We start from the raw sequence: 57,070 nt of genomic DNA on the forward strand, positions 1-57,070 counted from the left end.
CCTCAACAACCCCCGCACCCCGCCCTACAAGCTGGCCGGCCTGGTGCTGAGCCTGCTGGCAGTTGTCGGGCTGGTGCTGGTGTACATGCAGTTCCGCGGCGACTTCCTGCCGCGCGAACAGCTGACGCTGTTGGCGTCGCGAAGCGGCCTGTCGATGAATGAAGGCTCGAAGGTGACGCTGAACGGTGTGCAGATCGGCCGCGTCACCGGCACCGAGGCGGTCACCACCGGCGACGAGCCACGGGCGAAGATTCTCGTGGAGGTCGACCCGAAGTATCTGGAGTTGATACCGAAAAACGTCGACGTCAGCATCGACGCGACCACCGTATTCGGCAACAAGTACGTGAACTTCTCCGCGCCGGAAAATCCTGTCGCAGAGCGCCTCTCGTCTTCCGACGTGATCGACGTGACATCGGTGACCACGGAGTTCAACACTCTGTTCGAGACGGTCGTGTCGATCTCTGAGCAGGTCGACCCGATCAAGCTGAACCAGACTCTGAGCGCGACGGCGGAGGCGCTCGACGGGCTGGGCGATCGCTTCGGCCAGTCGATCATCAACGGCAACGAGATCCTCACCGACGTCAACGCCAGGATGCCCGAGCTCGCGCGGGACAACCGGCTGCTGGCCGACCTCGGCGAGGTGTACGCCGACGCGGCGCCCGATCTGTTCGACGGGCTGGAGAACGCCGTCACCACCGCCCGCACGCTCAACGAGCAGCAGGGCAACATCGACCAGGCCCTGATGGCAGCCGTCGGGTTCGGCAACGCCGGCGGCGACGTCTTCGAGCGCGGCGGCCCATACCTGGTACGAGGCGCCGAGGATCTGATCCCGACGTCGGAGCTACTCGACGAGTACAGCCCGGCGCTGTTCTGCACGATTCGCAACTTTCACGATGTGGAGCCCAAGGTGGCGGCCTCGCTCGGCGGCAACGGTTACTCGCTGCGGACGCTGTCGGAGCTGATGGGCGCCGCAAACCCCTACGTGTATCCGGACAACCTGCCGCGGGTGAACGCGCGAGGTGGTCCTGAAGGTCGTCCGGGCTGTTGGCAGCCGGTGACCCGCGACCTGTGGCCCGCGCCTTACCTGGTCATGGACACCGGTGCGTCGATCGCGCCGTACAACCACTTCGAGTTGGGCCAACCGATCCTGATCGAATACGTCTGGGGTCGCCAAATCGGGGAGAACACGATCAACCCATGAAAGTCACCGGTACCGCAATCAAGCTCGGCGCCTTCTCACTGGTGCTGTTGCTCTTCACCGCGATCATCGTGGTGGTGTTCGGCCAGGTGCGCTTCGACCGCACCACCGGCTACACCGCGATCTTCTCGAGCGCCAGTGGCCTTCGCTCCGGACAGTTCGTCCGCGCCTCGGGTGTAGAGGTCGGCAAGGTGTCCAATGTCGAGCTGACCAACGGCGGTACGCAGGCGAAGGTCGAATTCAACGTCGACCGGTCGCTGCCACTGTTCGAAGGCACCACCGCCTCGGTGCGCTACCTGAACCTCATCGGCGACCGGTACCTGGAACTCAAACGAGGCGACAGCGACAAGCGGATGCCTGCCGGCGGCACCATCCCGATCGAGCGCACCCACCCCGCGCTGGATCTCGACGCGCTGATCGGCGGCTTCCGGCCGGTGTTCCGGGCGCTCGACCCCGACAAGGTCAACGAGATCGCGCAGTCGATCATCACCGTGTTCCAAGGACAGGGCGGCACGATCAACGACATCCTCGACCAGACCGCGTCGTTGACCGCGGCACTGGCCGACCGCGACCAGGCCATCGGCGAGGTCATCCGGAACCTCAACACCGTGCTGGATACAACGGTCAGGCACCAGACCCAGTTCGACCAGACCGTCCAGGATTTCGAGAAGCTGATCACCGGGCTGAAGAACCGCTCGGATCCGATCGCCAGCTCGGTCGCGGACATCAGCGACGCGGCGGGAACTGTCGCCGATCTGCTCGCCGACAACCGGCCGCTGCTGCAGAGCACCGTCGGCCATCTCGAGGCCGTACAGCAACCGCTCGTCGAGCAGAAGGACCAGCTGAACGACATCCTCACCAGGTTGCCCACAGCGTTCAAGATCATCGGCCGGGCCGGTGGCATCTACGGCGACTTCTTCAACTTCTACGCCTGCGATATCTCGCTTCGCCTCAACGGACTCCAGCCGGGTGGCCCCGTCCGGACCGTCAAACTGTTCAGCCAGCCGTCGGGTAGGTGCACGCCGCAATGAGGACGCTCGAAGGGTCGAACCGGGTCCGTGGTGGCCTGATGGGCATCATCATCCTGGTCCTCGTGATCGGTGTGGGGCAGAGCTTCGCCAGCGTGCCGATGCTGTTCGCGACGCCCACTTACTACGCGGAGTTCTCCGACACCGGAGGAATCGGCAAGGGTGACAAGGTGCGCATCGCCGGCGTCGACGTCGGCGTAGTGCGCGACATGGAGATTCAGGGCGACAGGGTCAGGATCGGTTACTCGCTCGGCGGCACGCAGATCGGCACCGACAGCCGCGCCGCCATCCGCACCGACACCATCCTCGGCCGCCGCAACATCGAGATCGAGCCGCGGGGATCGGAAGTCCTGCGTGCCAACGGCGTCCTTCCGCTCGGCCAGACGACGACGCCGTACCAGATCTATGACGCGTTCTTCGACGTCACCAAGGCCGCCTCCGACTGGGACACCCAGACGGTGCGCGAATCGCTGAACGTGCTCTCGGAGACCATCGACCAGACCTATCCGCACCTCAGCGCCGCGCTCGACGGGGTGGCCCGGTTCTCCGACACCATCGGCAAGCGCGACGAGGACATCAAGAAGCTGCTGGCCAACGCCAACGAGATCGCCGGCATCCTGGGCAGCCGCAGCGAACAGATCAACCGTCTGCTGGTCAACGCCCAGTCGCTGCTCGGCGCCATCAACGAACGCCAGTACGCGGTCAGCATGCTGCTCGAGCGGGTCGGTGCGTTCTCCGAACAGGTCAAGGGCTTCATCGACGACAACCCGAACCTCAACCGGGTGCTCGAACAGCTGCGCGTCGTCAGCGACGTCCTGCGAGAACGCCGATTCGACCTGATGGACACGCTCGTCACCACCGCCAGCTTCGTGGCGTCGCTGGGCGAAGCGGTCGCTTCCGGTCCGTACTTCAAGGTCATGCTCGTCAACCTGCTGCCGGGCCAGATCCTGCAGCCGTTCGTGGACGCCGCCTTCAAGAAGCGCGGGATCGACCCGGAAAAGTTCTGGCGTGACGCGGGCCTGCCGGCCTGGCGGTTCCCGGACCCGAACGCGCAGGGCTTCGAGAACGGCGCCCCACCGCCAGGACCCGCCGTGCTCGAGGGCACCCCGGAGAACCCGGGACCCGGTGTGCTGAAGGGATCGCCTTGCTCGTACACCCCACCGGCCGACGGTCTTCCGCGGCCCGGCGATCCATTGCCGTGCGCGGACCTGTCCGTGGGTCCGTTCGGTGGACCCGCCTACGGGCCACCCAACGTGGCGACCTCGGATCCGAACGTGCACGGTCCGCAGCCGTCGCCGGGTGTGCCCGCCGCGGCCATCCCGGGACAGATCCCGCCGAACGTGCCCGGTGCGCACGGCCAGCTTCCGCCCGCACCGCCGGGCGCGCGCACCGTGCCCGTCGGCCCCATGCCTCCGCAGCCGCCGGACTTCACGCCCGGTATCGCCCCGTTGCCACCGGCGCTGCCCGCGCCTGCGGTGCCGGGACCCGGGCAGCAGTTGGCCCCCGCAGGCCAGCCGCCGCTGCCGGGGAATCCACCGTTCCTTCCGCCGGGATCGCAGCAGGGTTAGGGGGTTAGCAGATGTCGACGATCTTCAACGTCCGAAACCTGAAGCTGCCCGCGGTTTCCCGCGCGACAGTCATCATCGGCACGCTCATCGTGGTGCTGGCGCTGGTGGCCGCCTTCGTCGGATACAACCTGTACAAAAAGCTGACGACGAACACCGTCGTCGCCTATTTCAGCGACACGCTTGCGCTGTATCCCGGCGACAAGGTGACGATCATGGGTGTGCAGGTCGGTCAGATCGATTCGATCGAGCCGGCCGGGGACAAGATGAAGGTCACCTTCAACTACGAGAACAAGTTCAAGGTGCCCGCCAACGCCACCGCGTCGATCCTGAACCCGAGCCTGGTGGCGTCGCGCAACATCCAGTTGTCGCCGCCGTACACCGGCGGGCCGGTGCTCGAGGACAACGCGGTCATTCCGATGGACCGCACCCAGGTGCCGGTCGAGTACGACGAACTGCGTGACTCCATCAGCCGCATCCTGACCGACCTGGGTCCGACACCGGAACAACCCAAGGGTCCGTTCGGCGACATCATCGAGTCGGCCGCCGACGGCTTCGCCGGGAAGGGCAAGCAACTCAACGCGACGCTGAACAACCTGTCGGAGGCGCTGTTCACGCTCAACGAGGGTCAAGACGACTTCTTCGGCGTCGTCAAGAGCCTGGCGCTGTTCGTCAACGCGCTGCACCAGAGCGATCAGCAATTCGTCGCGCTGAACGACGACCTCGCCGAGTTCACCAACGCGTTCACCAACACCGACCGGGAGGTCGCCAACGCGCTGCAAGACCTCGACCAGCTGTTGACCACCACGCGTGCGTTCCTCGACGAGAACGCCGAGGTGCTCACCCACGACATCAACAACCTGGAACAGGTGACCACCGCGATCCTGCAGCCCGAGTCGCGCGACGGGCTCGAGACCGCGCTGCACGTGTTCCCCAACCTCGGGGCGAACTTGATGAACATCATCTCGCCGGTCACCGGCGGCGTCATGGGCATCCCCGTGATCAACAACTTCGCCAACCCGCTGCAGTTCGTCTGCAGTTCGATCCAGGCGGGCAGCAGGCTCGGGTACCAGGAGTCCGCGGAGATGTGCGCGCAGTACCTGGCGCCGATCCTCGACGCGATCAAGTTCAACTTCCCACCGTTCGGTGTCAACCAGTTCGCCTCGGCGCTGACGCTGCCCAAGCACATCGCATACTCCGAGCCGCGGTTGCAGCCGCCGCCTGGCTATAAGGACACCACCGTCCCCGGTATCTGGTCGCGCGACACCTTGTTCTCGCACGGTAACCACGAACAGGGCTGGGTCGCAGCGCCGGGGATGCAGGGCGTCGACGTGCAGCCGTTCACCGCGAACATGATGACCCCGGAATGCCTCGCGGAATTGCTGGGCGGCCCCGACTGCGCGGTACCGGCTGCACCGCCGGCATTCGGCACGACGCGCGACGGCAACCTGCCCGGTCCGCCGAACGCGTTCGACCAGAACAATCCGTTGCCCCCGCCGTGGTACCCACAGCCGGGACCGCCGCCCCCACCCGCGCCGGGTGTGATTCCGGGTGACCCGGGTGGAGCGGCGATGGCCGGACCGCTACCGGGTCCGGGGGCGGGACCCGCCCCCGCCGCACCGGCTCCCGCTCCGGCAGGACCGCCGCTACCAGCAGAGGCAGGTAGATGATGACCGCGCGCAACTGGAGGAGGCTCGCGCAGCGGGCCGTCGCGCTCGGCGCGATCGCCCTTGTCGTGAGCTCGTGCGGTTCCTGGAAGGGAATCGCCAACGTGCCGCTGCCGGGCGGCCCGGGAACGGGCCCAAACAGTACAACCATCTACGTTCAGATGCCGGACACCTTGGCGCTCAACGTCAACAGCCGCGTGCGCGTGGCCGACGTCTATGTCGGCCGCGTGCGCGCCATCGAGCTGAAGAACTGGGTCGCGACGCTGACACTCGATCTGCAACCCGACATCGAGCTGCCCAAGAACGCGCTGGCCCGTATCGGCCAGACCAGCCTGTTGGGCACTCAGCACGTGGAACTGGAGCCGCCACCGGATCCGTCGTCGGAGCCGCTGCGCGACGGGGACACGATCCCCCTGGCGAATGCGTCCGCGTATCCGTCGACCGAACGCGTGCTTGCCAGCATCGCGTCGATCCTGCAGGGCGGCGGGGTGCAGAACCTGGAGGTCATCCAGACCGAAATCTTCAACGTTCTCAACGGTCGGGCCGACCAGATCCGCGAATTCCTCAACAAGTTGGACACGTTCACCGACGAATTGAATCAGCAGCGTCAGGACATCACCCGCGCGATCGATTCCACCGATCGGCTGCTGACGGTCGTCGCGCAACGCAACGACACCCTCGACCGGGTGCTGACCGAATTCCCGCCGCTGATCAAGCATTTCGCCGACACTCGCGATCTGTTCGCCGACGCAGTAGAGGCACTCGGCCGGATCAGCCGGGCCGCCGACAACGCTTTGGCGCCGGCCAGCGACAACCTGCACACCAACCTGCAGAACCTGCAGCGGCCCCTCAAGCAGTTGGGGCGCGCGTCCCCGTACCTGATCGGCGCGCTCAAGCTCATGCTCACCGCGCCGTTCTCGATCGAGAACGTGCCGAAGGTCGTGCGTGGCGACTACCTCAACGTGTCGCTGATGGTGGACCTGACACTGTCCGCGCTCGACAACGGCATCCTGTCCGGCACCGGAGTCTCGGGCATGCTGCGTGCACTCGAGCAGGCCTGGGGTCGTGATCCGGCGACGATGATCCCGGACGTGCGGTTCACACCGAACGCGCACAACGCGCCGAACGGCCCGCTGGTGGAAAGGGGTGAGTGAGCTGTGCTGACCAGGTTCATCAAGATCCAGCTGGTGCTGTTCACCATCCTGACGATCGTCGCGTTGGTGGTGCTGGGCTGGTATTACCTGCGCATCCCCAGCCTCGTCGGAATCGGCCAGTACGAGTTGAAGGCCGAACTCCCGCGGTCGGGCGGCCTGTACGCGACGGCCAACGTCACGTACCGCGGCACACAGATCGGCAAGGTCACCTCCGTCGAGCCGACCGAGCGGGGTGCACTGGCGGTGATGAGCATCGACGACCGATACAAAATCCCTGCTGACGCGACAGCGAACGTGCATTCGGTATCGGCAATCGGTGAGCAGTACCTGGACCTGGTCTCCACCGGAAATCCGGGTCAGTACCTGGCTCCGGGTTCGACGATCACCGAGAGCACCGTGCCCAGCGAGGTCGGCCCGGCGTTAGACGCCGCGAACCGGGGTTTGGCGGTGTTGCCCAAGGAGAAGATCGACAAACTGCTGACCGAGACGTCTGAGGCGGTGGGTGGTTTGGGTCCGGCGCTGCAGCGGTTGGTTGATTCGACGACCAATATCGCGCAGGGTTTCCAGGAGAACCTGCCTCAGGTCAACGACATCATCGAGAACTCCGGGCCGATTCTGGACAGCCAGGTTCAGTCCGGTGACAACATTGCGCAGTGGTCGCGCAATCTCAACGTGATCGCCGCGCAGGCGGCCGAGCAGGATGCCGCGCTGCGGAGCGGGCTGCAGCAGGCTCCGCCGTCGCTCGACCAGGTGTCGGCGGTGTTCAGCGATGTCCGCGAATCTCTGCCGCAGACGTTGGCGAACCTCGCGATCGTCATCGACATGCTCAAGCGCTACAACAAAGGTCTTGAGCAGACGTTGGTGATCCTGCCCCAGGGTTCGGTGGCCGCGCAGGCCGGTACGTTGTTCGAGGATCTCGGTCAGCTGCCGCTGGCGTTGTCGATCAACCAGCCGCCGCCCTGCCTGACCGGTTTTCTGCCCGCCTCCGAGTGGCGCGCACCGGCTGACACCAGTATGGCGCCGCTGCCACGTGGTACGTATTGCAAGATTCCGAAGGACTTCCAGGCCAACGTGGTTCGAGGCGCGCGTAACTATCCGTGCGCCGACGTCCCCGGAAAGCGGGCGGCCACACCGATGGAGTGCCGCAGCGATGAGCCATACGTTCCGCTGGGCACCAACCCCTGGTACGGCGACCCGAACCAGATCCTGTCCTGCCCGGCGCCCGGCGCCCGCTGTGATCAGGGTGTCAATCCCGGTCGCAGCGTCATGCAGGCCCCGTCGGTCAACAACGGGATGAACCCCGCACCGGCGAGTGACCTCCCGGCGCCCCGGGTCACGGCGCCGATCAGCGACCCGTTGAGCCCGCCTGGGCAGGGCAGCGTGACCTGTAGTGGACAACAGCCCAACCCGTGCATCTACACTCCGGCACCAGGGCCACCCGGTTCCACGGCGGTGTACAGCCCGACCAGCGGCCAGGTGGTCGGACCCGACGGCGTTAAATACAACGTCAGCAACTCGAGTAACCCAGGAGACGACGGATGGAAGGAGATGCTGGCACCCGCCAGCTGAACCCCACCGATGCTGATGAGACGCCCGACGAGTCGCTAGCAGTATCCACAGACAGTTCACCCGCCGAGGAGCCGACTACCGTAGAAGAAGGGGCCCCAGCCGAAGCGCGCCGAACTTCGCGGATCGGACGCGGTCTGGCCGCCGGCATCTGCGCGGCCCTGCTGCTGTTGGCCGTCGCAGGCGGCGTCGCGGGATACCTGTTGTTCCGCAACGATCAGAAGGTCGCGGCCGCCGACCGCGGCGAGGCCGCCGCTGTGCAGGCGGCGAAGGACTGCGTGTCGGCGACGCACGCTCCCGACACCGCCGCCATGACGGCCGCCCAGTCCAAGATCATCGAATGCTCGACGGGTGACTTCGCCGTGCAGTCCTCGCTGTACGCCGGCGTGCTGGCCGAGGCCTATCAGGCGGCTCAGGTCCAGGTGCAGGTATCGGATATGCGTGCCGCCGTGGAGAAGCACAACGACGACGGAACGTTCGACGTCCTGGTCGCGGTGCGGGTCAAGGTGACCAACTCCGACATCGCCGATCAGGAGCAGGGATATCGCCTGCGGGTGAAGATGGCGCCCGACGACGAGGGCTCCTACAAGATCGCCAAACTCGACCAGGTCACCTCGTGACGTCCCTGATCGAAGCGCCTCCGGACTCGACGGGCACCGACGTGGCCGTCGACGAGCCGACAGCGCCCTGGTCGGCGAGGGTCGGCGCGTTCGCCGTCGACGTCCTCATCGGGCTCGCCGTGGCGACGACGCTGGCGCTGGTGTCGCTCACCGCACCGCAGCGCAGCCCGCTGTGGTGGGGATATCTGGTGGCGATGGGGGTGGTCGTGCTGGCGATGGCGGTCAATCGCCTCGTGCTGCCGACCGTCCTGGGTTTTTCGCTGGGGCGTGCGGTCTTCGGTATCGCGGTCAGGACGCGCGACGGTTCGCCGCCGGGAGTGTGGCGCCTACTGCTGCGCGACGTCGCACACCTGCTCGATACCGCGGCATTGTTCATCGGGTGGCTGTGGCCGCTGTGGGATCGGCGCCGCCGAACATTCGCCGACCTCCTGCTGCGCACCGAGGTGCATCCGATGCCGCGGCCGGAGCGCAACGTCCGCAAGCTCACCGCTGTCGTGCTGATCGCCGCCACGCTGGCCTGCGCGACGGCCGTCGCAGTGAACTACTGGGTGGTGTACCGACACGAGCGCGCGGTCGAGCAGACCAAACAGCAGATCGCCGAACAGGGCCCGCGGATCGTCGAGCAGATGCTGAGCTTCAAGAGTGACACCATGCAGCAGGACTTCGAGCGGGCACAATCGCTGACCACCGACGGCTACCGGCAGCAGTTGATCGAGCAGCAGAAGGCCGGACAGGACGCAGGTGTCACCTCCAACGAGTACTGGGCGGTCAGCAGCGCGGTGCTCGAAGCGACACCCGACACCGCAGAGATGCTGCTGGCGTTGCAGGGCCAGCGGGGCGATAACCCCAACGAACTGAAGTTCATCACCGCCACCGTGCAGGCCGAGTTCGCCAAATCCGGTGACGGCCAGTGGCGCGTCGCCAACCTCACCGTGCTCAAGCGGCCGCAGATGACTGCGCAGGGCCGATGAGTCCGCGGCGCAGAGTCGACGCCGACGAGCGGGACTTCTTCGAGGTGGAACCGGAGCCACCGCGCCGCTGGGGACTGCCGATCATCGCCGCCGTGGCATCACTTCTGATGGTTGCCGCGATCGCGGCAGGCTCTCTGATGTTGGTCAGCCACGAGAAGAATCGCCGCACGGTCGCCAACGACCACGCCGCGCTGGTGTACGTCAGCGAGTTCATGACCGACTACACGTCGTTGGACCCCTTCAACGCCAACGCCTATGTGGAACGCATCCTGGCGCAGGGTACGGGCGACTTCGCCAAGACCTTCAAGGAGAAGCAGAACGAAATCCTGATCCAGGTCGCGCAGGCGGAGCCCACCAGTGGATCCGTACTGGCCGCGGGCGTGCAGCGGTGGAACGACAACGGCAGCGCCGACATCTTGGTCGCGACCAAGGTCTCCGCCAAAGGGCCGGACGGCAAGTCGACAGTCGAGAGCGGAAGTCGTTGGATAGCAACGGCTATCAAGGAAGGACAGCAGTGGAAGATCAGCCAGCTGATCCAGGTGATCTGACCACCGGACCCTCGGCGGAATCCGCCCCGGCGCCGCGCCGGCGGCGGTGGTCCCTCCTTCGTCGCAGGCATAAGGAATCGGCCGAAGCCGCAGCGGGTTCCGGTGCGGGGCAGGAAGCGGCGCCCGCAGCGGATACGCCCGCACCCCGGCCGGTCGGCAAAGCGAAACGCCGGGGACGGACGAGCGTCGAGACAACGGACGGCAAGTTCGTCGATACTTCCGCGGAGGAGGCAGCCGCCTCGGAACCCGAAGAGGACGAAACGGAAACGGTCGCTTCGGAATTGGTCGCCACAGAACCCGAAGATGCCGAGACGGAGGCCGTCGAGCCCGAGCCCACCGACGAGCCCGCCGTCGTGCCACAGGAGGTGCGCTTCGTCCCGCACCGGCCAGCGGGCAAGCGGCTCATCGCGGCGATGGTAGCGGCCGCTGTGTTGTTCGTCGGTGCGGCCGCATTCGCCGCGTCGACCCTGCAGCCCTACTTGTCGGAGCGAGCCGAGATCAACACCAAACTCGACGTCGCTCGCACCGCGGCAAGTGCGATCTCCACGCTGTGGACCTACACGCCGGACAACATGGAGACGTTGCCGGAGCGGTCGGCGGCGTTCCTCGGTGGCGACTTCGCCTACGAATACCGCAAATACATCGACGCGATCGTCGCGACGAACAAACAGGCGCAGGTCACCAACACCACGCAGGTGATGGGCGCGGCGGTGGAGACGCTGACCCCCGACGAGGCCACCGCGATCGTCTACACCAACTCGGTGGCGACCAGCCCGATGAGCAAGAACATCCCTTCGCTGCGCTACCTGTCCTACCGGTTGACGATGGAACGCCGCGATGCGAAGTGGCTGATCACGAATATGTCGACCATCACGTCGCTGGACCTGACACCGCAGCTGTAGTCGGGAAGTTGACACGTGATTGTCGAATCCCCTGTCTCAGAACGATTGACGATCACCTGTCTGCTGCTGTTGACGTTCGCGACCGGTCTGGTGGATGCGGTCAGCGTCCTCAAGCTCGGCCACGTGTTCGTGGCGAACATGACCGGCAACGTGATCTTCCTGGGTTTCTGGCTGGTGCCGCACTCGGGGGTGGACGTGACCGCCGCGCTGGTCGCATTCGTCGGCTTCGTCGCTGGCGCGGTGGCCAGTGGCCGGTTCACCCGCCACCTGGGCACCGATGTCCGTCGCTGGCTGTCGATCACGATGACCTTCGAGGTCGTCCTGCTGGCGGGGCTTTCGGTGCTCGCCGGGACCGGAGTGCTCGACTATCAGGACAACACGAAACTGCTCCTCATCGCCGGTCTCGCCGTCGCCTTCGGCGTTCAGAATTCCAGCGCCCAGCAGTTCGGCATCCAGGAGTTGTCGACGACGGTCTTGACGACGACCATCGTGCGGATCGGCTTCGACAGCCGGTTGGCCGGCGGCACCGGTGAACGGGAGAAGTTGCGCTACAGCGTGGTTCTGACGATGTGTGGTGGGGCGGTCGTGGGGGCGACGATGACCCGCTTCACCGTCGCGCCGATCATCGGGCTCGCCGCGGCATTGGTGGCCCTCAGCGGGATCTTGTTCTGGGTCGGGGACAGGCGCCGCCGCTAGTCTTGCCGTATGCCTTCGGTACTCGTCACCGGCGCGTCGCGGGGAATCGGCAGGGCCATCGCCGAGCACCTGGCCGCCCGTGGATGGCAGGTGATCGCCGGTGTCCGTACCGAGACGGACGCCGTGGCGGTCACCGCGCTGGATCCGCACCGGATCTCGGCGGTACTCCTCGACGTCACCGACGCCGGCCAGATCGCCGCGTTGGCCCACGTCTTGCCTGCGCGACTGGATGCTGTCGTCAACAACGCCGGGGTGGTCGTCAGCGGCCCCATGGAGGCGGTGACGTCCGACGAATGGCGAAAGCAGTTGGAGATCAACGTGATCGGCCAGCTCGCGGTCACTCGGGCGGTACTGCCACGGATGCGGGAAGCACACGGCCGGATCGTGTTCATCTCCAGCGTGAACGGCAGGGTGTCGATGCCGTTGCTCGGAGCGTATGCCGCGAGCAAGTTCGCGCTCGAGGCCGCCCTTTCTCCGGAGCACCGCGCGCTGTACGCCGAACACATCGCGGGGATGAAGAAGATGGTGCCGGTCGCCCAACGGATGGCCGTTCCTACCGAGAAGGTCTCCGCCGTGGTCGAGGAGGCGCTCACCGCGCGCCGCCCGCGACCTCGTTATGTGGTGGGGCTGGCGCCCAAGCTGCAGGTGGCCGTGGTTTTGAAGTTGCCGACCCGCGTGCGCGACGCAGTGCTGCGCCGGGTGTCCGGTCAGCCCTGACCGATGAGGGAGTTCGTCAAGCGCAACGCCTCTGCGCCCAGGGGCTTCTTCGCGTGTGAAGCCGCTGGGCTGCAATGGCTTTCGGCCGCCCACGACGGTGTTCCGTGTGCGGCTGTGCTCGGTCACGACGACACCAGCCTCAGGTTGGAAGAACTGCAGAGCGTAGCCCCGACCCGATCCGCGGCGCGCGAGTTCGGATGCCGACTCGCGCACACGCACGACGCAGGCGCCGCGGCCTTCGGAGCCGCGCCGGACGGATGGGAGGGGCCAGGGTTCTTCGGGCCGATGCACGAACCGCTGCCCATGTCGTTGACCGGACATGAGCGCTGGGGCGCCTTCTATGCACGGGAGAGGTTGGCGCCGATGGCCCGCGCCGCGGCCGATCGACTGGACGCGGAGTGCCGCGCGGCGATCGACACGGTGATGGCCCAGTGCGAAGACGGCGACTTCGACGACGACGATCCGCCCGCCCGCCTGCACGGCGACCTGTGGAGCGGCAACGTGATGTGGACACCGGACGGCGTGGTGCTGATCGACCCCGCCGCCCACGGCGGTCACCGCGAGACCGATCTGGCAATGCTCGCGCTGTTCGGCTGTCCCCACTTCGACGAGGTGATCGACGGCTACCAATCCGTGCGGGAGTTACGGGCGGGATGGCGCGGCCGAGTCGGATTGCATCAGCTCTATCCGCTGTTAGCCCACGTCGTGTTGTTCGGCGGCGGTTACGCACGGCAAACATCGGTGGCGGCGCGCAGCACCCTCACCGGGTTCTAGAGCGAATGCGCTGGCTGACCCGTCTACTTCGATAAGTTAACTTATTTACCGAGCAAACAAATTTGCTGAAAGCGTAGTCTCGTGAGAGCCTGCCTGTTACGGTCACGTAAATTGCTGTTTCGTTCGAAAGGACCGGATCAGTGGCTGGCAGACACGGCAGGCATGGCAAACGCAGCCGCACCTCCAAGAAGATCGCGGCGATCGGCGCGGCCACTGCGACGGCGACGGCGCTCACGGTCGGCGCCGCACCCCTGCCCGAGCCGAGCGACGACGCGAAGACTCTCGTAGATACCCACGTCAACCTGGCCGCGGCGGTGAATCAGTGGCCCGGACCCGATGAGATCCCCGACCTCACGTTCGGCCTCGGTCCGGCGGTCTACGACCTCGGCCAGGTCGCCGCAGAGGTGCTCATCCGGCTGGTAGTCGAGAACTTCAACCTCGCCGTGCTGGCACAGGCGGCCGGCGCCGACCCGGAGTCGGTGCTGAACAACCTGCTTGGCGGGGTGCTGGGTGAGATACCGCCAGGTTTGCTCGCTGACGTTGTCGGCGCGATACCGATCGACGTACCGGGAGTCGTGGGCGCACTCATCGATCCCCTTGGGATACTCACCCCCGACGTGGAACAGCAGCTCAGCAACCTGCTGGCAGGCTCGCTGCCGGAAACCATCGGCGGCCTGTTCGGTCTGCTCGGCCTCGACCTCAGCGATCCGTTCAACCTCTCCAACCTGCCCGGACCGGTCAACGTGATCACCGCGGGCCCGGTGTTCACCGTGCTCAAGCTGTTGGGAGTCGACCTCGGTTGGGTGCCCGGCCTGCCGCGCGCTATCGCCGAGGAGGTCAACAAGACCCCGTACCTCGACGTGGAAGTCAGCCTCGAGTCAGTGCTGCGCGAGCTGGAGATCCTGAATCCGGTGTTGGACCTGCTCGACATCCCCATCCCCGACATCGACGCCGTCGAGGTCCGGGTGCCGGTGGTCCTGAGCATGGGGCTCGGCGCCTTCTCCGCCGGGGCGGCATACGAGCGAATCGTCGCCGACCTGGTCAATCAACCGGGCGGGGACAACGCCGCCGAGCATCCGCTCCTGGGTAGCATCACCATCCTCCCGATGATCCTGCTGCGCAATCCCGGGCGGGCCAACGGCGGAATGTTCGCCCGCTTCTATCCTCTGTTCGGCCTGGCGGGCATCAAGACGGTGACCCCAGAGACCGAAGCCTCCTACAGCGGGGGCACCCCGCTGCCCGGCACCGGCCTCTCCGTCGGCGGTGCGAACCTGATCCCGATCAAGCTCGACGCGACGGTTCAGTACGACATGCTGAGCGACTTCGCCGCGTGGCCGAACCCGTTCTCGTTGGCCAACAACCTCTTTGCGGGCCTGCTTCCGACCTACATGCTTCGCGGCGTCACGCTCGACCCCCAGCAGCTGCTGGAGCTCGACGATCTCGCGGAGCGCATCCGGAACGGCGATCCGCTCGCGGTCAACCTCTATCTCACGCTGCGCTCGGCAACCCTGCCGCTGCTCGAGCCGCTGTATCTTGCCGCCGACGTGCTCAACCTCGTCACGCTCGGAGGGGTCGCGCGCTACAACCCGTTCAGCATGGTGGCCAACGCGCTTGCGCCGGCGTTGACCAGCCTGGTGAACCTCGGCTACACCGACGTCTATTACAACCCGCAGACGGGCGGTTACGAGCGGTCACTGGACGAGGCCGGCGACCCGACGCCGTTCATGTCGTTCCCCAACGTTGACTGGGCCCAGGTGCCGGGCGTCATCTTCAACCAGTTGGTTCAGGGCATCTTCAAGGAGTTCTTCAGCGGCAACCCGACCGTAGGCACGCCGAACGTCCTGACCAGTCTGCTCGGGTTCCTCACGGGCGGATCCCTCTGGGGTACAACGCCAACCAGTGTGCTGACCGACATCGTCGATGAGGCGCTGGAGGAGGCCACCGAGGAACTCCTCCCCGACACCGCGCAGGAGGAGGGCGAACTACCCTCGCCGACCGACCTGCCCGATTCCGGCGCGCGGATGCTCACCCTCGTGACCGACGAACCGGAGGGCGAGGAGGCAGTCGACGACGTCGTCGCAAACGAGGCCGACGACAAGGTCGCAGACAAGCTCAAAGCCGAGGCCGTCGTTCAGAAGCCCGTAGAGGAAGCGGTCGGCATTGAAGAGACCGCGACCAAGGACGTGAAGGCCGCCGAGGGCGACGGCGAAACCACGGTGAGCGAGACGGGCACCAAGATCCAGGACTCCAAGACCTCCGAGACCCCTGCCGATAAGACCACCGCCGATGACACCAAGGTCGGAGAAACGAAGGCCGGAGAAACGAAGGCCGGAGAAACCAAGACCGGAGAAACGAAGGCCGGGGAGACCACGACCGGCGACAAGGACGATGACACGAAGAAGGGCTACAAGCCGGGCAACAAGTTCAGTCCGAACACCGGCGCCAAGTCCGGGCCGAAGCACGCCAAGCCCGACAACGGTGAGCCGGTCAAGGCGGTACCGGGATCGTCACCGCGACATGCCAAGCCGGACAACGACTCTCCGAGCGCGACCACCGGAGACGCCGGCAGCAGCACGTCCGGCACCACCTCCGGCACATCCGGTGAGGGGTCCAGCAGCGCCGCGGCTTGATGTGGACGGTTTAGTTGAACGCGAGCCAGCTCGGTAGTCCGCGTTCGCGTGAATCGCACAGCACCTGCCGGGTGTCACAGGATCCGCGGGGCACGCCCGCGCCGGTCCACATGCCGCCGGTGTCTCGACGCAGCACGATCGACGACGAACCGCCACCGTCGAGCAGGATCGCCGTGTCACTGCCCAACCCGCGGAACAGATCCTGGATCTGGTCGGGGGTGTAGCTCCCGCCCTGGAAGACGTACATCTCGTCCTTGTCCTTGGAGTATGCGAGCGCGGTGCGCGCCGCGCTCGGTCCGCCGTCGTTGAGCTGACCGGTGTCGCCCGGCGCGAGCAGGCCGATACCGGCGACCGCGACGAACCGCACGCCGTCGTCCACCAGCCGCTGTACCACCGGCGAAGCCGCGTCGTAGTCGTCAGGGCTGGCGGGCGGCACCACATACGGCGCACCGCCCACCGGAAGGATCATGGTGGACAGCGCTTTCCAGTGCTCGTTGCCGCCGGACAGCCCCTGTTTACCCGCATAGGCGACGGTGCCGGTCACCGCCACGTTCGCCTTACCCTGGCCGCGGGTGTTGTCGACGTAGGCGCCCAGCGGTGAACTGCATCCGGTGGACTTCCACGAGCCGCCTCGTTGGCCGCGCACGTCGAAGAAGTTGGCGTTGATCGCGATCGTCGGCTGTCCGAGCGCCTGCCAGGCCTGCAACGGAGTGAAGATCTCCGACGCCTGCAACAGCCCCTCCCCGGTGCGGGCGCGGGGATCGCGTTCGCAACGCGCTTGATAACCCCGGTGCGAGTCGACCAGCAGACGCGGCGCAAGCCGGGTGGAGGCCGCCTTGATGATCATCAGGCGCCCGCCGCTGGTGGTCTCGTACCAGCCGCCGCCCGCGTTGAGCATCGGGGCGGGATGGCCACCGCCGAAGTTGTAAACGAGATAGGACCCTCGGGTGTTGGCGATCGCGGTGGCGAGTTTCTCGCGTGCGCCGGCGGCATTGGCGGCGGGGGCCATGGACAAGACCGCAGACAGCACCGCGCACAGCAACAGCGCCGCGGCCGCTGCCGCGAAGCGTCTGATGTTTGCTGTTCGCGCCGACACGTGAGGCTCCCAAATACGACGATGAAACGGTGACATCATCAATCTCACCTTGAACACCGTCAACTTGCGTCACAGCGGCATCACGATCCGATCTCATCGTGCCTGCGCGTTGAAACCGGGGTTAACGGGTAATCGGCCTGCGGCAGACAACGAACAGGGAGCAGAAATGATCGGAACCATCCTCAGCGCGCTCATCGTCGGTCTGATCGTGGGTGCGCTCGCGCGGCTCATCATGCCGGGCAAGCAGAACATCGGTGTGATCATGACGATCGTTCTGGGTGCCCTCGGCTCATTCCTCGGGTCCTGGCTGACCTACTCGCTCGGCTATACAAACGCGAACGGCGGGTGGGAGGTCATCCCGTTCCTTGTCGGCATCATCGTGGCGATCGTGCTGATCGCGATCTACGTCGGAATTACCGGCCGGCGGTCGGGGACCACGCGCGGCACGGCGGTCCGCTAACGCCCCGGCGGGGCCAACCGGTAGACCGCGTCGGCGTAGTCGTCGGTGATGTAGACGGCGCCGTCGGGCCCGACCACCGCGGCGACCGGTCGGCCCCACCGCGAGCCGTCTTCGGACTGGAACCCGCCGACCAGCCTCTGCTTGTCGGCGAGTTCGCCGTTGCGCCAGCCGAAGAACGCCACCTCGGGGGCATACGGCGGCTCCCGGTTCCACGACCCGTGCACGCCGACGAGGGCGCCGCTTGAGTACGGGGCCGGTAGCACGCCGTCGGTGAAGCTCATTCCGAGCGGGGCGGCATGCGCGCCGAGGCTCTGTTCGATCGGCGGCAGGGCCGCACAGTCGAGGCGGCTGCCGTCGGCGTTCGTCTGTACGTCGCGGATCAACGGCAGCCGCGCCGGGCCACCGTCGGGATTGCAGAAGGGCCAGCCCAGTTCGCGCCCGGGCGTCAGTCGCGCCACCGATTCGGGCGGATGCAGGCTGACGTAATCCTGGCGGACCTCGCCGGTCTGCGGGTCGGCGATGTTGTCGCGGTTGTTGACGGCGGTCCACACCGCTCCGTCCGGCGCGATCGCCAGGCCGGTCCCATTGCGGACCCCGGTCGCGAACGGCTCGGCGGGGCCACCGCCCGGCGGGACCCGCATGATCGTGGCGCGCGGCGGATCGGCGTCGCGATCGGCGGCAGTGATGTTGCCCGTCGAGCCAATCGAGAAGTAAACGCTGCCGTCGGGGCCGATCGCGACTGATTTGAGGGCGTGGGCATACGCGCCGCGCAGGTCCGGACTTCCCGCGTCCGGTAGATCCCCCGCCAGGGTGCGGCGATCGGTGGCCGCGCCGTCGGCGTAGGTGTAGGCGTCGACCTGGTCGCTTTCGGCGACGTAGAGCGTGTCACCTTCGAAGGCCAGCCCGTGCGGTTGGTCGAGTCCTGAGAGCAGGGTCGACTGGCGGGGTTGCGCATCGGTGGGCTGCAGCCGCAACACCACGCCCGTGCTGGGCTGCGACACCAGAAGCGCGCCGTCAGGTGCCCAGGCGGCCAGCCTCGCCTTCGGGACGCGCGCCCACACCGCCATCGACCAACCGGCGGGAACGAGCGCCTGACGCGGCTCATCGAACGGCGCCTGCGCCAGGGCAGGGTCCACGGCGACGGTCACCTCGGACAGCTCCGAGGTCGCTTCCGCGGTGGCCGAGCGTTCAGCCGGGGGCGGGTCCGGCGCCGGCGCTCGCCCGGAATCCGACGAACAGCCCGTCGCCAGCAGCACACCTGCCATGCAGGCGATCGCGTTATGCCGCAGCCAAACTCGCATGCATCTCCCAGACCAGAATTTCGGCCGACGTCGTGGCGGTGACGCGCTGGCCACCCGTACCCGTGAAACGAACGGCGTCGCCCTCACCCAAGGGGCCCGCGCCCTCGAGCGTGACCTCGCCGCGGGGCACGAACAGGTGCAGATACGGGGCGTGCGGCAACTCGACGCTGTCACCGGCCTGCATGCGCGCTCCGTGCAGGGCGGCGTACTTGTTGCGGATGAAGATCGCGGTCTGGTCCCGGTGTTCAGGAATACCGCTGGCGATCGTGATCAGACCGCCGCACAGCAGTTCGTCATCGATCTCGAGTTGCTGATAGCCGGGCTCGATTCCCGACTCGTCGGGGATCACCCACATCTGGACGAAATGCACAAGCTCACTGGGGGATTCGGTGCCCGTCAAGGTCCATGAGTCGTTCTTCTCGGAGTGCAGGATGCCGCGACCGGCCGACATCCGTTGTGCCAGACCGGGATAGATCACGCCGGAGTGGCCGGTGGAATCCTGGTGCACCAGCGATCCGCGCAACACCCAGGTGACGATCTCCATGTCCCGGTGCGGATGGGTATCAAATCCGGTACCCGGTTTGACGATGTCGTCGTTGTTGACCAGCAGCAGGCCGTGATGGGTGTTGTCCGGCTCGTAGTGGCTGCCGAAGGAAAACGAGTGCTTGGAGTCCAGCCAGGAGATCGCGGTCTTCGCGCGGTTGTCTGCCCGGCGGATGTCGACGGTGGGGGCGGTCATGGCTTACCTCTCGCTCGGCGCCCAGCCTAAAGGGGGCTACTGGACGCGACAACATAGATGATGTGTCATGTATTCCGTGTGGCTGACGAGGCGCGAACAAGAGGTGTGGCGGAAGTACCTGACGGTCACGAGCCGTCTGCAGACGGCCATGCACCGGCAACTGCAACGTGACTGCGAGCTGTCGCTGGCGGACTACGAGGTCCTCGTCGCGCTAACCGAGCGCGGTCCGCAGCGCATCAACGACCTGGCCGAGGCGCTCGGGTGGGAGCAGAGCAGGTTGTCACACCAGCTGCGGAGGATGCGCGGGCGCGCACTGCTCGAGCGGCACGGCAGCGACGACGACCGGCGGGGCGCCAGCGTATCGATCACCGACGGTGGGCTCGGAGCGCTGCAGAGGGCTGCTCCGGGGCACGCAGAACTCGTGCGCAGCACGGTGTTCGAGGGTTTCACACCACAACAGCTTCAGGCGTTCGAGGACGTTTTGAACGCGGTGCTGGACCGGCTGGCTACCAGTCCGCCTCGTCGTAGGTGACGACGCCGCGGATGTTCTTACCGTCGAGCATGTCCTGGTAGCCGGAGTTGATGTCCTCGAGGCGGTAGGTCCTGGTGACCATGTCGTCGATGTTCAGCAAGCCCGACTTGTACAGGCCGACCAGCTTCGGGGTCTCGATGTGCGAGCTGCCGCCGCCGAAGATGTTGCCCTTCAACGTCTTCTGCAACATCGTGAACAGGAACAGGTTGAGCTTGACGTCGACGTCCATCATCGAGCCCATGCCCGTCACGACGCAGGTGCCCGTCTTGGTGGTCAGCGTCAGTGCCTCTTCGATGTACTCGCCCTTCATGTCCCCGACGGCGATGATCGTCTTGTCGGCCATCACGCCATGGGTGAGGTCGATGACCGGTGCGATCGCCTCGGCCATCGACGGGTAGACGTGGGTGGCGCCGAACTTGATCGCCTGTTCGCGCTTCCACTCGTTGGGGTCGATCGCGACGACGTGGCGGGCCCCGGCGATGACGGCGCCCTGCAGTGCGCTCATGCCGATGCCGCCGACGCCGACGATCACGACGGTCTCACCCGGGTTCACCTCGGCCACGTTGGTGGCCGACCCGAAGCCCGTCGGGACCGCGCAGCCCAGCAGGGCGGCCGACTCGAACGGAATGTCCTTGTCGATCTTGACGACGGAGTCCTTGTGCACCGTCATGTGGGGCGCGAACGTGCCGAGCAGGTTCATCGGCGAGACCTCGGTGCTACCCACATGCACCCGGGAGGTGCCGTCGGCGATCGCCTTGCCGCCGAGCAGTACCGCGCCGCGGTCGCACAGCGAGCGGTGGCCCTTGAGGCAGGGTGCGCATTGTCCGCACGCCGGGATGAACGCGAGGATGACGTGGTCACCCTCCTCGAGACCGGTGACGTTCTTGCCGACCTTGGTGATGACGCCGGCGCCCTCGTGCCCGCCGAGCGCAGGCAGCCCGATCGGGGTGGCGCCGGTGGTCAGGTGGTAGTCCGAATGGCACATGCCGGCGGCGTGCAGGCGGATCTGTACCTCGTCGGCGACGGGGTCACCGATCTCGATCTCGTCGATGGAAAACGGTGAGTTGAGCTCCCACAACAGCGCGCCCTTGGTCTTCATGGCCGCTGACTATAGAACACGTTGCAGAACAGGTGTCAACTCCGCTGTGAACTGCGCAGATGAGGGCTTCGGCCCATCGCAGGCACCGCTGTCGGCCGGCCGGCTGCGCGTCGAGCCGCTTTGGGGCGCACCTTCGTAATACGCTGCCCGCGATGAGCACACCTTCGCCGCGATGGCGCGCTGTGCGGGCGTTTGCGGTCTTCGCTGTGGCGCTGGTGCTGCTGATGGCGGGCAACCTCGCGCTGTACGCGTCCAGCAGGCACTGGGCCGAGGACGGTCTGCAGCTCGGCGACTTCGACAAGCCCGACCGGATCGACCTCACCGTGTGGGTGAACCGGGTGGACACCGAGACGACGACGGTGGCGGCGACGATCACCGACGTCGAGGCCAACGGGAAGTACGCCGATGAAGACGGCCATCTGAACCTGGACACCAAGCTGCTGAGCAATTCCTTCACCAACCCCTCGGTGAACCTGCCGAGCGGAGAGACCGTGCCCGTCATCGAGCAGAAGTTCGGGATGGTCGGGATCCCGACCGACTACCCCTTCGATCGCTACAGCGCCTTCCTGGGGCTCAACATCGCGGCCGACGACGGCACCGCGCTGCCCACGACGCTCACCGTGTTCAACAACGACTCGTTCTTCCGGGTCGCGCTGGGCGCCGACCCGGACGTCGAAGGCGACAGCGTCGACGCGGATCTCTTCATGAAGCGCAGCACCCCGACGCTGGTGTTCGCCGTGTTCGTGATGGTTCTCATGCTCGGGTTGGCCGCGGCGGCGGTCACGGCGTCCTACTACGCGCTGCGTTGGCGCAGAGGCCTTGTCCTGCCGGCCTGCTCGATGATGGCGGCGATCCTGTTCGCATTGATACCTCTTCGCAACGCCGTGCCCGGCGGGCCGCCGATCGGCTCGCTGATCGACTTCGCGGCGTTCTTCATCGCCGAGGGCGTCATCTCGATCGCACTGATCACCAGCGTCGTGCTCGGCTACCGGCACGACATCGCCTATGAGCGGGCAGAAGCGGCCAAGGAGGGCCTGAGCATCGACGAGTACGCGCTGGGCCGCAAGCCGTAGGTCAGGCCGTGTCGGCCAGCCCGAACGGGGCGAAGGTCGTGGCGTGGAACGCCACGACATGCGCGATTCCGCCGGCCGTCACGTCGAGCACGTGTAGTTGGAAGGCCTCGTGCACCCCGGTCTCCCGGTTGAGCAGGTACAACGCCGCGGCCGGCTGACCGTTGGCCGTGGTCCGGATGAACCGCATATCCCCGGGCCCTTCGGCAGGGCAGTGCGTTTTCGACAGAGCCACGATGTTCTCCGGGCCCTGGTACCAGCCGTCGAACGGCGGCATCTCCCACACGGCATCCGCGGTGAACAACTCGACGAGCTTGTCGACGTCGTAGCTCTCGAACGCTGCGATATAGCGCGTCAGCAGGTCTTGGGCCTCCGGCGACTCCGGCGCGCGCAGCTCGTCGTCCTCCCTCGGGCCTACGGCGTCCAGCTGCGCACGCGCCCGCTGTAGCAGGCTGTTCACCGCTGCCGTCGACGCGCCGACCGCCTCGGCGACCTCGGACGCCTTCCACTGCAGCACGTCGCGCATCACCAGAACGGCGCGTTGCCGCGGTGAGAGGTGCTGAAGAGCCGCGACGAATGCCAGCCGCACGGATTCGCGAGAGCCCACGATGACCGACGGGTCGGCCGGGTCAACCGCCTGATCGGGCAGCGGCTCGAGCCACGGCACCTCCTCGCGGGCGACGATGTCGTCGAGGGGATCGGAACTCGGGGCCCCGAGGCCCGTCGGCAGCGGCCTGCGCTGCCTGCTCTCCAGCGCTGTCAGGCAGGTGTTGGTGGCGATCCGGTACAGCCACGTGCGCACCGACGATTTGCCCTCGAAGCCTTTGAACGACTTCCACGCCCGCAGATAGGTCTCCTGCACCAGATCCTCGGCATCGTGCAGCGAACCGGTCATTCGGTAGCAGTGCGCGAGTAGTTCACGGCGATACCGTTGGGCATCGGCCAGGAAGGCATCCTCGGCGCTGCTGTCGTCGACATCGTGGGCCAGGACCGTCACGCCGCCGAGCTTAATCAGTGGGTCCGACAACGGATAGTCTCGCTGCGTGGCCACGACCCGCAGCGAACGCAGCTTCGACGGTATCGGCGGTGTGCGCATCGTCTACGACGTGTGGACTCCCGAGGGTGATCCGCGCGGCGTGGTCGTGCTGTGCCACGGATACGCCGAGCATGCCCGCCGGTATGACCACGTCGCGCAGCGGTTCGGCCAGGCCGGCCTGCTCACCTACGCGCTCGACCTGCGCGGCCACGGGCGCTCCGATGGCAAACGGGTTTACCTGCGCAACATCGGCGAGTACACCGGCGACTTCGAAACCCTGGTGACGATCGTCGCCGACGAGCACCCCCGGCTGCCGCGCATCGTCCTCGGCCACAGCATGGGCGGCGGCGTCGTCTTCACCTACGGCGTCGAGCACCCCGACGACTACACCGCGATGGTGCTGTCGGGTCCCGCCGTCTACGCCCACGAGGCGGTGTCACCGGCCATGATCACGGTCGCCAAGGTCCTCGGCAGCATCCTGCCGGGCCTCCCCGTCGAGCAACTGCCCACCGAAGCGGTGTCGCGGGACCCCGACGTGGTAGCCGCGTACATGGCCGACCCGATGGTGCACCACGGCAAGCTCCCCGCCGGGGTGGCCAAGGCGCTGATCAAGGTCGGCGAGACGATGCCGCAGCGGGCGTCCGCGCTCACCGCGCCGCTGCTGGTGGTGCACGGCGAACAGGACAAGCTCATTCCCGTCGCGGGCAGCCGCCATCTGCTGGCGTGTGTCGCATCGACCGATGCGCACCTGAAGGTCTATCCCGAGCTCTACCACGAGGTGTTCAACGAGCCCGAGCGTGACCTGGTACTCGACGACGTCACCTCGTGGATCGAGGCCAAGCTTTGAAAGCAGTTGTCGCGGGGGCGCTTTCACTGATCGTCGTACTGTCGGGATGTTCGGCCTCGGGCGACGTGCAGTGGGTCGACGAGGACGTCACCTTCACCGCCGACGACCTGACCATCCACGGCACATACCGGCACGAGACCGGCGACACGGTGGGGCCCGCCGCGCTGCTGATCTCCGAGAGCGGCGCCACGGACCGAAACGGCGACAACCAGGTCGCCGGGCCGGTCGGGAACATGCGCCAACTCGCCGAACTGTTGTCGGACCGCGACGTGGCCAGCCTGCGTTACGACAAGGTCGGCACCGGCCAGACCGGCCTCGGCCCGTACGCGCAGCGGCCCACCGAGGTGGTCAGTTCGGTCTACACCACGGGCGCGAAGGCCGCGGTGCGCTACCTGGCCGATCAGTCGCGGACCGACGACTCCCGCATCTCGGTCTATGCGGTGGGCGAAGGCACCATCCACGCGATGACGCTGGCCGGCGACACCGACGCCGATGCTCCAAAGATCCACGCGCTCGGCCTCTTTCAGCCGCTGCCCGGCCGCTACCTCGACATGATCACCAACCGGGTGCGCGCCGGCGGCGCTGCAGAGACCCTGTCCGCGTGGCTGGCGGCCGTCGAGCAGGTCCGGACCACGGGGACGGCGCCTGCGAACCTGCCCGAGGGCCTGGGCGCGATGCTGAACCCGGGCAACGTCAACGCGGTCGTCGAAGCCGACAAGATCGACCCGCTGACGCTGGCAGCCAAGGTGCCCGCGGGCACACCGGTGCTGTTGACCTGTTCGGACTCCGACGCGCAGGCGTCGTGCGACTCGATCCGACCCCTCGCGGACGCGCTTGGGCACACCGCGCTGACGGTCGTGGAGCTCAAGGGGGTCAACCACGTGCTGCGTGACGACCCGAGCGACAACGTCGCCAACTACGCCTCCCAAGATCCGCTTTCTCCACAGGTTGTCGAAGCGGTGGACCGCTTTGTCGCCGAGCAGCCCTAATCTGGCGCCATGAGTGACGACAAGATGCTGGCCCGCATCGCCGCACTGCTGCGGCAGGCCGAGGGCACCGACAACGCGCACGAGGCGGAGGCATTCATGGCCGCGGCGCAGCGGTTGGCGACGGCCACCTCCATCGACCTGGCGGTGGCGCGGTCGCACTCCGATCAGCGCACGAAGGCGCAGATGCCGGTGCAGCGCACGATCACGATCGGCAACGCGGGCACCCGAGGGCTGCGGACGTATGTGCAGTTGTTCACCGTGATCGCGCACGCCAACGACGTGAAATGCGATGTCGCGTCGAACTCGACATTCGTCTACGCCTACGGATTTCCCGAGGACATCGACGCCAGCCATGCGCTGTACGCGGGCCTGGTCATGCAGATGGTCAGGGCCTCGCAGGCCTACATCGAGTCGGGCGCCCACCGTCCCACGCCGACCATCACCGCGCGAATCAACTTCCAGTTGGCGTTCGGCGCCCGCATCGGCCAGCGACTGGTCGAGGCGCGGGAGGAAGCACGCCGGGAGGCCACGAACAGCCGCGACAGCCGGCCGGGCACCGCGATCGCGTTGCGGGACAAGGACCTCGAGTTGCGCGACTTCTATCGCGAAACCTCCGAGGCGCGCGGGACGTGGCGGGCGACCAGCGCGACGGCCGGCTACTCCTCGGCCGCCCGCCGTGCCGGTGACCGCGCGGGCCGCAAGGCCAGGCTCGGGCCCAGCCCGGAAATCGCCAATGCGCGTTCGGCGCTGCCCGGGAATGGGCGCCGCGCCTCCGGGGAGACGTGACGCCGCGCGACACCCAGAGGGCGAAGGTGTACGCCGCGGAGGAGTTCGTCCGGACGTTGTTCGACCGGGCCGCCGAGCACGGCAACCGCGCCATCGACTTCTTCGGGACCTCGTTGACCCTGCCGCCCGAGGCACGGTTCGCGTCGGTGGAGTCGGTGCAGCGTTATGTCGACGAGGTACTGGCGATGCCCGCCGTGCGGCGACGCTGGCCGCGGGTGGCCCCGCTCGGCGTGCGGCCCAGGCGCGGAGCCAGCGCCGCTCACTACGAACTCGATGACGACGGCGCCGTCATCGCGGTGCCCGAAGTCCGGACCCGTTGGGCGCTGCGCGAATTGGTGGTGCTGCACGAGATCGCACACCACCTGTGCGAGGCGGCGCCGCCGCACGGGCCGCAGTTCGTGGCCACCTTCTGTGAACTCGCCGACACGGTGATGGGGCCGGAGGTGGCCCACGTGTTACGCGTGGTGTACGCGAAAGAGGGTGTACGTTAGCGGTTCCCGTCGGTGATGTCGGCGACGGCGGCGTCGATCCGGTCCCGGTCGGCCTCCAGCGACGCGGTGGCCGCGGCCGTCGCGGAGTCCAGCGCCTCGTTGAGCCGCTTCTGGACCTCCTCGACACCCAGACCGAGCAGACCGTCCTCGATGACCACGCCCGTCAGCTGGTGGTGACCGTCCAACGTCACTCGTACAGTGTCGAATTCGTCAGTGCCGGTGAAGGTTTGAGAGTTCATCCGGTCCAGCTGGTCGTCCATGAGCGACTGCAACTGCTGCGCCTGCCGCAACACGGCGGCGACGTCGGGGTGCATATCGTCGCTCACGCGTCGTCTCGGCTCTCGCCGTCGGTGATCGCCCTGCGCCTGCGATTGCCGACGACCGCCTCGGTCCACGGCCGGTCCTCGGTGTAGAGGTCCTCGTCGGGCGTGACTCGGGGATCGCGCCGCTTTTCCTTGCCCTGTTGGGCGCCGGCACCGTGCGCCATCGGGGCCATACCGCCGGCCATGGGCGTACCCGCGCGGCCGTTCGTCGATGATCCCGGTGCGCCGCCCGCCGCGGCAGGCACGGTCGGGGCGGGCGCGACCGTCTCCGCGGTTACCGGGGCCGACATCGGCGTCGCAGGCATGCCACCGCCGCCGGAGCCACCGCCTCGCCCGCCGCCTGCTCCGGCACCGCCGACAGCAGCGGGGCGCACTCGCGGATCGGTCGACTTCGGGCCCGATGCGGCAGCCCCAGCCGGCGCACCGCCGCCCGACGGCGTACCACCGCCCGAGGGCGCACCGCCACCCGCCGGCGCACCACCGCCGGCCGGCGCGCGACCTCCGGCAGAAGCGCCACCCGGGCGCGCCGCACCCTCGGCCCGGTCCGCGGTCCCGGACCGCTGCGGGCCGTACGACGCCATAGCCGCGCGACCGCCGCCGGTTTGCGCACCGGGGCCACCGACGATGGCGGCGCTGTCGGCGTCGGAGCTGGACGGCATCGCGGGCCGCACGGGTGAGAAGGTCGCGCCGCTCGCATAGTCCTGGCGCACGTCGTCGGACCGCTGCTGCAGCTCCTGCAGCCGCTTCTGGATCGTGGCCATCTCGTTGGAGGTCGCGACGGAGTTGCCCACCGTCGTCTGCGCCGCGAGCTCACGCAGCCGGGTCTCCAACTCCACGTACTCGGTGTGGATGCCCGCATGCTCGGCCTTCGCGGCATCATGTGCCGCAATGATTTTCGCCGCCGCTTCCGCGAGGTCGTGCCAGCCCTCGGCGAGTTGTTCCAGCCAGCCGCTGAATTCGGCCATCCTGGCGTACGCGGCGTCGGCGGCCCGGCCCTCCCAGTCGCCGCTGGGCGGCCGCGGCGCGGCGTCCCTCACCCGGGTACTGGCCAGACCCCATTGCAGCATGGCCATTTTCAGCGATGCACCGTTGTCCCCGGCGACCAGGTCAGCCTGCGTCTCGTGCACGTCGCTGTAGCCGGCCGCATCGAGTGGCTGCGGAGTGCCGACCGGATGGGGAAGCGCGGGCGGCGGCGTCGCCGGGGCGGGCACCGCGATCGCCTCGACCGCTGCCCGTCGGTTGGGGTTCTCGATGGCTCGCCCGCAGGTTTCGTCGACCTCGGTGTAGGCGTCGGCGGCGATCTGCAGCATCTCGGCGATGCGCTGGTTCTCCGTCTCGGCCCACCGCTGAAACTCCATCAGCGACTGCGCGTTCGCGTTCAGGTTGGCGACCGCGGCGGCCGAGGACGGCAGCGCATCCGGCGGCACCACCGCTTCGGCTACGGGGTTGTGCCACTGCGTCCCGTGCATCTCTGCGGACTGCTTGGTGAGCTCCGCCGGTTCGACCCGCTGGATCTCGCCCATCGCTACCCCTGCGCCCGCATGTCGGCTCAGCCCTCGAGGACCATCTGGTAGCGGCTTTCCTCGCGCGGATTGATCAGCCTTATCGGCAATTGGCGATGACGGGGCGTCTCGATGTAGTTGTTGCGCAACATCACCCGGCCGAGGCCGGGGTGCGGGCTCAAGTACGTCGTCGCATGCGGCCACGCCACCTTGGCCTCGTTCCCGATCCTGGCGTTGACGTATCCGGCGAACTCGTTGAACTGCGGCGTCAGGGTGACCACGGCACCTGCCGCCGCCGACCGCACGATGAACTGGGTGAACAGCCGGGAGTCGCCGAGGTTGATGCTCACGTCGACGTCGTCGAACGGTATGTAGACGGGGTAGCGGTCGGCGGTCTCACCGACCAGCACCCCCGCCGACCCGATCGGCAGCTCGTAGTGGCGGTCGCCGACCGGGCTGATGCCGTGCAGAGCCGCCCGCTGCCCACCGAACAGACACGAAAAGCCGCGTGGTGTGGCGGGATTGGCCAACGTGGTCAGCAGCACCGTCGAGCGTGGGGCCTCACCGGGCCGAATGCGGACCCGGGTGATCGTATGGTCGGCGCGCGCCGACCACCACACGTCAGGTCCGCCCGGCGCGGTGTAGGCCGCGGTGAACGTGCTGCGGCCCTTGATCGCCGACCACGTCTCACGCTCGAAACTGATCTCGGTGGCCCGGTCGAGATCGTCGAAACTGCGCGCAGGGCGAGCGTCGATTCCGTTGCCGGCCAACTGATCCGCGATCCGGGTGGCCGAGGACACCAGGTACCGCGCAAGCCCGGCAACCCCGGACTCGCGGCGCTGCGACGACTTGCGCGTGAACTCGGGGTCGGCGCGCAGCACGATCCAGGTGCGCCGGTTCGCCGGAGCCGGATACGGACCGACGACCTGTTCGTACAGCGAAATCAGCGTGGCGGGAGCGGTTTTGCCGACGCGATACCCCGACGACACCACGTCGGCCTCGACGTCCGGGCAGTGCGCGGCCACGAGTTGTTCGACGAGCCGGGTGTCGACGACGTCGTCGGTGAACGCCGCGCCGTTGACGATCACCGTCGGGGTGAACGGACGCGGCACCAGTTCGATCGCCGCGGTCAAGTACTCGTCCTGCCATCGCACGGCGACGTGATCGCCCGGCATCACAGTCGCGCCCACCGCGGGTTCCGACGGACGCTGCGGAACGTCGCGGTGCCTGCGCCGCCACGCGAACACCGCCGCCACCCAACCGGTGATCCGCAGCCCGCGGATGGTCACCACCGAGCCCAGCGCGATCAGCACGGCGAGCGTGATTCCGAGCCACAACAAATTCAGCTCGGCGAACACCAGAACGGTCGCGGGGATCAGCGCCGCCGCCCAGATCGCGTGGCCCGTCGTGAAGCGCAGGCCGAACATGCCGAAGAGCCTGTTCATCGGCGCCTCAGTGCGCGGCGGGCCAGCGCGCCGAGTCCGAGCGCGGCCGCAAGCCCGGCTCCGGTGACGACCACCGCGGTGATCGGCCCCCGATCCGGCGGCGGGGTGAACACCGGCGCCGGAAGCTCCTTGACCCGGTACTGCACCTGCTCCGGGCCGGGAGGCACGTCCCACGTCAACGCGGCGACGGGGTCGACCGCCCCGGCGCCCACATAGTTGTCGACGCCGCCGCCCGGGTGCCGCGCCGTCGCGGTGATCCGGTTCATGATCTGGGCGGGCGTGAGCGCGGGGAAGCGCTGTTTGAGCAGCGCCGCCAGCCCGGAGACGTAGGCCGCGGCGAACGACGTCCCGCTGATGGGGATCGGGCCGTCCTGGCCCTGCAGCGCGTTGACCGGATTGCCGTCGTAGCCGAGCGCGACGAGGTTCTCGGCAGGCGCCGCGGCGCCGAGCCACGGACCCGACATCGAGAACGTGCTCGGCTGGCCGTTCGGGGCGATCCCGCCGACCGTCAGCACCAGCGGTGAATACCAGGCGGGGCTGACGATCGTCTGCACCTGCTTCCAACCGCGCGGATCGGTCGGAACCGCGGGATCGGCTGGCGGGTTCTGCGCGCAATCCTGGCCGGTGTTGCCCGCGGCGACGACGATGACGGCGCCCTTGACGTTGACCGCGTAGTTGATCGCGGCGCCAAGGCTGGTCTCGTTGATCGGGCGGGTGACCTTGTAGCAGGCCGCCTCGCTGATGTTGATGACCTGCGCGCCGAGATTGGCCGCGTGCACCACCGCGCGCGCGAGGCTGCGCAGCGATCCTGCGGTCTGGGTGGCGTTCGGGTCGTTGGGGTCCTGGCGCGTCCCCACCGTCTGGAACGCCTCGGAGGTCTGGCGCAGCGACAGGATGCGGGCGTCGGGCGCGACGCCAACGAAGCCGTCGTTCGGCGCGGGCCGACCCGCGATGATCGACGCTGTCAACGTGCCGTGCGCATCGCAGTCCGACATGCCGTTCCCGGCCTGGTCGACGAAGTCTCCGCCCGGTTCGGCGGGCACCCGCGGTGAGCCGACGACGCCGGTGTCGATCACCGCGACGGTCACGCCCGCGCCCGTCGCGAACTTCTGCGCCTCGGACAACCGCAGGTAGTCGTTCGCCCAGGGCCGGTCGGCGAAGTTCGCGTTCGGAAACACCGTCGGCGCAGAGCAGACCCGGCGCTGCTCCATCGGCTGATCCGGCCCGGTCTCATCCGGGGGCACGGCCGCGGGATCGATCGTCGGCGGCTCGATCGCCGTCGCCGGAGGGGCGGCGATCAAGGCCAGCAACAGCACCGCCGTCAGCACGCCGACGCGTTCGAAGAGGCGCCGCACGCGCTACGCACCTCCCCGGCGGCCGGACTGGTCGGCGGTGTGCCACCACACCGGCAGCAAACTGAAATCCGCCCGTTGCGCAGGGCAAACGCTCACGTCACGCCGATGGGCCGATTGCACGCAGCCAATCTTAAGGGGCCGCTCGGGGGAGTCATTCCACTATCTGGTGGCGCACGCCCGTCACCAGGGGCTGCCGCGTCGGTTACCGCAGCGCCTGCGGCCTAGGTGACCGCGATGTCCAGACCGTCGACGTCCAGGGTCAGCGCCCCCGCAGGGTCGGCGCGGAACTTCCCGTTGCCCGCCGCTTCGGCCAGCCCGCCGGTGCCCGATGCGATCCGCACCTCTCCACTGGCCACGCCGTCCCGGTAGGCGCCGTCGTGCAGCAACACCAAGCCGCCGGTCGCGCCCGCGATGGTGCCGGTGACGTGCTCGATGCCGACGAACAGCGCACTCTTGTCCGGTCCGTAGGCCAACAGCCACTTGGTCGTCGACGTACCCTGGATGTCACCTTCGTAGCGTTTCGAGACCAGGGCCTCGGTGAGCTTGGTGGCCTCGTCGCCGTTCTCGAACGGCGTCTCATCCCAGCTGGCGATCTGGAAGGTCGCCTCGATATGTCTGCTCATGACCGGCGGATACCCGGTCACCGGACCGCGGAACCGAGAGGCCGACGGGCAGCACCGCCGGTCACTGTGATAGTCAAGGCATCACGGCCGCGTTGCGTCCGCTAGCACGTCAAACTATAGTCTGGACACATGTCCAGAAGGTTCGGAGTTGTTGCGTGACACGATTTGTCCAGCTCACCGGCCCTGGATTCAGCCGCTTCTGCGCATCGTCTTGAGTTGACCATGCGCATCGCACTTCTGTCCTACCGGAGCAAGACCCACTGTGGTGGGCAGGGCGTCTACGTCCGCTACCTGTCCCGCGGCCTCGCGGACCTGGGCCACGAGGTCGAGGTGTTCTCGGGCCAGCCCTATCCGGAGGAACTCGATCCCCGCGTTCGGCTGACCGAGGTGCCCAGCCTGGACCTCTACCGGGAACCCGATCCCTTCCGGATCCCGTGGCCCAACGAGATCAAGACGTCGATCGACCTGCTCGAGCTGCTGACCACGTGGACGGCGGGCTTCCCCGAACCCCGCACGTTCAGCCTGCGCGCCGCGCGGGTGCTCGCCGAACGTCGCAACGAGTTCGACGTCGTGCACGACAACCAGTGCTTGGGCACCGGGCTGCGCAAGATCGCCGGCCTCGGCCTTCCGGTGGTCGCCACCGTGCATCACCCGATCACCCGCGACAAGGTGGTCGACGTCGCGGCCGCCAAGTGGTGGCGCAAACCGCTGGTGCGACGGTGGTACGGCTTCGCCGAGATGCAGAAGCAGGTGGCCTGCGAGATCCCCGAACTGCTGACCGTGTCGTCGACGTCGGCGGCTGACATCGCCGAGGACTTCGGCGTCGCGCCCAGCCAGCTGCACGTCGTGCCGCTGGGCGTGGACACCGCGATGTTCAAGCCCGCCGAGCGACGGGTGCGCAACCGCATCATCGCGATCGCCAGCGCCGATGTTCCCCTCAAAGGCGTCAGGCACCTGCTGCACGCGGTGGCCCGGCTGCGCGTCGAACGCGATCTCGAACTGCAGCTGGTCGCCAAGCTCGAACCGAACGGTCCCACCGAGAAGCTGATCGCCGAGCTCGGCATTTCCGACATCGTGCACAGCTCCAGCGGGTTGTCCGACAGCGAGCTGGCCGACCTGCTGGCCTCGGCCGAAGTCGCTTGCATCCCATCGCTTTACGAGGGGTTCTCGTTGCCGGCGGTGGAGGCGATGGCCAGCGGCACGCCCATCGTCGCCAGCCGCGCCGGTGCGCTGCCCGAGGTGGTGGGTGCCGACGGCGATTGCGCCCGGCTGGTCAAGCCCGCCGACGTCGACGAATTGACCGCGGTGCTCGGCGAACTGCTCGACTCACCGCGTGAGCTGGCGCGCCTCGGTGCGAACGGACGCAAGCGCGCGGTGGAGGTGTTCAGCTGGCAATCGGTTGCGGCGCAGACGGTTGCGGTCTACGAGAAGGCGCGCGAACGGGTCGGCGCATGCTGACGGTGGACTTCGACCGGCTCGGCGTCGGCGAGGGCACGAAGGTGATCGACGTGGGCTGCGGCGCGGGCCGGCACAGCTTCGAGGCCTTCCGGCGCGGAGCGGACGTCGTCGCGTTCGACCAGAGCGCCGCCGACCTCAACGACGTCGACGAGATCCTGACCGCCATGCGCGAGCAGGGTGAGGCGCCGCCGACGGCCAAGGCCGAGGCGGTCAAGGGCGACGCGCTCGATCTGCCTTATGCCGACTGCACTTTCGACTGTGTGATCGCCTCGGAGATCCTCGAGCACGTGCCCGAGGACGAGAAGGCGATCGCCGAGCTGGTCCGGGTGCTCAAGCCCGGCGGAACGCTTGCCGTCACGGTGCCGCGGTGGCTCCCCGAGAAGCTGTGCTGGGTGTTGTCCGACGAGTACCACGCCAACGAGGGCGGGCACGTGCGGATCTATCACGCCGACCGGCTGCGCGACAAGGTGCTCGCCCATGGCCTTCGACTCGAGCACACTCATCACGCGCACGCCTTGCACTCCCCGTACTGGTGGCTCAAATGCGCGGTGGGAACCGAGAATTCGGATCACGTCGCGGTGAAGGCGTACCACCGGATGCTGGTGTGGGACATGATGAGCCGCCCGTGGCTGACGCGGACGGCCGAGTCGCTGCTCAACCCGCTGATCGGCAAGAGCGTCGCGTTGTACTTCACGAAACCGGTGGGTGCCGGTGCTGACACCTAAACTCGACGGCGTCCCGGGCGTTCCCGGGGTGCTGACACCCGAACAGTGCCGTCAGACCGCGAAATCGATTGCTGCTACCCAGGAGTCCTCGGGTGCGCTGCCGTGGTTCGACGGTGGCCACACCGATCCGTGGGATCACATCGAGAACGCGATGGCGCTGACGGTCGCCGGGTTGCTGGAGCCGGCCCGTGCGGCGTTCGAGTGGTCGCGCACGCACCAGCGCCGCGACGGATCGTGGCCCATCCAGTTGCGCAACGGTGTCATCGAGGACGCCAACAGCGACAGCAACTTCTGCGCCTACATCGCTACCGGCGTGTGGCACCACGTGCTGGTCACCGGTGACCGCCGCTTCGCGGAGACGATGTGGCCGGTGGTCACCAAGGCGATCGACTTCGTGCTCGGCATGCAGCTCAGTGGCGGTGAGATCGCGTGGGCGAGAAGCCCTTCGACCATCGAATCCGAGGCCCTGATGACGGGGTGCGCGAGCATCTACCACAGCATCCGGTGCGCGCTGGCGCTCGCGGACTACTTCGACGACCCGCAGCCGGAATGGGAGGTCGCGGTCGGCAGGCTCGGCCACGCGATCGCCCACCATCCCGAGGCGTTCACGGTGAAGGACCGCTGGTCGATGGAGTGGTACTACCCGGTGCTCACCGGCGCGGTGCGCGGTCCCGCGGCGCGGATGCGGATCGACGAGCGGTGGCACGACTTCGTGGTTCCCGGACTGGGTATCCGATGCGTCGACGACCGGCCGTGGGTGACCGGGGCCGAAACCTGCGAGCTGGTGCTGGCTTTGGACGCGATGGGTGACGCGGTGCGCGCCAGGGAGCAGTTCGCCGCGATGCACCATCTGCGTGAGGACGACGGCTCCTACTGGACGGGTCTGGTGTTCGCCGACGGCAAGCGCTGGCCGGAGGAACGTACGACGTGGACCGGCGCGGCGATGATTCTGGCCGCCGACGCGCTGTCGTCGACGTCGGCAGCCAGCGGGATCTTCCGGGGAGCAGACCTTCCGCGCGGCCTCGAAGGCGAATACGACTGCGAGTGCGCGACCAGCGACCGCTAGCCCAGCGGCTCGCCGGCGACGCCGTCCGTGCGCTCGAGCACCCGCATGGATCCGGTTGCCGAGACCTCGCGAAAATGGTTGGTGTTCAACGCCCGCTGGTAGATGTGGAACGGCGCCTGCCCGCCCTCGTCGGGGTTGGGGAACACGTCGTGGATGACGAGCGCCGCGCCCACCTCCACCCATCTGGCCCAGCCGTCGAAATCGCGCTGTGCGGCTTCCTCGGTGTGGCCGCCGTCGATGAACAGGAAGCGCAACGGAGTTCGCCATCCCCGCGCCACCACCGGTGACCGGCCGACGATCGCGACGACGTGGTCGTCGAGGCCCGCGGCGTCGAGCGTGTGCCGAGCCGTCGGCAACGTGTCGAACAGGCCGGTGACGGGATCGACCATCGACTCGTCGTGGTACTCCCACCCCGGCTGGTGTTCTTCGGAGCCGTGGTGGTGGTCGACGGTGTAGATCACGCCGCCGGTCTGCTGTGCGGCGGCGCCGAGTAGCACGGTGGACTTGCCGCAGTACGTGCCGATCTCGACGCCGATGCCGTCGCCGAGATACTTCACGGCCGCGTCGAACAGGGCCCGGCCCTCGTCGGCTGGCATGAATCCGATGACCTGCTCGGCAAGGGCGAAGAGTTCGTCTGTGGTGCGCATCGGTAACGAACCTACTCGGCGCGGATCGTTGCTGGTGCAGGGGTGTTGTAGTAGCGTCCGGACATGTGTCCGACACGGCCTTGGAGTCGACTCGGCGCCGTCTGACCGCCAAACAAGCCGACACTGTCGACCGCCTCGGCCGCGCCGCGGTGGAACTCCTCAACCGCGAGGGGTTCGCCGGTCTCACGGTGCGCCGCGTGGCCGCCGATGCCGGTGTCGGGGCGGCTACCGCCTACACCTACTTCTCCTCCAAGGAACACCTTGTCGCCGAGGTGTTCTGGCGCAGGCTCGCGGCATCTCCACCGGCGGCGCACGAGTCCGAGGACCCCGCAGCACGGGTCATCGAGGTGCTGCGCCACATCGCCCTGCTGGTCGCCGACGAGCCCGCCTTCGCCGGTGCGGTGACGACGGCGCTGTTGGGTCGGGACCCCGATGTCGAGGTGCTGCGGCTGCGCATCGGCCGCGAGATCCGCGACCGGCTGGCCGCGGCGTTGGGCGCCGACACGGATCCCGACGTCATCGACACGCTGGAGATGCTGTACTCCGGTGCGCTGGTGCGCGCGGGCATGGGATATGCGTCGTACACCGAAATCGCGGAGCGACTGGAGAAATCGGCGCGGCTGATCCTGAACTGATCCTCAGCGCGAGCCGAGGATCGCCACCGACGCGGTGATCGCCGGCTCGATGATGCCGCCCAGATCGTGGCCGTCCTCGACGAAGAGCGCGGTCAGCTCGCGCAGGCCGCCAAGGATGATGAGCGCCAACGGACGCGATATCGGAGTCAGCGAAGCGCGTTCGAAGCCCGGCGTGCTGCTGATGTCGACCAGCATGTCGGTGAAATTCTCCATGGCCTCGCGATGCAGCGGATGTGCGACGGCGCCCAGTGCCGGCGCCTCGCGGATCCACGCCAGCGTGATGGCCGGTCGCGCCGCGATGTGGTCGACGTAGGCGGTCACCGCCGAGCGGATCTGGGCCCGCCAGTCGGCATCGGGGTCCGCCGCTGCACGCACCCCGGCGATCATCGTCTCGTTGTTTCGCCGCAGCAGCTCGATCAAACATTCCTCTTTGCTCGCGAACTGTTCGTAGAACGTGCGCTTGGAGGTTCTCGCCTGCCGCACGATGTCGGCGACGGTGGTGTCGCGATAGCCCCGTTCGGTGATCGAGGCGGCCATACCGTCGAGCAGGCGGTCGCGGAACGCCCCGTCGGCCGCGGTATGCGCGCCGTTGTCCAGCGCAGTGGTCATACCGCCTCCTCGACAGCCTTGCGCCTGCTGGTACCAAGCGGTACCGTACTACACGAACCTACGGTACATCGTAGTACCGGGGAACAGGCTGGGAGCGTCATGAGCGAAGCTTTGGTCGTCGATACGCCCACACCCGCGGCGCCATCGCCTGCCGCGGTCAGGCTGCCGCCGAAGGCGCCGATTCCCAAGCCGCTTCTGGGCCTGGCCTTCGCGGTCTCCCGGCGCTGGACCGTCGCCCAATTCGCCCGCGTCTACGGCCCTGTCTTCACGATGAACGTTCCGGTCTTCGGGCGCACGGTCGTCGTCGGCGACCCGCAGTTGGCAAAGCAGATGTTCATGGCCAACACCGACGACGTCGGCAACATTCAGCCCAACCTGTCGCGGGTGCTCGGCCCCGGTTCGGTGTTCGCGCTCGACGGGTCCGAACACCGGCGCCGACGGCGGCTGCTGACACCGCCGTTCCACGGTAAGAGCGTCAGGAACTACGAGGCGATCTTTGAAGAGGAAACCCTGCGCGAATGCGCGAACTGGCCCGAGGGCCAAGCGTTTCCGACCCTGGAGCCGATGATGCGAATCACCCTCAACGCGATCCTGCGTGCGGTGTTCGGCGCCGACGGTGAGCAGCTGGACGACCTGCGCCGCATCATCCCCCCGTGGGTGACGCTGGGTTCGCGGCTGGCGTCGTTGCCCGCGCCGTCGCGTACCTATGGTCGGTTCAGTCCGTGGGGACGGTTGGCCGAGTACCGCAGGCAGTACGACGAGGTCATCGACAAGCTGATCGACCGCGTGACGGCCGACCCCGGCTTCGACGAGAGGACCGACGTTCTGGCGCTGTTGCTCGGCAGCACCTACGAGGACGGTACCGCCATGTCCCGCAAGGACATCGGTGACGAGCTGCTGACGCTCCTTGCCGCCGGACACGAGACCACCGCCTCGGCACTAGCTTGGGCGTTCGAGCGGATCACCCGCCATCCCGACGTCCTTGCCAAGCTGGTGTCCGAGGCGGAGACCGACGGCAACGACTATCGTCAGGCCGTCCTCGCGGAGGTGCAGCGGTCGCGCACGGTGATCGACTTCGCAGGCAGACACGTCTACTCGCCAACCTTCGAGCTGGGCGAATGGGTTGTCCCGCAGGGCTATACGATGCTGGCGAGCATCTCGCTGATGCACGACAGGGCCGCTGAGTTTCCCGATCCCGAGGGCTTCGACCCCCAGCGCTTCCTCGACGAGCGACCGCCGACGTTCGCCTTCATCCCATTCGGCGGAGGCACCCGCCGCTGTGTCGGCGCCGTGTTCGCCAACGTCGAGATGGATGTGGTGCTGCGCACTGTATTGCGCCACTTCGTGATCGACACCACCGCGGCGCCTGCGGAGAAGACGCACTCGCGCGGCGTGGCTTACACCCCGAAGGACGGCGGCCGCATCGTGGTGCACCGCCGCAAGACACCGCTCGCGCAGGAGGAGTGAAGGAACCGATGACGAACGCCACCGCCGCCGACCAGCAAGCACCGGTCACACCCGGCAAGTTGCCGCCGGCGGTACCGCTGCCCAAACCCGTTCAGATGGTGCTGATGGCGGGCTTCCGCCGCTGGTTCCTGGGCAAAGCGCTCAAGCGATACGGTCCGGTGTTCGCGATCAACGTGCCGTTCTTCGGTCGCAGCGTGGTGATCGCCGATCCGGCGCTGATCCGCACCGTGTATCTCGCGAGCACCGACGACTTGATCAACGTGCAGCCGAACCTCAGTCGGATCTTCGGCCCCGGTTCGGTGTTCGCGCTCGACGGCGTCGAGCACCGCAAGCGCCGCAAGCTGCTCGCACCGCCGTTCCACGGCCAGAGCATCAAGAACTACGAGAAGATCATCGAGGAGGAGACGCTCCGCGAGACCGCGACCTGGCCCGAGGGCGTCGAGTTCGCGACGCTCGAACCGATGAACCGGATCACGCTGAACGTCATCTTGCGCACGGTGTTCGGGGCCGACGGGGCCGAACTGGACTATCTGCGCGAGATCATCCCGCCGTGGGCCAAGCTGGGTTCGCGCATGGCGACGTTGCCCGAACCACCCTTCAAGACCGGGCCCTACACCCCTTGGGGTCGCCTGGAGACGTTCCGGCGCAACTTCGATCGCACCGTCTTCGCGCTGATCGAGAAGGCCGAGGCCGACCCCGCCCGCGAGGAGCGCACCGACATCCTGGCGCTGCTACTGGGCAGCACCTATGAGGACGGCACCCCGATGTCGCACCAGGACATCTCCGACGAGCTGCTCACCCTTCTCGGTGCCGGCCACGAAACGACCGCGTCGACGCTGGGTTGGGCGTTCGAACGGTTGCGCCGCCATCCCGCGGTGCTGGCCAAACTGGTCGAGGAGAACGACGCCGGCGGCAACGAGTACCGCCAGGCCTTCATCAACGAGTTGCAGCGCAACCGGACCGTCATCGACTTCTCCGGGCGCCACGTGCTGGCACCGCATTTCGACGCCGGCGAGTGGCGAATCCCCCACGGCTACACCGTGATGGTCGCGCTGGCGAACATGCACGCCAACCCGGACGTGTTCCCCGACCCCGAACGCTTCGATCCCGACCGGTTCCTGGGCAAGCGTCCGCCGACGGCGTGGGTGCCGTTCGGCGGCGGGACCCGCCGGTGCATCGGCGCCGCGTTCGCCAACGTCGAGATGGATGTCGTCCTGCGAACAGTCTTGCGCCACTTCGTGATCGAGACCGACAATGCGCCCGACGAGAAGGTGCACTTCCGCGGGATCGCGTTCACCCCGAAGGACGGCGGCCGCGTCGTGGTGCGCCACCGCACCTAGCGCGCTACTGGTTGGCCGTTTCGCGCTTGGGCAGCTTCCAGCCCGGGCGCGGGAAGTGGCAGGTGTAACCGCTCGGGTACCGCTCCAGGTAATCCTGGTGCTCGGGCTCGGCCTCCCAGAACTCGGCCGCCGGGGACACCTCGGTCACGACCTTGCCGGGCCACAGCCCCGACGCGTCGACATCGGCGATGGTGTCCAGCGCGACGCGCTTCTGCTCGTCGTCGAGGTAGAAGATCGCCGACCGGTAGCTGGTACCGACGTCGTTGCCCTGACGGTTCTTCGTGGTCGGATCGTGGATCTGGAAGAAGAACTCCAGCAGCGCGCGGTAGTCGGTCCGCGCCGGGTCGTAGACGATCTCGATCGCCTCGGCGTGGCCGGGGTGGCTGCGGTACGTGGGGTTGGCGTTCTCGCCACCGGTGTAGCCGACCCGCGTCGACACCACGCCCGGCTGCTTACGGATCAGATCCTGCATGCCCCAGAAGCAACCGCCCGCCAGGATGGCCGTCTTGTGGTCGCTCATGCTTGCGCCTCCTCATTCACGAACAGCTTCTTGTAATCGCCATACCCCTCGGCCTCGAGGTCGTCGAGGTGGATGAACCTCAGCGAAGCGGAGTTGATGCAGTAGCGCAACCCACCCTCGGCGCGGGGGCCGTCGGTGAACACGTGGCCGAGGTGGCTGTCACCGTGCGCCGAGCGCACCTCGGTGCGGATCATCAGGTGCGACAAGTCGCGCTTCTCGACGACGTTGGTCGCATCGATCGGACGGGTGAAACTGGGCCACCCTGTCCCGCTGTCGAACTTGTCGACCGAGGCGAACAACGGCTCGCCGGAGACCACGTCGACGTAGATACCCGGCTCGTGGTTGTCCCAGTACTCGCCGGTGAAGGGCCGCTCGGTGCCGTTTTTCTGTGTGACCTGGTACTGCTCCGGCGACAACGCTTTCACCGCGGCCGGATTCTTGTGGTATTGCTTTGCCATAGTGCCTGTATAACCACCGAACCGACCGCGGTGTTCCTGCCTCCCATTACGGTTGTGTGATGCGCGCATTCCTCGCCGTGGTGGCCGCTGCGTTGGCCCTGTGGGCGGCCCCTGCGGCATCGGCGGAGACGGCCGTGCTGCCCGAACGGCCGGGCTATCCGGGCCTGCTGTTCATCGACAACCCCGCGATCGTCGACCCGCAGCCGATGCGCGCCGAGTCCTTCAACCGCGTCGCGGGCGACCGCGCCGTCGGCGTGCACTTCACCACGGGGACCCCGCAGTGCTACGGCGTCCACGCGACCGTGCAGGAGACACCCGAAGCCGTCACCGTGGAACTCTTCGGCGGCACGCTTCACGAAGCCGTGGGCCGGCCGTGCATCATGATCGCGGTATCGGGGATCCTCGACGTCCCTCTACAGAATCCGCTGGGCAGCCGCCAGGTGCTCACCGCGTTCTGACCCTCGACAAGCTCGGTAGAACGTGTTCTAGTTCTGGTGTGACGGGCAGCACCTTCAGCCGCGAGGAACTCGCCGCGGCGTTCCATCAGTTCGAGGCGACGGTCGACCGCGCCGCGCAGACCCGCGACTGGGATCCCTGGGTCGACCAGTACACCGACGACGTCCTCTACATCGAGCATGCGGCAGGCACCATGCGCGGCCGGGAACAAGTGCGCCCCTGGATCTGGAAGACGATGGAGTCGTTTCCCGGTAGCTACATGACGTCGTTCCCGTCGCTGTGGACCGTGATCGACGAGGCCACGGGCCGAATCATCTGCGAGCTCGACAACCCGATGCGCGACCCCGGCGACGGCACCATCATCAGCGCCACCAACATCTCGATCGTCACCTACGCCGGCGACGGACTGTGGCGCCGGCAAGAGGACATCTACAACCCGTTGCGGTTCGTCAAGGCGACCGTCAAGTGGTGCCGCAAGGCAGCGGACCTCGGCACCTTGCCGCCGGAGGCCGAGGAGTGGATGAAGCAGTACGGAGGAGGCAAGTGAGCAAGCTGGTCATCGGGGCCAACGGTTTCCTCGGATCCCATGTCACTCGACAGCTGGTGGCCGCCGGTCACGACGTCCGCGTCATGGTCCGCCCGAACGCGAACACCAAGAGCATCGACGATCTGCCGGTACAGCGCTTCCTCGGCGACATCTGGTACAACGACACGCTGCGCGCGGCCATGACCGGAGTCGACGACGTGTACTACTGCGTCGTCGACACGCGCGGCTGGCTCAATGACCCCACGCCGCTCTTCTATACGAACGTCGAAGGCACCCGGAACGTGCTCGAGGTCGCCAAGGACATGCGTCTGCGGCGGTTCGTCTACACCAGCAGCTATGTGACGGTCGGGCGCAGGCGCGGGCACGTGGCGACCGAGGACGACGTGATCGTCGACAAAGGTCTGACGCCGTATGTGCGGTCGCGGGTGCAGGCCGAGACGGTGGTGCTGCAATATGCGCGCGAGCACGGCGTGCCCGCAGTGGCGATGTGCGTGTCGACCACCTACGGCGGCGGCGACTGGGGCCGCACCCCGCACGGCGCGATCATCGCCGGGGCGGCGTTCGGCAAGCTGCCGTTCGTGATGCGCGGCATCGAGTTGGAGGCCGTCGGTGTCGACGACGCGGCGCGCGCCATGATCCTCGCCGCCGAGCACGGCCGAGTCGGCGAGCGGTACCTGATCTCGGAAAAGATGATCAGCAATGCCGAGGTGGTGCGCATCGCCGCCGAAGCCGCGGGGATGCCTGCGCCGACGAAGTCGCTCCCGCTGCCCGTTTCCTACGCGATGGCCGCCCTGGGCACCGCCAAGGCGCGGGTGACCGGCAAGGACGAGAAGTTCTCGCTCGGCTCGCTGCGGCTGATGCGTGCGGAAGCACCGGTGGATTGCAGCAAGGCCCGACGTGAATTGCGTTGGAGTCCAAGGCCTGTCGAGGATTCGATCCGCGAGGCCGCGAGGTTCTGGGCGGGGCTGCGGGACGCGCGGCGTACAAGCAAGGCAGGCTAGCCCGCGAGTAGAGATGCCCGACAAGCTTTCCGTCGATTTGTCCGGTGCGCCGCAGACCATGCTTGCGACGTTCTACGCCAAGGCGCTCGACGCTGACCTGCCGAACCCGATCCTGGGTGACCGGTTCGCCAAGGACATCGTCGAGCGCATCGACTATGACTGGTCGAAAACGACGATCACTGCGGCCAATTCGGCATCGGTGACCACCCGCAGCGCGCACTTCGACAGGTGGACGCGCCAGTTCCTGGCCGTGCACCCGCGGGCGGTCGTGCTGCATCTGGGATGCGGGCTGGACGCGCGGGCGTTTCGGGTGGACGCCGGTCCCGGGGTCGACTGGTTCGACATCGACTATCCGGAGGTCGCAAGTCTTCGCACGCGACTCTATCCGGACCGCGACCACTACCGGGTGATCGGCGCCTCGGTCACGGATGCATCGTGGTTGCCCGAAATCCCCTTGGACCGGCCGACTTTAATGATCGCCGAGGGCCTCACCATGTACCTGACGGAATCCGATGGTGCGGCGCTGCTGCGGCGGGTGGTCGACGGGTTTCCCTCCGGTGAACTGCAATTCGATGCGTTCAGCCGGCTCGGCATCCGGTCGCAGGTCCTGAACGCGGTGGTACGGCGCTCGGGGGCGACGCTGCAGTGGGGGATCGACGGTCCGGACGATATCGCCGAGGCGGTGCCCGGTGTGCGGTTGCTGGCGTGGGTGTCGCCGTTCGATTCGCCAACGTTCCGCGACGTCGCCTGGTATTACCGGGCGATGGGGCGGGTGATGTCGGCGCTGCCGGCGTTGCGGTACATGGCGCAGTATCACCGTTGGGCGTTCTGAGCTGTTGCACTCGAAACTGAAGCTATGTATGAAAATGCCGGAACATCGTGCAGATGTTCAGTTTCGGCGGCTAACGCACCTTCAGTTCGGCGATCACTTCCGCGTACAAGCGCGCCTTGATCGTGCCGAACACCGCGCCGGCTTTGGCGGCCAGCGCATCGGCGCGGTCGACCGCTGCGTTGAGGACGTCACCCTCCCCAGCGGTGGCCGCGGCGATTCCTGCCGCGAGGGCGTCCTCGCCGCCGTACCGTCGCGCGGTGGTCATCGCCTCGTGTGCGGTCGCGATCGGCAGGCGGGACCGGATTAGGGCGTTCATCCCGGCCGTGAACGGGATGCCGAGGTCGACCTCAGGCAGGCAGAAGAAGCCGCGATCGGCGCGCATCACGATCTGGTCGTGGGCCAGCGCCAGCATCGCGCCCGCGGCGAACGCGTGCCCTTGCACCGCGGCGATGATCGGTGCCGGGAACGCCAGCACGCGCGCCAACAGCGCGTGCACGTCGGCCAGATTGGCCTCGGCCGCATCGGGATTGGCGGCCATGAAGTCCAGGTCCAGGCCGTTGGAGTAGAACTTGCCGCTGCCGGTCGTGACGACGGCCCTCGGCCCGTCGGCGGCCTCCACCTCGTCGAGTGCCGAGTTCATCGCGGTCAGCCGGTCGGGGTGGAAGCGGTTCTCGTCCTCGCCGAGGGTCAACACATACACCGCGCCGTGCCGTTCAAGTTCTGCCATCAGCCGATTACACCACCTGCTTAAGTCCGGACGGCGTACGACTTGAGTAAGACCGACCGACCGCACTAGCCGGTTTCCGCTCTCAGAACGGTGCGGGGTCGACATTGCGTGCCCGCTCGGCTCTGATCCGTGCGGCGAATTCGGCCGCGCGAGTGCGTCTTCGCTTCGGCATCTTCGCGGCGCGATCGGTCACGGGCGGTGGAGTATCCGGTGGCGGTGGCAGGTTGGCCGTGGTCGTATCCCATTCGAAGAACAGCTTGCTACCGGGGTGGGTGGTATAGGTGAGGCCGCTCGGCGCGGTCCAGATGACAGTCCCATCCGGAAGCTGTATGTCGCGCCAGCCGTCAGGGCCGCCGCAGAATGTCTTCATCAGGTGGTTCTTGCGGCACAGGCATTTGAGGTTCGACGGATGCGTGGGTCCCAGGGGCCACGGGGTCGTGTGATCGATGTCGCAGAGGTCGGCGGGCACGTCGCATCCCGGTGCGCGACAGTACATATCCCGCATGCGCACGAATTCGGCCAGCGCCGCTGACGGCTGATACCGCGACTCGGCTTCCGACCCCGGCATCTTGATCGGGCGCACCTTCGCCCCGCGGCTGATCAGCCAGGGCAGTAGGAACGTGGGCAACGCCCCGTGGCCCAGCAGCACTGCGGTGCCTCGTTTCTGGGGCTTTTTTCCTTCCGCAGGGGGTGAGGCGTCGCCGCCTCTGTCGCCTATGGTGGTGCGGTCCGCGTTGCCTTCGGCAGCGTGAGCGGCGGGCCCGTCGGCAGCAGGAGCGGCATTGTGTTCGGCAGCGGCCGCATTTTCGCGGGCAGCGGCAGCGGCAGCGGCACTGTCGATCGCGGCTTGGTCGGCGATCACGTGTATTTGGACGTTCGACGCCTGCACACTGGCAGCGGCGCATGTCGGCGATCCGCACGCACAAGCCAATTGGGTTTGGCCGGCGCCCAAGGCGCCGATCGCGTCGGAGCGCCGCTCGCCCATACTGCGCGGATCGTTGTCGCACAGGCCCTTCATCATCTCGGCGAGGCGCCGTTTGAGGGCGGCGGCGTCGGTGGCCAACAACCGGCCCCACACCGAAGTCGTGCCGGCCGGGTCGTCATCGTCACCGAAGTGGAAGTCTCGGCTGCGCGCGGCTGTCTTCGACTTCCGCACCGCGAGCGGGTCGAACCGGTGGACGAGCGCGTCGACTGCGTCGTCGAGTCGCCGCTCCGATAGCGGACTCAATCGAGACGCCCGTTGTGCGAGTGCGGTGTCGATGAGTGCCAACGCCTCAGGATCTTCGATCAACGTGGTGCGCCAGGTGATCGTCGAGACGATCCGCGCATTGATACCGCCCTGCTCGAACAAGGCGGCCACCTGTGGCAGCCGCTCGCGCAGCGCCTGCGCGATGCGCATCTGCCCCGAAGCGCGCCGATGACCGACCGTCATCGCCGCAGCCACCTCGGCGGCGACGCTGTCCCACGGATCGAACGCGGACCGCTGCCGCTCGTCGTCATCGCACACCTTGCGCCGGACCAACTCTGCAATGGCCGCGAGCCGGCGTGCGGCGGCTTGCGCCTCCGCACGTGCACCCTCGGCGATAGCGGCGACCACAGCGGCGTCGTCCGCCTCTGCGAAGTCCGATCCGAACTTGTGTTCGACTATGCCACCACCCACCGACACGTCCGGAATTCCGACCGGCACCTCGTGCGTTGGCCATGACATGAACGATCGACCCGTACTCGAGCCCACCGCGGAGCACCCGATCACCGTCGAGCCGACCGGCAGACACGTCACCGTCCGGGTGAACGGCGAGATCGTCGCCGACACAGATCGGGCGTTGACGCTGCGGGAGTCGACCTATCCGGCGGTGCAGTACATCCCGCACAACGACGTCATCCAAGACAAACTCAGGCCCAGCGACACCCAGACGTACTGCCCGTTCAAGGGCGACGCCAGCTACTACGACCTGGTGACCGGCAGCGGCACCGTCGTCGAGGACGCCATCTGGACCTACGAGAAGCCCTACCCCGCCGTCGCCGCCATCGCCGGTCACGTCGCGTTCTACCCGGACAAGGCAGAGGTCACCGTCGTTCACGCATAACCCGTAGACCCGGCATAACCTTGGCCGGTGCACACCTCGGTCAGGGTCGTCTTCGACGGCCCGGTCAGCCCCGCGTTGACCTTGGCGCCGCTGCGGCGTGGCCGAAAGGACCCCTGCTACTTCGACGCCCCCGACGGCGCGATCTGGCGCACCAGCCTGATGCGTAGCGGCCCGGTCACCGCGCGCCTCACCAAATCGGCACCCGACACCGTCGACTGCGAAGCGTGGGGTGACGGCGCGACCGAATTCGCCGAGACCCTGCCCGCCCAACTCGGCGCGTACGACGACAGCGTCGGCTTCGCGCCCACGGAACCGACCATCGCCGCCGCACATCGACGCGTGCGGCATCTTCGGCTGGGCCGCACCGACCGCGTGCTCGAAGCCCTGATTCCCGCGGTGCTCGAACAGCGGGTCTACGGCAAGGACGCGCGCCGCGCGTGGCGGCTGCTGGTCACCAAGTACGGCGCCCCCGCACCCGGACCGGCGCCCGCGCACATGCGGGTGCCACCGCCCGGTGACGTCTGGCGCCGCATCCCGTCGTGGGAGTTCCACCGCGCCAACGTCGATCCGCGCCGCGCGCGCACCGTCGTCGTGTGCGCTCAGCGCGCCGACTCGCTGGAACGACTGGGCGCCCGGTCACCGGCCAGGGCGCGTGCCGCCATGGCGTCGCTTCCGGGGGTCGGTGAGTGGACCGCCGCCGAGACGAGTCAGCGCGCGTTCGGTGACGCGGATGCGCTCTCGGTCGGCGACTACCACCTGGCGAAGATGGTCGGGTGGAGCCTGCTGGGCCATCCGATCGACGATCCCGCGATGGTCGAGTTGCTCGAACCGCTTCGCCCGCACCGTCACCGCGCTGTGCGCTTGCTGGAAGTGAGCGGTCTTGCGGTGCTTCCGCGGTTCGGCCCGCGCATGGCGATTCCGAATCTGATCGAGATGTGACGCCTGTGACGTGGTGATTACCTCGCCGACGCAGCGGGTAGTCGAAGCCTCGACACCGTATGCGTGCAAAGGAGCTTTCCCATGCCTAAGTCTCAGTACACCGTTCCGGGTATGACCGACAAAGACGCGGCCAAGATGGCCGAGCTGCTGCAGAAGCAGCTGAGCCGGTACAACGATCTGCACCTGACCCTCAAGCACATTCACTGGAATGTGGTGGGCCCGAACTTCATCGGAGTCCACGAGATGATCGACCCGCAGGTCGAGTTGGTGCGTGGCTACGCCGACGAGGTCGCCGAGCGCATCGCGACTCTGGGGTACTCGCCGAAGGGCACGCCGGGCGCGATCATCGGCGACCGCTCCTGGGATGACTACTCGCTGGACCGCGACACCGTGCAGGCACACTTGGCCGCACTCGATCTCGTCTACGACGGAGTCATCGAGGACACCCGAAAGAACATCGAGGACGCCGAGGATTCCGATCCGGTCACCGAGGACATGCTGATCGGCCATGCCGCGGAGCTGGAGAAGTTCCAGTGGTTCGTGCGTGCGCACCTGGAGAATTCCGGTGGCCAGTTGGCCAACAAGGGCGCGTCGACGGAGAAGGACGCCGCCAGCCAGGCCAAGAAGAAGGCGCCGGTCAGGTAGTCGTTTCGGGCGGAGGTGGCCGGCGTCCGTCGGCGCCACGCGCGGCGTCGGCGGCGTCCCGGTCGAGGCGCTGCGCGCGGTAGATCGAGACGTCGGTGCGCGACATCAACATGTAGGCGATACCGACGGCGACCATCGCGCACGGGATCACCGAGAACGAGCCGGTCATCTCCGCCACCATGATCATCACGGCCAGCGGCGCGTGCGCGACACTGCCGAAGCACGCCATCATGCCGACGACGACGAAGGTGGCGGGGCTGTCGGGGATTCCAGGGGCGTCGACCAGATCGCCCAGCCGCCACAGCGCGGCGCCGACGAAGGCGCCTACCACGACACCCGGCCCGAAGATGCCGCCCGAACCGCCGGTGCCGATCGACAACGACGTCGCCACGAGCTTGGCGAGCGGCAGGAGCAGCACGATCCACAGCGGTATCGCCATCAGGGTGTCGGTGGCCGTGGCCTTCTGCGCCCATCCGTATCCGCTGGCCAGAACCTGTGGGATCGCCAGGCCCAGCAGTCCCACCGCCAGCCCGCCGACCGCGGGTTTGAGCACCTTGTGGCCGGGCAGCCGACCGGTCAGTGCGACGGTTCCGTAGAAGATGCGCGCGTAGAGGTAGCCGACGCCGGCCGCGACGACGCCGAGCACGACGAACCAGCCCAGATCGAGCGGGCTGTCGAAGCGGTAGTCGGCGGCGACGAATCCGAACAGCGGGTCGAAGCCGAGGATCGAACCCAGTACCGAGTAGGCGGTCGCCGAGGTGATGAATCCCGGTATCAAGGCCCGGTAGTCGAAATCTCGGCGGTACACGATCGAGGCCGCAAGCACCGCGCCGCCGAGCGGGGCGCCGAAGATCGCCCCGATACCCGACCCGATGCCGAGCGACACCGCGATCCGCCCGTCCTCGTCGGACAGGTTCAGCCAGCGGGTCAGCATGGATCCGAAGCCCGCGGAGATCTGCGCGGCGGGGCCTTCGCGGCCGCCGGAGCCGCCCGACCCGATGGTCAGGGCGCTGGCGATGGTCTTGATGACGATGGCTCGTCCCCGGATGGCGCGGGGGTCGGTGTGCACGGCTTCGATCGCGCTGTCGGTGCCGTGCCCTTCGGCCTCGGGCGCGAACTTCGCGACCAGCCACGCCGATACGAGAGCGCCGCCGCAGACCACCAGCGGGATGGCCCACGGCCGGTCGAAGCCCGCCGAGCCGGGATCGCCGCCGTCGCCGACCGGTTTGGGGATCCGGTAGCCGGCTAGGTCACCGAGCAGGAAGTCGCCCGCATAGTCGAGCGCCAGATAGAACACCACCGCGCCGAGGCCGGCGATGACGCCGATCGCGATCCCGAGAATCAGCCACTTACGGATGTAGCCGGAGCGTCGAACGAATCCCCCGAGGCCGCCGCCGGTTTCACGGGTCTCGGCCATGGTCTCCAGATGCTAGTGCGATTGTCAGCGGTACGCGGTCAGTCTGGCGAGGATCGCCACCCCTCCCCCGGGGCCGACGGCTTGCCCCTCGGCGACGCCCGTCCGGCGCCCGACACGCAAAGCGGTTCCCACATAACGAGATTCGGGTCCACTGTGGAAGGGCCGCATGAAGTTGACCCGCACCGACGCGGTCCGCAGCGGCCGGTCTGAACCATCGGTGTCGAGTGCCGCCGACGCCACCAGTTCCAGCGCCATGGCCGTCACCCCGCCGTGCACGATGCCGATCGCGTTGTTCAGCACGGGGTCCTCGTCCTGCAGCAGAACCCGCCCCGCGCCGCCGCTCTCGGCGACGCGAACCGCCATCCGGTCGGCGAGCGTGCCCGGCGGCAGCGGGCCGGACGGACCGTCGGGAAACGGTGCGATGTCGGCGGGTGAGTGGATGTAGAACGAACGCACGGTGGCCGTGGCGAGCACGGTGTCGCGATGAGTCAGCTCGCACAACGCCAGCGCGACGTCGCTCTTGGCGCCGAACGGTCGGGCGGTCGCGACCACCGGTACATCCGGGGTGCCCGCGATGATTTCGGCGGCGTCGGGATCGGCTTCCAGAGACAGCTCGCTGGACACCGTCCACTCATCGTCGGCGCGGCGCCGGTGGTTGACCAGGCCACACGCGTGGTCGACGAGCATCGCCATGGGCGCGATCGTCGGGGCGCCCGTCAGCGGGTTCACCATGCCGCCCACCGGGATCGAGGCCACGCACTCACCGGGCGCGTCCGTGGACGTCACGATGCCGAACCGGCCCAGCGGAGTGTTCAGTGGATGCGACATCGAGGTACAGCGTGACCGAACAAGCCCTGGCCATATACCCCTAGGGGGTATAGCATGGCCGCTATGACGCACGCCGGCCATGGCGCCCAGCACCCAGACACGGCCGCGGTCGGTCATTCGGGGCACGACCATCCGCAGGGCCAAGACCACTCGGGCGGCCACGATCATTCTGGCCACGTCGCCGAGTTCCGGCGCCTGTTCTGGACCATGCTCGTGCTCGCCGTCCCCACGGTCACGCTGTCGGGGATGTTCTCGATGATCCTCGGCTACTCGCTGCCCGACATCCCCGGGGTCCGATGGGTGCCGCCGGTGCTCGGCACCGTGATGTACGTCTGGGGCGGGCGGCCCTTCCTGTCCGGGGCCGTCAATGAAATCCGTTCCCGCGCACCGGGAATGATGCTGCTGATCGGGCTGGCTATCACGGTCGCGTTCCTGTCGTCCTGGGGTGCGAGCCTCGGTGTCTTGCACCACGAGCTGGACTTCTGGTGGGAACTGGCACTGCTGATCGTGATCATGCTGCTCGGGCACTGGATCGAGATGCGCTCGCTCGCGCAGACCACATCGGCGCTCGACTCCCTGGCGGCGCTGCTGCCCGACGAGGCCGAGCGGGTCGTCGACGGCGGCACGGAAATCGTCGCACCGGCCGAGTTGCGTGTGGGCGACGTCGTGCTGGTGCGCCCCGGAGGCAACATCCCGGCCGACGGCGAGATCATCGCCGGTACGGCGGACGTCGACGAGTCGATGGTCACCGGCGAATCGCGGCCGGTTCGCCGCGAGGCGGGCGACCACGTCGTGGCCGGCACGGTGGCCACCGACTCAGGGCTGCGGGTGCAGGTCAGCGCGGTCGGCGACGACACGACGCTGGCCGGTATCCAGCGGTTGGTGACCGAAGCGCAGAACTCGTCGTCGCGGGCGCAGCGCCTGGCCGACAAGGCGGCGGGTTGGCTGTTCTGGTTCGCGCTGTCGGCGGCGATCGTTACGGCCGTGGTGTGGTCGTTCGTGGGTTTGCCCGCCGCGGCCGTCGTCAGGACCATTACCGTCCTGGTGATCGCCTGCCCGCACGCTCTGGGGCTGGCGATACCGCTGGTGGTCTCGATCGCCACCGAACGCGCCGCACGCGGAGGCGTTCTGATCAAGGACCGGCTGGCGCTGGAGAGCATGCGGACCGTCGAAGCCGTGCTGTTCGACAAGACGGGCACGCTGACCAAGGGCGAGCCGACGGTCACCGCGGTCGCGACCGCACCCGGCCGTTCCGCCGAGGATGTCCTGACGTGGGCGGCGGCGGCCGAGGCGTACTCCGAGCATCCGCTGGCCAAGGCGATCGTCGCGGCCGCGCGCGACCGCTCGCTGAACCTGCCGCCGACCACCGACTTCAGCTCGTCCCCGGCGGTGGGCGTCAAGGCCATGGTCGAGGGCAGCACCGTTCAGGTCGGCGGGCCGCGGATGCTGGCCGAAGCGGGGCTCGCCGACCTGCCCGAAACGGGACAGTGGCGCGACGAAGGGGCGATCATCCTGCACGTCGTGGTCGACGGTGAGGCCGCCGGTGCGATCAAGCTGGCTGACGAGGTGCGACCGGAGTCCCGCCAGGTGGTCGAGGCACTGACCAAGCTGGGCATCGAAGTGGTGATGATCACCGGCGACGCGGAGGCCGTCGCGCAGTCGGTGGCCGCCGACTTGGGCATCGAGCGGGTGTTCGCCGGGGTACGACCGGAGGACAAGGCGGCAAAGGTGGCCCAGTTGCAGCGGGACGGGCGCAAGGTGGCGATGGTGGGGGACGGCGTCAACGACGCCCCCGCGCTTGCCCAGGCCGATGTCGGCATCGCGATCGGCGCGGGAACCGACGTGGCGATCGGCTCGGCCGGGGTGATCCTGGCCGGCTCGGATCCGCGCTCGGTGCTGTCGGTGCTGCAGCTCTCTCGGGCCGCATACCGCAAGATGCAGCAAAACCTTTGGTGGGCAGCGGGATACAACTTGGTGTCGGTGCCGCTGGCCGCGGGGGTGCTGGCGCCGGTCGGCTTCATCCTGCCGATGTCCGTCGGCGCGATCTTGATGTCGGCGTCGACGGTCGTGGTGGCGCTCAACGCTCAACTGCTGCGACGGCTGGACCTCACCCCCGAAGCCAGCCTGAAAGCGCTTTCTTAAGAATCTGGCTAGGCTTTTCGCAAACCCGTACGCAGCGGTCTAAGCTGGAAAAAGCGCCGAAATAGCGCCCTTCAGCAAACGCCAGGCGGCGTCGGGAGGCAAGTGTGACGTGTACCGCACCCCGCTGGAGAATCGCTGATCGCCTTGAAAATCGCAGGGCCGCAACGATGTTGGGTGCAAAACCGAGTGGTGGCAAGCGAGACGGCCGCACCGTCCCGCCGATGTAGTTAGGGTCTACTAAGTTGGCATGTCACCCGGTGTTTGTCATATCGTTTTCTCCACTCGGGGCAAGTGGATACAGGCCGGCGTTCGATGCTGCACGAAGGCACTCCATGGCCGGACCGGCTAACCGCCGCTGTCTACGGCTGTCAGGCAGAAGCTTCATAAGACGTGCAGGAAAAGGGTAGGTGCGAATGGCGCCCAGGATGCAAGGGCTGTACAACCCCGCGTTCGAGCACGATGCGTGCGGCGTCGCGATGGTGGCCGATATGCACGGCCGCCGCAGTCGCGACATCGTCGACAAGGCGATCACCGCCCTGGTGAACCTGGAGCACCGCGGCGCGCAGGGTGCCGAGCCGAACACCGGCGATGGTGCGGGCATCATGTTGCAGGTCCCCGACGCGTTCCTGCGCGAGGTGGTCGACTTCGAGCTGCCGGAGCCGGGTAGCTACGCCACCGGAATCGCGTTCCTGCCGCAGTCGTCGAAGGATGCGGCGACCGCGTGTGAGGCCGTCGAGAAGATCGCCGAGGCCGAAGGACTCGAGGTCCTGGGCTGGCGCGAGGTGCCGATCGACGACTCGCCGCTGGGCGCGCTGGCCCGCGACGCGATGCCGACATTCCGGCAGGTGTTCATGGGCGGTGCGTCGGGCATGGATTTGGAGCGTCGCGCGTACGTGGTGCGCAAGCGCGCCGAGCACGAGCTGGGCACCAAGGGCCCGGGCCAGGACGGGCCCGGGCGTGAAACCGTCTACTTCCCAAGCCTTTCCGGGCAAACCTTCGTCTACAAGGGCATGCTGACCACCCCGCAGCTCAAGGCCTTCTACCTCGACCTGCAGGACGACCGCCTCACCAGTGCGCTGGGCATCGTGCACTCACGCTTCTCGACCAACACGTTCCCGTCGTGGCCGCTGGCCCACCCGTTCCGGCGCATCGCCCACAACGGCGAGATCAACACCGTCACCGGCAACGAGAACTGGATGCGCGCACGAGAGGCGCTCATCAAGACCGACGTGTTCGGCCCGAATCAGGATCTCGACAAGATCACCCCGGTGTGCACCCCCGGGGCGTCGGACACCGCCCGGTTCGACGAGGTGCTCGAACTCCTGCACCTGGGCGGGCGAAGCCTTCCGCACGCGATGCTGATGATGATCCCGGAGGCGTGGGAGCGACACGAGTCGATGGACCCGGCGCGCCGGGCGTTCTACGAGTTCCACGACTCGCTGATGGAGCCGTGGGACGGCCCGGCATCGGTCTGCTTCACCGACGGCACGGTGATCGGCGCCGTGCTCGACCGCAACGGCCTGCGTCCGTCGCGGATCTGGGTCACCGCCGACGGCCTGGTGGTGATGGCGTCGGAGGCAGGCGTGCTCGAACTCGACCCGTCGACCGTCGTCAAGCGGATGCGTCTGCAGCCCGGCCGCATGTTCCTGGTCGACACCTCCAAGGGCCGCATCGTCTCCGATGAGGAGATCAAGGCCGAGCTCGCCGCCGAGCACCCTTACCAGGAGTGGCTCGACGCCGGCCTGTTCGACCTCGATGAGCTGCCGCCGGGCGACTATGTGCGGATGCCGCACCACCGGGTCGTGCTGCGCCAGCAGATCTTCGGCTTCACCTACGAGGAGCTCAACCTGTTGGTCGCGCCGATGGCGCGCTCCGGCGCCGAGGCGCTGGGCTCGATGGGCACCGACACTCCGGTCGCGGTGCTCTCGCAACGCCCGCGGATGCTCTACGACTACTTCCAGCAGCTGTTCGCCCAGGTGACCAACCCACCGCTGGACGCCATCCGGGAAGAAGTCGTCACCAGCCTGCAGGGCGCAGTCGGACCGGAGGGCGACTTGCTCAACCCGGGGCCGGAATCCTGCAGACAGATCGTGCTCTCGCAGCCGATCCTGCGCAACGCCGACCTGTCCAAGTTGATCTGCGTCGACCCCGACCACGAGATCCGCGGGCGTAAGCACGGCATGCGCGCGGCCGTCATCCGCTGCCTGTATCCGGTCAACCGAGGCGGGCAGGGTCTCAAGGAGGCGCTGGACAACGTGCGCGCCAAGGTGTCGACCGCGATTCGCGAGGGAGCCCGCATCATCGTGCTCTCGGATCGCGAATCCAACGAGCAGATGGCGCCGATCCCGTCGCTGCTGTCGGTCTCGGCCGTGCACCACCACCTCGTCCGGGAACGCACCCGCACAAAGGTCGGGCTGGTCGTGGAGGCCGGCGACGCCCGCGAGGTGCACCACATGGCTATGCTGTGCGGCTTCGGCGCGGCTGCGATCAACCCATACATGGCCTTCGAGTCGATCGAGGACATGGTCGACCGCGGCGTGATCACCGGCATCTCCAGCGACCAGGCCAAGGCCAACTACGTCAAGGCCGCGGGCAAGGGCGTGCTGAAGGTGATGTCGAAGATGGGCATCTCGACGCTGGCCTCCTACACCGGCGCCCAGCTGTTCCAGGCCATCGGCATCAACCAGCAGGTGCTCGACGAGTACTTCACCGGATTGACCTGTCCCGTCGGCGGAATCGACCTCAACGACATCGCCGACGATGTCGCCGCCCGGCACGCGTTGGCTTATCTCGACCGGCCCGACGAGTGGGCGCACCGCGAACTCGAGGTCGGCGGCGAGTACCAGTGGCGCCGGGAGGGTGAGTACCACCTGTTCAACCCGGACACGGTGTTCAAGCTGCAACATTCCACTCGCACCGGCCAGTACGAGATCTTCAAGGAATACACCAAGCTCGTCGACGATCAGAGCGAGCGGATGGCCTCGCTGCGCGGCCTGCTCAAGTTCCGCGACGGGTTGCGCCCGCCGGTGCCGCTCGAGGAGGTGGAGCCGGCCAGCGAGATCGTCAAGCGGTTCTCGACCGGCGCGATGAGTTACGGCTCGATCTCCGCCGAGGCGCACGAGACGTTGGCCATCGCGATGAACCGCCTTGGCGGACGATCGAATTCGGGCGAAGGCGGCGAGGCGGTGTCGCGTTTCGACCGCGACGAGAACGGCGACTGGCGCCGCAGCGCGATCAAGCAGGTGGCCTCGGGGCGGTTCGGCGTGACGAGCCACTACCTGAGCAATTGCACCGACATCCAGATCAAGATGGCTCAGGGCGCGAAACCCGGTGAGGGCGGCCAGCTTCCGGGTGGCAAGGTCTACCCGTGGGTCGCCGAGGTGCGGCACTCGACGCCCGGCGTCGGCCTGATCTCCCCGCCACCGCACCACGACATCTACTCGATCGAGGATCTCGCGCAGCTGATCCACGACCTGAAGAACGCCAACCCGCAGGCGCGCGTGCACGTCAAGCTGGTATCCGAGAACGGCGTCGGAACGGTTGCCGCCGGTGTGTCCAAGGCGCATGCCGACGTCGTGCTGATCTCCGGCCACGACGGCGGCACCGGCGCGACCCCGCTGACGTCGATGAAGCACGCCGGCGCGCCGTGGGAACTCGGCCTGGCCGAAACCCAGCAGACGTTGCTGCTCAACGGTCTTCGCGATCGCATCGTCGTCCAGGTCGACGGCCAGCTCAAGACGGGCCGCGACGTCGTGGTCGCCGCACTGCTCGGCGCCGAGGAGTTCGGCTTCGCCACCGCGCCGCTGGTGGTCTCGGGTTGCATCATGATGCGCGTCTGCCACCTCGACACCTGTCCGGTGGGCGTGGCCACCCAGAATCCGGTGCTGCGCGAGCGGTTCACCGGAAAGCCCGAATTCGTCGAGAACTTCTTCATGTTCATCGCCGAAGAGGTACGGGAAATGATGGCCCAGTTGGGCTTCCGCACCGTCAACGAGATGGTCGGGCAGGTCGGCGCGCTGGACACCACGAAGGCCGCCGAGCACTGGAAGGCCTACAAGCTCGACCTGTCGCCGGTTCTGCACGAGCCCGAGTCGGCGTTCATGAACCAGGACCTGTATTGCAGTTCGCGTCAGGACCACGGCCTCGACAAGGCGCTCGACCAGCAGCTGATCGTGATGTGCCGCGAAGCGCTGGATTCACAGACCCCGGTGCGCTTCTCGACGACGATCGCCAACGTCAACCGGACGGTCGGCACGATGCTCGGCCACGAGGTGACCAAAGCCTATGGTGGGCAGGGTCTTCCGGACGGCACCATCGACATCACCTTCGACGGTTCGGCGGGCAACAGCTTCGGGGCGTTCGTGCCGAAGGGCATCACGCTGCGGGTCTACGGCGACGCCAACGACTATGTCGGCAAGGGCCTCTCGGGTGGACGGATCGTGGTGCGGCCATCGGACAGCGCACCCGAGGGCTACGTCGCCGAGGACAACATCATCGCGGGCAACGTGATCCTGTTCGGTGCGACGAGCGGCCAGGTGTTCATCCGCGGCCAGGTCGGCGAGCGGTTCGCGGTGCGCAACTCCGGTGCGCACGCGGTGGTCGAGGGCGTGGGCGACCACGGTTGTGAGTACATGACCGGCGGCAAGATCGCGATCCTCGGTCCGACGGGGCGCAACTTCGCCGCGGGCATGTCCGGTGGCATCGCCTACGTCTACGACCCCGACGGCGCATTGGCGGACAACCTCAACGCCGAGATGGTGGAACTGGAGGGCCTCGACGAGGAGGACCTCGATT

General features: G+C 67.5%; 54 protein-coding genes (1 of these 54 cut by a window edge). 36 read left to right on the plus strand and 18 right to left on the minus strand.

The annotated features are described in order from the left end of the window. The 14 genes from AU192_RS06645 to AU192_RS06710 all read left to right on the plus strand — a co-directional run. On the plus strand, positions 1-1,201 hold a 1,201-nt coding region (locus tag AU192_RS06645), incomplete at its 5' end, for an MCE family protein (protein WP_120275469.1). Then, on the plus strand, positions 1,198-2,229 hold the full coding sequence (locus AU192_RS06650) for a virulence factor Mce family protein (RefSeq protein ID WP_064395007.1): 1,032 nt from the start codon (positions 1,198-1,200) through the stop codon (positions 2,227-2,229). The genes AU192_RS06645 and AU192_RS06650, both read left to right, overlap by 4 nt. Beyond that, positions 2,226-3,794 carry a virulence factor Mce family protein gene (locus AU192_RS06655; RefSeq protein WP_064395008.1) on the plus strand — a complete coding sequence of 523 codons (1,569 nt, stop codon included), beginning with the start codon at positions 2,226-2,228 and terminating at the stop codon, positions 3,792-3,794. The genes AU192_RS06650 and AU192_RS06655 overlap by 4 nt, the downstream gene beginning before the upstream one ends. Positions 3,795-3,805: 11 nt before the next feature. Further along, positions 3,806-5,461 carry a virulence factor Mce family protein gene (locus tag AU192_RS06660; RefSeq protein ID WP_064395009.1) on the plus strand — a complete coding sequence of 552 codons (1,656 nt, stop codon included), beginning with the start codon at positions 3,806-3,808 and terminating at the stop codon, positions 5,459-5,461. Further along, positions 5,458-6,612 (plus strand): MCE family protein, encoded by a 1,155-nt coding sequence (locus AU192_RS06665; RefSeq protein ID WP_064395010.1) that lies wholly within the window; start codon positions 5,458-5,460, stop codon positions 6,610-6,612. The genes AU192_RS06660 and AU192_RS06665 overlap by 4 nt, the downstream gene beginning before the upstream one ends. A 3-nt stretch (positions 6,613-6,615) precedes the next feature. Then, positions 6,616-8,181, plus strand: coding sequence for an MCE family protein (locus AU192_RS06670; RefSeq protein WP_064395011.1), 1,566 nt, complete (start codon positions 6,616-6,618; stop codon positions 8,179-8,181). After that, the gene (locus AU192_RS06675; RefSeq protein WP_064395012.1) at positions 8,151-8,798 is read left to right on the plus strand and encodes a hypothetical protein; all 648 of its coding nucleotides are present in this window, start codon (positions 8,151-8,153) and stop codon (positions 8,796-8,798) included. The genes AU192_RS06670 and AU192_RS06675 overlap by 31 nt, the downstream gene beginning before the upstream one ends. Then, on the plus strand, positions 8,795-9,769 hold the full coding sequence (locus tag AU192_RS06680) for an RDD family protein (RefSeq protein ID WP_064395013.1): 975 nt from the start codon (positions 8,795-8,797) through the stop codon (positions 9,767-9,769). The genes AU192_RS06675 and AU192_RS06680 overlap by 4 nt, the downstream gene beginning before the upstream one ends. After that, complete coding sequence (locus AU192_RS06685; protein ID WP_064395014.1) at positions 9,766-10,317, plus strand: hypothetical protein; 552 nt, start codon at positions 9,766-9,768, stop codon at positions 10,315-10,317. Before AU192_RS06680 ends, AU192_RS06685 begins: the two co-directional genes overlap by 4 nt. Further along, on the plus strand, positions 10,284-11,219 hold the full coding sequence (locus tag AU192_RS06690; protein ID WP_064395015.1) for a hypothetical protein: 936 nt from the start codon (positions 10,284-10,286) through the stop codon (positions 11,217-11,219). The genes AU192_RS06685 and AU192_RS06690 overlap by 34 nt, the downstream gene beginning before the upstream one ends. Positions 11,220-11,234: 15 nt before the next feature. Beyond that, positions 11,235-11,915, plus strand: a complete 681-nt coding sequence (locus AU192_RS06695; protein WP_064395016.1) for a YoaK family protein — start codon at positions 11,235-11,237, stop codon at positions 11,913-11,915. Between the two features lie 9 nt (positions 11,916-11,924). Then, positions 11,925-12,632: an SDR family NAD(P)-dependent oxidoreductase gene (locus tag AU192_RS06700; protein WP_064395017.1), complete on the plus strand. Its 708-nt coding sequence runs from the start codon at positions 11,925-11,927 to the stop codon at positions 12,630-12,632. Between the two features lie 3 nt (positions 12,633-12,635). Then, complete coding sequence (locus AU192_RS06705) at positions 12,636-13,406, plus strand: fructosamine kinase family protein (RefSeq protein WP_064395018.1); 771 nt, start codon at positions 12,636-12,638, stop codon at positions 13,404-13,406. A gap of 140 nt (positions 13,407-13,546) precedes the next feature. Then, entirely contained in the window at positions 13,547-16,036 is a 2,490-nt protein-coding gene (locus AU192_RS06710; protein ID WP_064395019.1) for a hypothetical protein, read from the plus strand. Positions 16,037-16,046: 10 nt separating this feature from the next. Here the strand turns inward: AU192_RS06710 and AU192_RS06715 are convergent, their stop codons facing one another. Further along, a complete protein-coding gene (locus tag AU192_RS06715) occupies positions 16,047-17,168 on the minus strand; it encodes a phosphodiester glycosidase family protein (RefSeq protein WP_082694934.1) in 1,122 nt (373 codons plus the stop codon). Between the two features lie 130 nt (positions 17,169-17,298). Here AU192_RS06715 and AU192_RS06720 point away from each other — a divergent pair, with 130 nt between their 5' ends. Continuing rightward, on the plus strand, positions 17,299-17,592 hold the full coding sequence (locus tag AU192_RS06720; protein ID WP_064395021.1) for a GlsB/YeaQ/YmgE family stress response membrane protein: 294 nt from the start codon (positions 17,299-17,301) through the stop codon (positions 17,590-17,592). On the opposite strand, the gene AU192_RS06725 is transcribed toward AU192_RS06720, so the two are convergent. Both AU192_RS06725 and AU192_RS06730 read right to left on the minus strand, forming a co-directional pair. Then, positions 17,589-18,893, minus strand: a complete 1,305-nt coding sequence (locus AU192_RS06725; protein WP_064395022.1) for a PQQ-dependent sugar dehydrogenase — start codon at positions 18,891-18,893, stop codon at positions 17,589-17,591. The two genes, AU192_RS06720 and AU192_RS06725, sit on opposite strands and share 4 nt — an antisense overlap. Next, the gene (locus AU192_RS06730; protein WP_064395023.1) at positions 18,871-19,632 is read right to left on the minus strand and encodes a pirin family protein; all 762 of its coding nucleotides are present in this window, start codon (positions 19,630-19,632) and stop codon (positions 18,871-18,873) included. Before AU192_RS06730 ends, AU192_RS06725 begins: the two co-directional genes overlap by 23 nt. 67 nt (positions 19,633-19,699) lie before the next feature. On the opposite strand from AU192_RS06730, the gene AU192_RS06735 reads away from it, so the two are divergent. Further along, on the plus strand, positions 19,700-20,164 hold the full coding sequence (locus AU192_RS06735; RefSeq protein WP_064395024.1) for a MarR family winged helix-turn-helix transcriptional regulator: 465 nt from the start codon (positions 19,700-19,702) through the stop codon (positions 20,162-20,164). On the opposite strand, the gene AU192_RS06740 is transcribed toward AU192_RS06735, so the two are convergent. Beyond that, positions 20,139-21,263 carry an NDMA-dependent alcohol dehydrogenase gene (locus AU192_RS06740; protein ID WP_064395025.1) on the minus strand — a complete coding sequence of 375 codons (1,125 nt, stop codon included), beginning with the start codon at positions 21,261-21,263 and terminating at the stop codon, positions 20,139-20,141. The two genes, AU192_RS06735 and AU192_RS06740, sit on opposite strands and share 26 nt — an antisense overlap. A 152-nt stretch (positions 21,264-21,415) precedes the next feature. On the opposite strand from AU192_RS06740, the gene AU192_RS06745 reads away from it, so the two are divergent. Continuing rightward, positions 21,416-22,336: a DUF4436 family protein gene (locus AU192_RS06745; protein WP_064395026.1), complete on the plus strand. Its 921-nt coding sequence runs from the start codon at positions 21,416-21,418 to the stop codon at positions 22,334-22,336. Position 22,337: 1 nt separating this feature from the next. On the opposite strand, the gene AU192_RS06750 is transcribed toward AU192_RS06745, so the two are convergent. Further along, positions 22,338-23,360: a sigma-70 family RNA polymerase sigma factor gene (locus AU192_RS06750; RefSeq protein WP_064395027.1), complete on the minus strand. Its 1,023-nt coding sequence runs from the start codon at positions 23,358-23,360 to the stop codon at positions 22,338-22,340. 16 nt (positions 23,361-23,376) lie between these two features. Here AU192_RS06750 and AU192_RS06755 point away from each other — a divergent pair, with 16 nt between their 5' ends. From AU192_RS06755 to AU192_RS06770, 4 genes are read left to right on the plus strand one after another with little or no spacing between them, the layout of a single operon-like run. Next, complete coding sequence (locus tag AU192_RS06755) at positions 23,377-24,216, plus strand: alpha/beta hydrolase (protein ID WP_064395028.1); 840 nt, start codon at positions 23,377-23,379, stop codon at positions 24,214-24,216. 26 nt (positions 24,217-24,242) lie between these two features. Beyond that, positions 24,243-25,205 (plus strand): alpha/beta hydrolase family protein, encoded by a 963-nt coding sequence (locus AU192_RS06760; protein WP_423202674.1) that lies wholly within the window; start codon positions 24,243-24,245, stop codon positions 25,203-25,205. A 9-nt stretch (positions 25,206-25,214) separates the two neighbouring features. Beyond that, positions 25,215-25,991 (plus strand): DUF2786 domain-containing protein, encoded by a 777-nt coding sequence (locus AU192_RS06765; RefSeq protein ID WP_064395030.1) that lies wholly within the window; start codon positions 25,215-25,217, stop codon positions 25,989-25,991. Continuing rightward, positions 25,988-26,482 (plus strand): TIGR04338 family metallohydrolase, encoded by a 495-nt coding sequence (locus tag AU192_RS06770; protein ID WP_064395031.1) that lies wholly within the window; start codon positions 25,988-25,990, stop codon positions 26,480-26,482. The genes AU192_RS06765 and AU192_RS06770 overlap by 4 nt, the downstream gene beginning before the upstream one ends. Here the strand turns inward: AU192_RS06770 and AU192_RS06775 are convergent. The 5 genes from AU192_RS06775 to AU192_RS06795 all read right to left on the minus strand — a co-directional run bounded on the left by AU192_RS06775 (position 26,479) and on the right by AU192_RS06795 (position 31,730). Further along, positions 26,479-26,808 (minus strand): YbaB/EbfC family nucleoid-associated protein, encoded by a 330-nt coding sequence (locus AU192_RS06775; RefSeq protein ID WP_120275471.1) that lies wholly within the window; start codon positions 26,806-26,808, stop codon positions 26,479-26,481. The two genes, AU192_RS06770 and AU192_RS06775, sit on opposite strands and share 4 nt — an antisense overlap. Further along, positions 26,805-28,328, minus strand: coding sequence for a PPE domain-containing protein (locus AU192_RS06780; RefSeq protein ID WP_064395032.1), 1,524 nt, complete (start codon positions 28,326-28,328; stop codon positions 26,805-26,807). Before AU192_RS06780 ends, AU192_RS06775 begins: the two co-directional genes overlap by 4 nt. A gap of 26 nt (positions 28,329-28,354) precedes the next feature. Continuing rightward, positions 28,355-29,752, minus strand: a complete 1,398-nt coding sequence (gene eccE / locus AU192_RS06785; RefSeq protein ID WP_064395033.1) for a type VII secretion protein EccE — start codon at positions 29,750-29,752, stop codon at positions 28,355-28,357. Beyond that, positions 29,749-31,107 carry a type VII secretion-associated serine protease mycosin gene (gene mycP / locus AU192_RS06790; RefSeq protein ID WP_064395034.1) on the minus strand — a complete coding sequence of 453 codons (1,359 nt, stop codon included), beginning with the start codon at positions 31,105-31,107 and terminating at the stop codon, positions 29,749-29,751. Before mycP ends, eccE begins: the two co-directional genes overlap by 4 nt. Before the next feature lie 221 nt (positions 31,108-31,328). Then, positions 31,329-31,730, minus strand: a complete 402-nt coding sequence (locus tag AU192_RS06795; protein ID WP_064395079.1) for a DUF3224 domain-containing protein — start codon at positions 31,728-31,730, stop codon at positions 31,329-31,331. 222 nt (positions 31,731-31,952) lie between these two features. Here AU192_RS06795 and AU192_RS06800 point away from each other — a divergent pair, with 222 nt between their 5' ends. Genes AU192_RS06800 through AU192_RS06810 form a run of 3 tightly spaced genes read left to right on the plus strand, consistent with a single transcriptional unit; the run spans position 31,953 to position 34,979 of the window. After that, a complete protein-coding gene (locus AU192_RS06800) occupies positions 31,953-33,188 on the plus strand; it encodes an MMP alpha-(1->4)-mannosyltransferase (RefSeq protein WP_064395035.1) in 1,236 nt (411 codons plus the stop codon). Further along, the gene (locus AU192_RS06805) at positions 33,182-33,913 is read left to right on the plus strand and encodes a class I SAM-dependent methyltransferase (protein ID WP_064395080.1); all 732 of its coding nucleotides are present in this window, start codon (positions 33,182-33,184) and stop codon (positions 33,911-33,913) included. The genes AU192_RS06800 and AU192_RS06805 overlap by 7 nt, the downstream gene beginning before the upstream one ends. Next, entirely contained in the window at positions 33,900-34,979 is a 1,080-nt protein-coding gene (locus AU192_RS06810) for an MMP endo-(1,4)-3-O-methyl-alpha-D-mannosidase (RefSeq protein ID WP_064395081.1), read from the plus strand. The genes AU192_RS06805 and AU192_RS06810 overlap by 14 nt, the downstream gene beginning before the upstream one ends. Here the strand turns inward: AU192_RS06810 and AU192_RS06815 are convergent. Next, positions 34,976-35,626: a class I SAM-dependent methyltransferase gene (locus AU192_RS06815; protein ID WP_064395036.1), complete on the minus strand. Its 651-nt coding sequence runs from the start codon at positions 35,624-35,626 to the stop codon at positions 34,976-34,978. The genes AU192_RS06810 and AU192_RS06815 overlap by 4 nt on opposite strands. A gap of 65 nt (positions 35,627-35,691) precedes the next feature. On the opposite strand from AU192_RS06815, the gene AU192_RS06820 reads away from it, so the two are divergent. After that, positions 35,692-36,261, plus strand: a complete 570-nt coding sequence (locus AU192_RS06820; RefSeq protein WP_064395037.1) for a TetR/AcrR family transcriptional regulator — start codon at positions 35,692-35,694, stop codon at positions 36,259-36,261. A gap of 3 nt (positions 36,262-36,264) precedes the next feature. Here the strand turns inward: AU192_RS06820 and AU192_RS06825 are convergent, their stop codons facing one another. Then, positions 36,265-36,870 carry a TetR/AcrR family transcriptional regulator gene (locus AU192_RS06825; protein WP_064395038.1) on the minus strand — a complete coding sequence of 202 codons (606 nt, stop codon included), beginning with the start codon at positions 36,868-36,870 and terminating at the stop codon, positions 36,265-36,267. Positions 36,871-36,969: 99 nt separating this feature from the next. Between AU192_RS06825 and AU192_RS06830 the strand changes: the two genes are divergently transcribed. Further along, positions 36,970-38,337, plus strand: a complete 1,368-nt coding sequence (locus AU192_RS06830; RefSeq protein WP_064395039.1) for a cytochrome P450 — start codon at positions 36,970-36,972, stop codon at positions 38,335-38,337. Between the two features lie 8 nt (positions 38,338-38,345). After that, a complete protein-coding gene (locus tag AU192_RS06835) occupies positions 38,346-39,677 on the plus strand; it encodes a cytochrome P450 (protein WP_064395082.1) in 1,332 nt (443 codons plus the stop codon). Between the two features lie 4 nt (positions 39,678-39,681). Here the strand turns inward: AU192_RS06835 and msrA are convergent, their stop codons facing one another. Then, on the minus strand, positions 39,682-40,197 hold the full coding sequence (gene msrA, locus AU192_RS06840) for a peptide-methionine (S)-S-oxide reductase MsrA (protein ID WP_064395040.1): 516 nt from the start codon (positions 40,195-40,197) through the stop codon (positions 39,682-39,684). Further along, a complete protein-coding gene (gene msrB / locus AU192_RS06845; RefSeq protein ID WP_064395041.1) occupies positions 40,194-40,655 on the minus strand; it encodes a peptide-methionine (R)-S-oxide reductase MsrB in 462 nt (153 codons plus the stop codon). Before msrB ends, msrA begins: the two co-directional genes overlap by 4 nt. A 59-nt stretch (positions 40,656-40,714) precedes the next feature. Here msrB and AU192_RS06850 point away from each other — a divergent pair, with 59 nt between their 5' ends. The 4 genes from AU192_RS06850 to AU192_RS06865 are packed head-to-tail and all read left to right on the plus strand — an operon-like array spanning position 40,715 to position 43,491. Next, positions 40,715-41,113 (plus strand): hypothetical protein, encoded by a 399-nt coding sequence (locus tag AU192_RS06850; protein ID WP_064395042.1) that lies wholly within the window; start codon positions 40,715-40,717, stop codon positions 41,111-41,113. Between the two features lie 38 nt (positions 41,114-41,151). Beyond that, complete coding sequence (locus tag AU192_RS06855; RefSeq protein ID WP_064395043.1) at positions 41,152-41,658, plus strand: nuclear transport factor 2 family protein; 507 nt, start codon at positions 41,152-41,154, stop codon at positions 41,656-41,658. Next, positions 41,655-42,659 (plus strand): NAD-dependent epimerase/dehydratase family protein, encoded by a 1,005-nt coding sequence (locus AU192_RS06860; protein WP_064395044.1) that lies wholly within the window; start codon positions 41,655-41,657, stop codon positions 42,657-42,659. Before AU192_RS06855 ends, AU192_RS06860 begins: the two co-directional genes overlap by 4 nt. 13 nt (positions 42,660-42,672) lie before the next feature. Continuing rightward, positions 42,673-43,491 carry a class I SAM-dependent methyltransferase gene (locus AU192_RS06865; RefSeq protein WP_064395045.1) on the plus strand — a complete coding sequence of 273 codons (819 nt, stop codon included), beginning with the start codon at positions 42,673-42,675 and terminating at the stop codon, positions 43,489-43,491. 70 nt (positions 43,492-43,561) lie between these two features. On the opposite strand, the gene AU192_RS06870 is transcribed toward AU192_RS06865, so the two are convergent. Both AU192_RS06870 and AU192_RS06875 read right to left on the minus strand, forming a co-directional pair. Further along, positions 43,562-44,218 (minus strand): enoyl-CoA hydratase-related protein, encoded by a 657-nt coding sequence (locus AU192_RS06870; RefSeq protein WP_064395046.1) that lies wholly within the window; start codon positions 44,216-44,218, stop codon positions 43,562-43,564. A gap of 82 nt (positions 44,219-44,300) precedes the next feature. After that, the gene (locus AU192_RS06875) at positions 44,301-45,926 is read right to left on the minus strand and encodes an HNH endonuclease signature motif containing protein (protein WP_082694932.1); all 1,626 of its coding nucleotides are present in this window, start codon (positions 45,924-45,926) and stop codon (positions 44,301-44,303) included. Between AU192_RS06875 and AU192_RS06880 the strand changes: the two genes are divergently transcribed. The 3 genes from AU192_RS06880 (at position 45,925) to AU192_RS06890 (ending at position 47,889) form a co-directional block, all read left to right on the plus strand. Next, the gene (locus tag AU192_RS06880; protein WP_064395047.1) at positions 45,925-46,305 is read left to right on the plus strand and encodes a DUF427 domain-containing protein; all 381 of its coding nucleotides are present in this window, start codon (positions 45,925-45,927) and stop codon (positions 46,303-46,305) included. The two genes, AU192_RS06875 and AU192_RS06880, sit on opposite strands and share 2 nt — an antisense overlap. Before the next feature lie 27 nt (positions 46,306-46,332). Next, the gene (locus AU192_RS06885) at positions 46,333-47,244 is read left to right on the plus strand and encodes a DNA-3-methyladenine glycosylase family protein (RefSeq protein ID WP_064395048.1); all 912 of its coding nucleotides are present in this window, start codon (positions 46,333-46,335) and stop codon (positions 47,242-47,244) included. An 81-nt stretch (positions 47,245-47,325) separates the two neighbouring features. After that, complete coding sequence (locus AU192_RS06890) at positions 47,326-47,889, plus strand: Dps family protein (protein ID WP_064395049.1); 564 nt, start codon at positions 47,326-47,328, stop codon at positions 47,887-47,889. Here the strand turns inward: AU192_RS06890 and AU192_RS06895 are convergent. After that, positions 47,882-49,306, minus strand: a complete 1,425-nt coding sequence (locus tag AU192_RS06895) for a chloride channel protein (RefSeq protein WP_064395050.1) — start codon at positions 49,304-49,306, stop codon at positions 47,882-47,884. The two genes, AU192_RS06890 and AU192_RS06895, sit on opposite strands and share 8 nt — an antisense overlap. A 24-nt stretch (positions 49,307-49,330) precedes the next feature. Next, positions 49,331-50,134 (minus strand): PaaI family thioesterase, encoded by an 804-nt coding sequence (locus AU192_RS06900; protein WP_064395051.1) that lies wholly within the window; start codon positions 50,132-50,134, stop codon positions 49,331-49,333. 63 nt (positions 50,135-50,197) lie between these two features. Between AU192_RS06900 and AU192_RS06905 the strand changes: the two genes are divergently transcribed. Both AU192_RS06905 and gltB read left to right on the plus strand, forming a co-directional pair. Continuing rightward, a complete protein-coding gene (locus AU192_RS06905) occupies positions 50,198-52,276 on the plus strand; it encodes a heavy metal translocating P-type ATPase (protein ID WP_064395084.1) in 2,079 nt (692 codons plus the stop codon). Between the two features lie 413 nt (positions 52,277-52,689). Continuing rightward, positions 52,690-57,070 carry the 5' portion of a glutamate synthase large subunit gene (gene gltB / locus AU192_RS06910; protein WP_064395052.1) on the plus strand. It continues 203 nt past the right edge of the window, so 4,381 of the gene's 4,584 nt are visible here — the first part of the coding sequence; its start codon is at positions 52,690-52,692; its stop codon lies beyond the right edge, outside the window.

It is taken from the genome of Mycobacterium lehmannii, assembly GCF_001499925.1.
GTDB classification, from domain to species: Bacteria; Actinomycetota; Actinomycetes; order Mycobacteriales; family Mycobacteriaceae; genus Mycobacterium; species Mycobacterium lehmannii.

What these genes read in the sequence shown, in the direction of transcription:
- AU192_RS06650 (WP_064395007.1), top strand. Translation starts at nt 1,198, where the DNA reads ATGAAAGTCACCGGTACCGCAATCAAGCTCGGCGCCTTCTCACTGGTG.
- AU192_RS06655 (WP_064395008.1), top strand. Translation starts at nt 2,226, where the DNA reads ATGAGGACGCTCGAAGGGTCGAACCGGGTCCGTGGTGGCCTGATGGGC.
- AU192_RS06660 (WP_064395009.1), top strand. Translation starts at nt 3,806, where the DNA reads ATGTCGACGATCTTCAACGTCCGAAACCTGAAGCTGCCCGCGGTTTCC.
- AU192_RS06665 (WP_064395010.1), top strand. Translation starts at nt 5,458, where the DNA reads ATGATGACCGCGCGCAACTGGAGGAGGCTCGCGCAGCGGGCCGTCGCG.
- AU192_RS06675 (WP_064395012.1), top strand. Translation starts at nt 8,151, where the DNA reads ATGGAAGGAGATGCTGGCACCCGCCAGCTGAACCCCACCGATGCTGAT.
- AU192_RS06685 (WP_064395014.1), top strand. Translation starts at nt 9,766, where the DNA reads ATGAGTCCGCGGCGCAGAGTCGACGCCGACGAGCGGGACTTCTTCGAG.
- AU192_RS06700 (WP_064395017.1), top strand. Translation starts at nt 11,925, where the DNA reads ATGCCTTCGGTACTCGTCACCGGCGCGTCGCGGGGAATCGGCAGGGCC.
- AU192_RS06705 (WP_064395018.1), top strand. Translation starts at nt 12,636, where the DNA reads ATGAGGGAGTTCGTCAAGCGCAACGCCTCTGCGCCCAGGGGCTTCTTC.
- AU192_RS06715 (WP_082694934.1), bottom strand. Translation starts at nt 17,168, where the DNA reads ATGTCACCGTTTCATCGTCGTATTTGGGAGCCTCACGTGTCGGCGCGA.
- AU192_RS06720 (WP_064395021.1), top strand. Translation starts at nt 17,299, where the DNA reads ATGATCGGAACCATCCTCAGCGCGCTCATCGTCGGTCTGATCGTGGGT.
- AU192_RS06725 (WP_064395022.1), bottom strand. Translation starts at nt 18,893, where the DNA reads ATGCGAGTTTGGCTGCGGCATAACGCGATCGCCTGCATGGCAGGTGTG.
- AU192_RS06730 (WP_064395023.1), bottom strand. Translation starts at nt 19,632, where the DNA reads ATGACCGCCCCCACCGTCGACATCCGCCGGGCAGACAACCGCGCGAAG.
- AU192_RS06735 (WP_064395024.1), top strand. Translation starts at nt 19,700, where the DNA reads ATGTATTCCGTGTGGCTGACGAGGCGCGAACAAGAGGTGTGGCGGAAG.
- AU192_RS06740 (WP_064395025.1), bottom strand. Translation starts at nt 21,263, where the DNA reads ATGAAGACCAAGGGCGCGCTGTTGTGGGAGCTCAACTCACCGTTTTCC.
- AU192_RS06745 (WP_064395026.1), top strand. Translation starts at nt 21,416, where the DNA reads ATGAGCACACCTTCGCCGCGATGGCGCGCTGTGCGGGCGTTTGCGGTC.
- AU192_RS06765 (WP_064395030.1), top strand. Translation starts at nt 25,215, where the DNA reads ATGAGTGACGACAAGATGCTGGCCCGCATCGCCGCACTGCTGCGGCAG.
- AU192_RS06780 (WP_064395032.1), bottom strand. Translation starts at nt 28,328, where the DNA reads ATGGGCGAGATCCAGCGGGTCGAACCGGCGGAGCTCACCAAGCAGTCC.
- eccE (WP_064395033.1), bottom strand. Translation starts at nt 29,752, where the DNA reads ATGAACAGGCTCTTCGGCATGTTCGGCCTGCGCTTCACGACGGGCCAC.
- AU192_RS06795 (WP_064395079.1), bottom strand. Translation starts at nt 31,730, where the DNA reads ATGAGCAGACATATCGAGGCGACCTTCCAGATCGCCAGCTGGGATGAG.
- AU192_RS06800 (WP_064395035.1), top strand. Translation starts at nt 31,953, where the DNA reads ATGCGCATCGCACTTCTGTCCTACCGGAGCAAGACCCACTGTGGTGGG.
- AU192_RS06805 (WP_064395080.1), top strand. Translation starts at nt 33,182, where the DNA reads ATGCTGACGGTGGACTTCGACCGGCTCGGCGTCGGCGAGGGCACGAAG.
- AU192_RS06815 (WP_064395036.1), bottom strand. Translation starts at nt 35,626, where the DNA reads ATGCGCACCACAGACGAACTCTTCGCCCTTGCCGAGCAGGTCATCGGA.
- AU192_RS06825 (WP_064395038.1), bottom strand. Translation starts at nt 36,870, where the DNA reads ATGACCACTGCGCTGGACAACGGCGCGCATACCGCGGCCGACGGGGCG.
- AU192_RS06830 (WP_064395039.1), top strand. Translation starts at nt 36,970, where the DNA reads ATGAGCGAAGCTTTGGTCGTCGATACGCCCACACCCGCGGCGCCATCG.
- AU192_RS06835 (WP_064395082.1), top strand. Translation starts at nt 38,346, where the DNA reads ATGACGAACGCCACCGCCGCCGACCAGCAAGCACCGGTCACACCCGGC.
- msrA (WP_064395040.1), bottom strand. Translation starts at nt 40,197, where the DNA reads ATGAGCGACCACAAGACGGCCATCCTGGCGGGCGGTTGCTTCTGGGGC.
- msrB (WP_064395041.1), bottom strand. Translation starts at nt 40,655, where the DNA reads ATGGCAAAGCAATACCACAAGAATCCGGCCGCGGTGAAAGCGTTGTCG.
- AU192_RS06850 (WP_064395042.1), top strand. Translation starts at nt 40,715, where the DNA reads ATGCGCGCATTCCTCGCCGTGGTGGCCGCTGCGTTGGCCCTGTGGGCG.
- AU192_RS06865 (WP_064395045.1), top strand. Translation starts at nt 42,673, where the DNA reads ATGCCCGACAAGCTTTCCGTCGATTTGTCCGGTGCGCCGCAGACCATG.
- AU192_RS06870 (WP_064395046.1), bottom strand. Translation starts at nt 44,218, where the DNA reads ATGGCAGAACTTGAACGGCACGGCGCGGTGTATGTGTTGACCCTCGGC.
- AU192_RS06880 (WP_064395047.1), top strand. Translation starts at nt 45,925, where the DNA reads ATGAACGATCGACCCGTACTCGAGCCCACCGCGGAGCACCCGATCACC.
- AU192_RS06875 (WP_082694932.1), bottom strand. Translation starts at nt 45,926, where the DNA reads ATGTCATGGCCAACGCACGAGGTGCCGGTCGGAATTCCGGACGTGTCG.
- AU192_RS06890 (WP_064395049.1), top strand. Translation starts at nt 47,326, where the DNA reads ATGCCTAAGTCTCAGTACACCGTTCCGGGTATGACCGACAAAGACGCG.
- AU192_RS06895 (WP_064395050.1), bottom strand. Translation starts at nt 49,306, where the DNA reads ATGGCCGAGACCCGTGAAACCGGCGGCGGCCTCGGGGGATTCGTTCGA.
- AU192_RS06900 (WP_064395051.1), bottom strand. Translation starts at nt 50,134, where the DNA reads ATGTCGCATCCACTGAACACTCCGCTGGGCCGGTTCGGCATCGTGACG.
- AU192_RS06905 (WP_064395084.1), top strand. Translation starts at nt 50,198, where the DNA reads ATGACGCACGCCGGCCATGGCGCCCAGCACCCAGACACGGCCGCGGTC.